General features: G+C 69.6%; 47 protein-coding genes and 3 pseudogenes (2 of these 50 only partly in view). 24 read left to right on the forward strand and 26 right to left on the reverse strand.

Features of this window, described 5'->3' with window-relative positions; translation table 11 throughout:
* On the forward strand, window positions 1–268 hold the 3' portion of the coding sequence (locus ACFYW3_RS24040; protein ID WP_351750864.1) for a hypothetical protein. Its footprint begins 266 nt before the window's first position; 268 of the gene's 534 nt are visible here — the last part of the coding sequence; the start codon falls outside the window, past its left edge; its stop codon occupies window positions 266–268.
* Window positions 269–501: 233 nt separating this feature from the next.
* Here ACFYW3_RS24040 and ACFYW3_RS24045 read toward each other — a convergent pair whose 3' ends face one another.
* The 3 genes from ACFYW3_RS24045 to ACFYW3_RS24055 form a co-directional block, all read right to left on the reverse strand.
* Window positions 502–1,125, reverse strand: a complete 624-nt coding sequence (locus ACFYW3_RS24045) for a C39 family peptidase (RefSeq protein ID WP_389387266.1) — start codon at window positions 1,123–1,125, stop codon at window positions 502–504.
* Window positions 1,126–1,406: 281 nt separating this feature from the next.
* Window positions 1,407–2,342 (reverse strand): NADP-dependent oxidoreductase, encoded by a 936-nt coding sequence (locus ACFYW3_RS24050; protein ID WP_389387320.1) that lies wholly within the window; start codon window positions 2,340–2,342, stop codon window positions 1,407–1,409.
* A 58-nt stretch (window positions 2,343–2,400) separates the two neighbouring features.
* Window positions 2,401–3,297: a DODA-type extradiol aromatic ring-opening family dioxygenase gene (locus ACFYW3_RS24055; protein ID WP_389387267.1), complete on the reverse strand. Its 897-nt coding sequence runs from the start codon at window positions 3,295–3,297 to the stop codon at window positions 2,401–2,403.
* 123 nt (window positions 3,298–3,420) lie between these two features.
* Between ACFYW3_RS24055 and ACFYW3_RS24060 the strand changes: the two genes are divergently transcribed.
* Both ACFYW3_RS24060 and ACFYW3_RS24065 read left to right on the forward strand, forming a co-directional pair.
* Window positions 3,421–3,894 carry a MarR family transcriptional regulator gene (locus ACFYW3_RS24060; RefSeq protein WP_351750859.1) on the forward strand — a complete coding sequence of 158 codons (474 nt, stop codon included), beginning with the start codon at window positions 3,421–3,423 and terminating at the stop codon, window positions 3,892–3,894.
* A gap of 741 nt (window positions 3,895–4,635) precedes the next feature.
* Window positions 4,636–6,666, forward strand: coding sequence for a PIG-L family deacetylase (locus ACFYW3_RS24065; RefSeq protein WP_389387268.1), 2,031 nt, complete (start codon window positions 4,636–4,638; stop codon window positions 6,664–6,666).
* 146 nt (window positions 6,667–6,812) lie between these two features.
* Here the strand turns inward: ACFYW3_RS24065 and ACFYW3_RS24070 are convergent, their stop codons facing one another.
* The 4 genes from ACFYW3_RS24070 to ACFYW3_RS24085 form a co-directional block, all read right to left on the reverse strand.
* Entirely contained in the window at window positions 6,813–7,079 is a 267-nt protein-coding gene (locus ACFYW3_RS24070; RefSeq protein ID WP_351750856.1) for a hypothetical protein, read from the reverse strand.
* A 301-nt stretch (window positions 7,080–7,380) separates the two neighbouring features.
* Window positions 7,381–8,745 (reverse strand): glutamate decarboxylase, encoded by a 1,365-nt coding sequence (locus ACFYW3_RS24075; protein ID WP_389387269.1) that lies wholly within the window; start codon window positions 8,743–8,745, stop codon window positions 7,381–7,383.
* A 156-nt stretch (window positions 8,746–8,901) separates the two neighbouring features.
* Window positions 8,902–9,252 (reverse strand): hypothetical protein, encoded by a 351-nt coding sequence (locus ACFYW3_RS24080; RefSeq protein ID WP_351750853.1) that lies wholly within the window; start codon window positions 9,250–9,252, stop codon window positions 8,902–8,904.
* 448 nt (window positions 9,253–9,700) lie between these two features.
* The gene (locus tag ACFYW3_RS24085; RefSeq protein WP_389387270.1) at window positions 9,701–10,606 is read right to left on the reverse strand and encodes an AraC family transcriptional regulator N-terminal domain-containing protein; all 906 of its coding nucleotides are present in this window, start codon (window positions 10,604–10,606) and stop codon (window positions 9,701–9,703) included.
* A gap of 176 nt (window positions 10,607–10,782) precedes the next feature.
* On the opposite strand from ACFYW3_RS24085, the gene ACFYW3_RS24090 reads away from it, so the two are divergent.
* A complete protein-coding gene (locus tag ACFYW3_RS24090) occupies window positions 10,783–11,541 on the forward strand; it encodes an SDR family NAD(P)-dependent oxidoreductase (RefSeq protein WP_389387271.1) in 759 nt (252 codons plus the stop codon).
* 416 nt (window positions 11,542–11,957) lie between these two features.
* On the opposite strand, the gene ACFYW3_RS24095 is transcribed toward ACFYW3_RS24090, so the two are convergent.
* Window positions 11,958–13,466, reverse strand: a complete 1,509-nt coding sequence (locus ACFYW3_RS24095) for a DUF4246 domain-containing protein (protein ID WP_389387272.1) — start codon at window positions 13,464–13,466, stop codon at window positions 11,958–11,960.
* Window positions 13,467–14,147: 681 nt separating this feature from the next.
* Here ACFYW3_RS24095 and ACFYW3_RS24100 point away from each other — a divergent pair.
* Entirely contained in the window at window positions 14,148–15,557 is a 1,410-nt protein-coding gene (locus tag ACFYW3_RS24100) for a family 2B encapsulin nanocompartment shell protein (protein ID WP_351750847.1), read from the forward strand.
* Between the two features lie 265 nt (window positions 15,558–15,822).
* Window positions 15,823–17,058, forward strand: a complete 1,236-nt coding sequence (locus ACFYW3_RS24105; protein WP_389387273.1) for a SufS family cysteine desulfurase — start codon at window positions 15,823–15,825, stop codon at window positions 17,056–17,058.
* A gap of 246 nt (window positions 17,059–17,304) precedes the next feature.
* Here the strand turns inward: ACFYW3_RS24105 and ACFYW3_RS24110 are convergent, their stop codons facing one another.
* From ACFYW3_RS24110 to ACFYW3_RS24135, 6 genes and pseudogenes are all read right to left on the reverse strand, one after another.
* Window positions 17,305–17,535 carry a hypothetical protein gene (locus ACFYW3_RS24110; protein WP_389387274.1) on the reverse strand — a complete coding sequence of 77 codons (231 nt, stop codon included), beginning with the start codon at window positions 17,533–17,535 and terminating at the stop codon, window positions 17,305–17,307.
* A gap of 46 nt (window positions 17,536–17,581) precedes the next feature.
* The gene (locus ACFYW3_RS24115) at window positions 17,582–18,100 is read right to left on the reverse strand and encodes a hypothetical protein (protein WP_389387275.1); all 519 of its coding nucleotides are present in this window, start codon (window positions 18,098–18,100) and stop codon (window positions 17,582–17,584) included.
* A 26-nt stretch (window positions 18,101–18,126) separates the two neighbouring features.
* Window positions 18,127–19,166, reverse strand: a pseudogene (locus tag ACFYW3_RS24120) (transposase).
* Window positions 19,167–19,505: 339 nt separating this feature from the next.
* Window positions 19,506–20,507, reverse strand: a complete 1,002-nt coding sequence (locus ACFYW3_RS24125) for a TauD/TfdA family dioxygenase (RefSeq protein WP_389387276.1) — start codon at window positions 20,505–20,507, stop codon at window positions 19,506–19,508.
* A gap of 41 nt (window positions 20,508–20,548) precedes the next feature.
* The gene (locus ACFYW3_RS24130; protein WP_389387277.1) at window positions 20,549–21,553 is read right to left on the reverse strand and encodes a hypothetical protein; all 1,005 of its coding nucleotides are present in this window, start codon (window positions 21,551–21,553) and stop codon (window positions 20,549–20,551) included.
* A gap of 485 nt (window positions 21,554–22,038) precedes the next feature.
* A complete protein-coding gene (locus ACFYW3_RS24135; protein WP_389387278.1) occupies window positions 22,039–22,890 on the reverse strand; it encodes a hypothetical protein in 852 nt (283 codons plus the stop codon).
* Between the two features lie 254 nt (window positions 22,891–23,144).
* Between ACFYW3_RS24135 and ACFYW3_RS24140 the strand changes: the two genes are divergently transcribed.
* Together ACFYW3_RS24140 and ACFYW3_RS24145 are read left to right on the forward strand one after the other, a co-directional pair.
* On the forward strand, window positions 23,145–23,939 hold the full coding sequence (locus ACFYW3_RS24140; RefSeq protein ID WP_389387279.1) for a DUF6042 family protein: 795 nt from the start codon (window positions 23,145–23,147) through the stop codon (window positions 23,937–23,939).
* 299 nt (window positions 23,940–24,238) lie between these two features.
* Window positions 24,239–24,679, forward strand: a complete 441-nt coding sequence (locus ACFYW3_RS24145; RefSeq protein WP_351750835.1) for a hypothetical protein — start codon at window positions 24,239–24,241, stop codon at window positions 24,677–24,679.
* A gap of 123 nt (window positions 24,680–24,802) precedes the next feature.
* On the opposite strand, the gene ACFYW3_RS24150 is transcribed toward ACFYW3_RS24145, so the two are convergent.
* Both ACFYW3_RS24150 and ACFYW3_RS24155 read right to left on the reverse strand, forming a co-directional pair.
* Entirely contained in the window at window positions 24,803–25,003 is a 201-nt protein-coding gene (locus ACFYW3_RS24150) for an MbtH family protein (RefSeq protein ID WP_351750833.1), read from the reverse strand.
* Window positions 25,004–25,007: 4 nt separating this feature from the next.
* Window positions 25,008–33,419, reverse strand: coding sequence for an amino acid adenylation domain-containing protein (locus tag ACFYW3_RS24155; protein ID WP_389387280.1), 8,412 nt, complete (start codon window positions 33,417–33,419; stop codon window positions 25,008–25,010).
* 328 nt (window positions 33,420–33,747) lie between these two features.
* On the opposite strand from ACFYW3_RS24155, the pseudogene ACFYW3_RS24160 reads away from it, so the two are divergent.
* The 4 genes and pseudogenes from ACFYW3_RS24160 to ACFYW3_RS24175 all read left to right on the forward strand — a co-directional run.
* Window positions 33,748–33,876: pseudogene (locus tag ACFYW3_RS24160) on the forward strand (hypothetical protein); the annotation flags it as partial.
* Window positions 33,877–33,934: 58 nt separating this feature from the next.
* A complete protein-coding gene (locus ACFYW3_RS24165; protein ID WP_351750973.1) occupies window positions 33,935–34,132 on the forward strand; it encodes a hypothetical protein in 198 nt (65 codons plus the stop codon).
* The gene (locus ACFYW3_RS24170) at window positions 34,129–34,440 is read left to right on the forward strand and encodes a hypothetical protein (RefSeq protein WP_351750968.1); all 312 of its coding nucleotides are present in this window, start codon (window positions 34,129–34,131) and stop codon (window positions 34,438–34,440) included. The genes ACFYW3_RS24165 and ACFYW3_RS24170 overlap by 4 nt, the downstream gene beginning before the upstream one ends.
* Before the next feature lie 124 nt (window positions 34,441–34,564).
* A complete protein-coding gene (locus tag ACFYW3_RS24175) occupies window positions 34,565–34,795 on the forward strand; it encodes a hypothetical protein (protein WP_389387281.1) in 231 nt (76 codons plus the stop codon).
* Window positions 34,796–35,058: 263 nt separating this feature from the next.
* On the opposite strand, the gene ACFYW3_RS24180 is transcribed toward ACFYW3_RS24175, so the two are convergent.
* The 3 genes from ACFYW3_RS24180 to ACFYW3_RS24190 all read right to left on the reverse strand — a co-directional run bounded on the left by ACFYW3_RS24180 (window position 35,059) and on the right by ACFYW3_RS24190 (window position 38,518).
* A complete protein-coding gene (locus tag ACFYW3_RS24180) occupies window positions 35,059–36,576 on the reverse strand; it encodes an amidohydrolase family protein (protein WP_389387282.1) in 1,518 nt (505 codons plus the stop codon).
* Between the two features lie 268 nt (window positions 36,577–36,844).
* On the reverse strand, window positions 36,845–37,471 hold the full coding sequence (locus ACFYW3_RS24185; RefSeq protein ID WP_389387283.1) for a DUF5753 domain-containing protein: 627 nt from the start codon (window positions 37,469–37,471) through the stop codon (window positions 36,845–36,847).
* Window positions 37,472–38,011: 540 nt separating this feature from the next.
* Complete coding sequence (locus tag ACFYW3_RS24190; RefSeq protein WP_389387284.1) at window positions 38,012–38,518, reverse strand: hypothetical protein; 507 nt, start codon at window positions 38,516–38,518, stop codon at window positions 38,012–38,014.
* 741 nt (window positions 38,519–39,259) lie between these two features.
* Here ACFYW3_RS24190 and ACFYW3_RS24195 point away from each other — a divergent pair.
* Window positions 39,260–40,654 carry an MFS transporter gene (locus ACFYW3_RS24195; RefSeq protein ID WP_351750826.1) on the forward strand — a complete coding sequence of 465 codons (1,395 nt, stop codon included), beginning with the start codon at window positions 39,260–39,262 and terminating at the stop codon, window positions 40,652–40,654.
* A gap of 185 nt (window positions 40,655–40,839) precedes the next feature.
* On the opposite strand, the gene ACFYW3_RS24200 is transcribed toward ACFYW3_RS24195, so the two are convergent.
* Entirely contained in the window at window positions 40,840–41,958 is a 1,119-nt protein-coding gene (locus tag ACFYW3_RS24200) for an acyl-CoA desaturase (RefSeq protein ID WP_351750825.1), read from the reverse strand.
* Window positions 41,959–41,965: 7 nt separating this feature from the next.
* Window positions 41,966–43,081, reverse strand: a complete 1,116-nt coding sequence (locus tag ACFYW3_RS24205; protein WP_389387285.1) for a ferredoxin reductase — start codon at window positions 43,079–43,081, stop codon at window positions 41,966–41,968.
* Between the two features lie 87 nt (window positions 43,082–43,168).
* Between ACFYW3_RS24205 and ACFYW3_RS24210 the strand changes: the two genes are divergently transcribed.
* Window positions 43,169–44,308, forward strand: coding sequence for a helix-turn-helix domain-containing protein (locus ACFYW3_RS24210; protein ID WP_351750822.1), 1,140 nt, complete (start codon window positions 43,169–43,171; stop codon window positions 44,306–44,308).
* A 125-nt stretch (window positions 44,309–44,433) separates the two neighbouring features.
* The gene (locus ACFYW3_RS24215; RefSeq protein ID WP_389387286.1) at window positions 44,434–45,429 is read left to right on the forward strand and encodes a DUF4344 domain-containing metallopeptidase; all 996 of its coding nucleotides are present in this window, start codon (window positions 44,434–44,436) and stop codon (window positions 45,427–45,429) included.
* Window positions 45,430–45,773: 344 nt separating this feature from the next.
* Here ACFYW3_RS24215 and ACFYW3_RS24220 read toward each other — a convergent pair whose 3' ends face one another.
* A complete protein-coding gene (locus ACFYW3_RS24220; protein ID WP_389387287.1) occupies window positions 45,774–46,439 on the reverse strand; it encodes a TetR/AcrR family transcriptional regulator in 666 nt (221 codons plus the stop codon).
* Between the two features lie 105 nt (window positions 46,440–46,544).
* Here ACFYW3_RS24220 and ACFYW3_RS24225 point away from each other — a divergent pair, with 105 nt between their 5' ends.
* The 6 genes and pseudogenes from ACFYW3_RS24225 to ACFYW3_RS24250 all read left to right on the forward strand — a co-directional run bounded on the left by ACFYW3_RS24225 (window position 46,545) and on the right by ACFYW3_RS24250 (window position 54,199).
* Entirely contained in the window at window positions 46,545–47,483 is a 939-nt protein-coding gene (locus tag ACFYW3_RS24225) for an alpha/beta hydrolase (RefSeq protein ID WP_389387288.1), read from the forward strand.
* 273 nt (window positions 47,484–47,756) lie between these two features.
* Complete coding sequence (locus ACFYW3_RS24230; protein ID WP_389387289.1) at window positions 47,757–48,461, forward strand: hypothetical protein; 705 nt, start codon at window positions 47,757–47,759, stop codon at window positions 48,459–48,461.
* Between the two features lie 860 nt (window positions 48,462–49,321).
* On the forward strand, window positions 49,322–50,131 hold the full coding sequence (locus ACFYW3_RS24235; protein ID WP_389387321.1) for an alpha/beta fold hydrolase: 810 nt from the start codon (window positions 49,322–49,324) through the stop codon (window positions 50,129–50,131).
* A gap of 5 nt (window positions 50,132–50,136) precedes the next feature.
* The gene (locus tag ACFYW3_RS24240) at window positions 50,137–51,042 is read left to right on the forward strand and encodes a helix-turn-helix domain-containing protein (RefSeq protein WP_389387290.1); all 906 of its coding nucleotides are present in this window, start codon (window positions 50,137–50,139) and stop codon (window positions 51,040–51,042) included.
* Between the two features lie 21 nt (window positions 51,043–51,063).
* A pseudogene (locus ACFYW3_RS24245) lies at window positions 51,064–51,539 on the forward strand (transposase); the annotation flags it as partial.
* A gap of 122 nt (window positions 51,540–51,661) precedes the next feature.
* The gene (locus ACFYW3_RS24250) at window positions 51,662–54,199 is read left to right on the forward strand and encodes a hypothetical protein (protein WP_389387291.1); all 2,538 of its coding nucleotides are present in this window, start codon (window positions 51,662–51,664) and stop codon (window positions 54,197–54,199) included.
* A gap of 191 nt (window positions 54,200–54,390) precedes the next feature.
* On the opposite strand, the gene ACFYW3_RS24255 is transcribed toward ACFYW3_RS24250, so the two are convergent.
* Window positions 54,391–54,612: a hypothetical protein gene (locus ACFYW3_RS24255; RefSeq protein ID WP_351750808.1), complete on the reverse strand. Its 222-nt coding sequence runs from the start codon at window positions 54,610–54,612 to the stop codon at window positions 54,391–54,393.
* A gap of 234 nt (window positions 54,613–54,846) precedes the next feature.
* Between ACFYW3_RS24255 and ACFYW3_RS24260 the strand changes: the two genes are divergently transcribed.
* The 3 genes from ACFYW3_RS24260 to ACFYW3_RS24270 are packed head-to-tail and all read left to right on the forward strand — an operon-like array spanning window position 54,847 to window position 55,747.
* Window positions 54,847–55,047, forward strand: coding sequence for a hypothetical protein (locus ACFYW3_RS24260; protein WP_389387292.1), 201 nt, complete (start codon window positions 54,847–54,849; stop codon window positions 55,045–55,047).
* A gap of 2 nt (window positions 55,048–55,049) precedes the next feature.
* Entirely contained in the window at window positions 55,050–55,313 is a 264-nt protein-coding gene (locus ACFYW3_RS24265; RefSeq protein WP_389387293.1) for a DUF6879 family protein, read from the forward strand.
* A complete protein-coding gene (locus tag ACFYW3_RS24270) occupies window positions 55,313–55,747 on the forward strand; it encodes a DUF6879 family protein (protein ID WP_389387294.1) in 435 nt (144 codons plus the stop codon). The genes ACFYW3_RS24265 and ACFYW3_RS24270 overlap by 1 nt, the downstream gene beginning before the upstream one ends.
* Window positions 55,748–55,755: 8 nt before the next feature.
* On the opposite strand, the gene ACFYW3_RS24275 is transcribed toward ACFYW3_RS24270, so the two are convergent.
* From ACFYW3_RS24275 to ACFYW3_RS24285, 3 genes are all read right to left on the reverse strand, one after another.
* The gene (locus tag ACFYW3_RS24275) at window positions 55,756–56,190 is read right to left on the reverse strand and encodes an SRPBCC family protein (protein WP_389387295.1); all 435 of its coding nucleotides are present in this window, start codon (window positions 56,188–56,190) and stop codon (window positions 55,756–55,758) included.
* A gap of 62 nt (window positions 56,191–56,252) precedes the next feature.
* Window positions 56,253–56,864, reverse strand: coding sequence for a TetR/AcrR family transcriptional regulator (locus ACFYW3_RS24280; protein WP_389387296.1), 612 nt, complete (start codon window positions 56,862–56,864; stop codon window positions 56,253–56,255).
* Window positions 56,857–57,671: the 3' portion of an alpha/beta fold hydrolase gene (locus ACFYW3_RS24285; protein ID WP_389387297.1), read on the reverse strand. It continues 19 nt past the right edge of the window; only the last 815 of its 834 coding nucleotides appear in the window; the start codon falls outside the window, past its right edge; its stop codon occupies window positions 56,857–56,859. The genes ACFYW3_RS24280 and ACFYW3_RS24285 overlap by 8 nt, the downstream gene beginning before the upstream one ends.

Consider the following 57,671-nt stretch of genomic DNA (forward strand, 5'->3'; position numbering starts at 1 on the left):
CCTCTTCGGCATCTACTCGCAGTATCGCCTCTCGTTGATCGTCGAGCAGACAAGAGCCGTCACGATCCAGCGACTTGAGGAAGCGCTACTGCCTCGGGCCCCTCGGCGTGCCTCCGGCATCTCAGAGGCGGATGCACGCGTGCACGACCTGCTGTCCTACGTCACGTCCAGCCCCAATACCGCCGTGAACGGCCAGACGCTCGCCTCCACACTTCTGGCCATGCTCACCGGCGCGCTTCCCTTCATCGTCACCGTGTTGCTCAGGTGATGAGGACACGGCGAAGGCGGAGGCTCGAAACGACTGGTTGCGGGCCGACTCCGCCAATCCCGTCGATACCGTCCGGACGGCCGTGCGAGCCGTGGCCGCCGATCCCGTCAGCAGCTTGATCACGGTGCCTGTGAAGCCGGGGGTCGTGCCCGTCCGCGGACTTGCCGCCAAGGCGGCGGAACAGGCTGCCGGCGAGTGCGGCAGAGGCCAGGGAGAAGGGGATCACGTCGCTCCTACCGCGCGTGGCCCAGTACGACTCCCCGGCCGGCGAAGAACCGCGCGAGGTCCACCCGGGGAACCTGATGGAACTGCTGTGACTTCTCCGGGAATCCGGACGGGTTGTGAATGGTGACGTGGTCGGGGCCGGAACCCACGGCGAGGACCAGGTGCCCGCCGCGCCGCTCCGGGCGGGGATCGAGGGTGCGGATCGTCTTGTGTACCGACATCAGCACCAAGTGCCCCCGCAAGATCTCGGCGTCGACGTCCTCAGCGGAGAGCTGTGGGCGTGCTTCGGCGAACAGCCCCCACCGGGAAGCCACCCACGCGGCGAACGGGGCGTAGATCAGCCCTTGAACCTGGTCGCCGTCGCGCACGTACGCCCCGGCGGCCAGAGCCTCGCGGACCAGCGGCACCGACGCGGGCACAGGCTGCCCGAAGAACCCCAGTGCCATCCGCAGGCACGCCATCCCGCACATTCGCGGCGCCCAGAAGGCGTACTCCTCGGCCGTGTCGGCACCGGAGGACTCCCACAGCGGGTCAGCGGACGCGGCCGTGGTGCCGGCAACGAACTGGGGCACCAGAGCAGCGGACTCCCACTGCGAGAAGTAGGGAACATGATGGGTCGTGGCAACTGTCATGCCCTCTACTCTGCCGCCAACCGGGTGCGCACGAGTGTCAGGGCACGTGCGAGTTCTTCGTGAACGCCGCGCCGGCACCCGCTTGATCAGCTCGACTCCACGATGACGACTCCGCGAGGAGTACATCGAGGGTGCCCGGGCCACTGTGAACACCCGCCTGCCACGCGTCTCGGGCCCGATGGTGGGGCGCGCCCGCCGTCGAACTCCCGGGCCGCCCGCCGGCGGGAGCGTGAACGGCGGGCGGCCCGGTCGGGTGCGCTCAGGGTGCGCTCAGGGTGTGATCAGGGAGCGAGCACGACCGTCTTGCCGGGCAGCCGCCCGGCGCCGGCGTCGTCATGCACGGCGGCCAGCTCGGCCACCGGGCGGTGGGCGGTGACGTGGAGCCGGAGCGTGCCGGCATCCACCTTGGCGACCAGCTCGGACAACTGGGCTCCGTCGCTGCGGACCCACAGGCTCGCACTGCGCACCCCCCGAGCGGGGTCCTCGGGAATCGGGCCTGCCGTGCCGGCGGCGACCCCGCCGTCGGCGACGTAGTTCGTCAGCAGCGCGAGCTCCTCCAGGGAGACGCGCACGTGGTTCACCACGACTTGGAACGGCCCGCCCACGGCGGCCGGGCCCGCGGCGAGGTCGAGGGGGCCGACGACCCGGTCCGCGCCGTAGCCCCGAAGGCGGTCGGCGTGCTGCGGCGCGTCCACGGCGGTCACGTGCGCTCCCGCGTCGACGGCGAGCTGCACCACGAGGCTGCCCACCGCACCCCCCGCCCCGTTGACCAGGACGGTCTGACCGGGCTTCAGCTCGGCCAGCTCGAACACCGTCTGCCAGGCCGCCAGACCGGTCAGCGGCAGCGCCGCGGCGTCGACCAACTCGGTCGTCCGGGGCGCCGGCGCCAGGGACGCGGCCGGAGCGAGCGCGTACTCGGCGGCGCCGCCCGCGGAGTCGAGGGGCAGCATCGCCACGACCCGATCGCCGATCTCCAAGCCGGTCACGTCCGCGCCGAGTTCAGCGACGGTACCCGCCAGGTCGACCCCCGGCACATACGGGAGAGTGATCGGGATCATCTCGGCCAGGACACCGGCGCGGATGTGGTCGTCGACGGGGTTGAACGACGTGGCCGCCACCCGCACCAGCACCTGCCCGGTGCCGGGGACCGGACGGTCGACGTCCTCGTAGCGCAGGACCTCGCTGCTGCCGAACGCGTGGAAACGCATTGCCTTCATGGTCTTCATGGCACTTTCCTCCAGGGTGTTGTGATGTTCTCGCCGGCGGATGAGGCGCTCAGGTCAGCTGCACCGACCGGGTGGAGTTGCCCATCACCATGCGATGGATGGCGCTCACGGCGCTGCCGGGGTCGTCTGCGGCGCCGACGGTGAGCAGCAGAGGGACGAAGTGGTCGGCCGTCGGATGGGCGACCGCGGCGCCGGGTGCCTTGTTGCGGTAGTCGATGAGGGCGTCGGCGTCGCCCCGGGCGAGGGCGTCAACGGCCCATTCGTCGAAGGCCATGGTGTCGGCGGCGAGTTCCGGCCGACGGAAGACGGCGAAGCTGTGCGTCATGAAGCCCGAGCCGAGCACGAGGACGCCTTCGTCGCGCAGCGGTCGCAGGCGTGCCCCGAGTGCGAGCAGAGCGCCGGGGTCGAGACTGGGCATCGACAACTGTACGACCGGTACGTCGGCCGCGGGATACATGGCCATGAGCGGGATGAAGGCCCCGTGGTCGAGACCGCGGTCGGCGGCCTCGTGCACCGGCGTCCGGCCCAGCAGGCCCGTGAGTCGCCGAGCCAGGTCGGTGGCGTCCGGGGTCGCGTAGGGAAGGGTCTTGTAGCGGGGGTGGAAGCCGCTGAAATCGTAGGACAGCGGGGTGCCGGCCGCGGAGCCGGACAGCATGACCGGTGCCCGTTCCCAGTGGGCCGAGATGACGACGATGGCCCGGGGTTTGGGCATCGACCGGGCCCAGTCGTAGAGGTCGCCGAGCCACCGCGGATCGTCGAGGGTGAACGGCGCGCCGTGGCTGACGAAGAGGCTGGGCAGGGGCCCGTCGGAGGGATTCCACACTCGCTGCTCGCGCGCCTGTGGCAGGGCCCGGGCGAGGAGGTCGTCGTATGCCGCGGCCGGTGGACGCGAGGGGAAGGGGGAAGTCAGGCCGTTCGGGGAGGCCAGGCTGCTCGTGGTGGGCATCGAAATCAGCTCCTTGACTTGCCCAAGCAAGTGTTTTTACTTGCCTGGGCAAGTGAGAAAGTAGCCCACTAAGACTTGCCCAGGCAAGTGTTGGGACTTGCCTGGGCAAGTATGATGGGGCTCATGGACACTCAGTCACCCTGGCTTGACGACGACCAGCAGGACCTGTGGCAGGCACTCCTCACGGTCGTCATCGCCCTCCCGGCGGCCCTCGACCGCCAACTGCAGCGGGACGCGGGCATCTCCAACTTCGAGTACGGGGTTCTGGCCCGGCTGTCCAGCGCCGACGGGGCCACGATGCGCCTCGGTGACCTGGCCCGGCTCTGCGACAGCACGCAGCCCCGCCTGTCGAAGTTGATGGATCGTTTCGAGGCTCGCGACTGGGTCGCCCGCCGACCCGACGCCGGCGACGGCCGGTACACGCTCGCCGCCCTGACCGACGCCGGCCGGCGGAAGCTCGTCGAGAGCGCACCGGAACACGTCGCGCAGGTGAAGCGGCTCGTGTTCGACCCGCTCACCGCCGCTCAGCGCCGCCACCTCGAGACCGCGCTCACCCGCATCGCCGCCACCGTGCGCCGGGAACTCGAAGGAGGCTGAGCGCCGTCCTGAGGCGGGGTATCCCACCCGTTCCGCTACGCCAGTGACGCGGTGCGGGGGAACGGCGTGGAGCTCGTCGGTGGTGTGCTGTACGCCGTGACGAAATCGCGCTCCACCCCGGACCGGGGTGATGTCACGCCGGCCGGGGGTGCCGGCGACGCCGACGTGGCCGATCCGTACCGCGCCGGGGCGGGCCTGTTCGCCCCCTTCGCGGGGAGCCGGTGGGCCGGGAGTCCGTGAGCGGCGACCAAGGCCCTGGTGAACCGGGGGAGCTTGCCGGCCGCCGAGGTCGGCCTTCACCCGCGTCGGGCGCAGGGCCCCCGATCGCTTCGTGATGCCCGTCTCCGGATGGTGGGCCTGTCAGCCGAGGTCCGCCACACCCGCGTTCGCGGCGGGCCGAGACTCCGCACCTCACTTCGGGCGCTCCGCCATGTAGGCCCATACCGTCCAGGACGACCAGAGTCATGGTCGGGCGTGTCCAGTTGATGGGGCCCCTCGCTCTCGGGAGGGCGTGGCCTGAGTGTGACAAAAGATATACGGGTCGCAATAAACCCAACTTTGTCTGTCTCCGTCTCCCCATCGGATCGGGTTTCGACCAGTCCTGATCCGAACAGCACTGGCGGCCGGGCACGGAGCGGCGGTGCTGACGCTCCCACGACAAGCCCTGCCGGGCCGACGCACCGAAAGATCGAATACATGACGCCCAGTCAGCACCGAGTCTCGTCGTCCCGTAGACACTTCATGCTGAGTTCCGCAGCCGTGGCGCTCGTCGGAGCCGCCGGGTACGCGGTGGCTTCCTGGCCCGACGGACCGGAGGAGACGGACGCCGCACGGGGAACCGACAGCGTGGAGGAAGCGCCCCTCACGAGCCAGGAATCCGTCATGCAGGTCGTCGCGCACCCCGACGACGACCTGTTCTTCATGAACCCGGACACGGGCCATTCGATACGCTCCGGCCGCCCGATGACCTCGGTGTACATGACGTCCGGGGAGGCCGACGGCGTCAACGCCCCCGGGCGCACCTCCCCCCTCCACCCCATGCCGCCCGCCGACCACGCGCGGTACGCCGAGGCCAGACAGAACGGCATACGCGCGGCATACGCGCAGATGGCCACCGGCGACAAAACCAGCCCCTGGACCCGCACCTCCATACCCACCATCGGCGGCGGCACCGCCGAGCTGGACACCCTCCAGGCACACCCCCAGATCAACCTGGTCTGGATACAACTGCGCGAAGCCCGCGAGATGTACAAGGACGTTCCCCACAGCCTGCGCGGCCTGTGGAACGGCCAGATTCCCTCGCTGGAGCCGATGCTCGCGTCCGAAACCCCCGCCAAGCCCATCAGCTACACGAAGGACCAGCTCGTCGACGCGCTCGCCGGCCTGATGCGGCGCTTCCGCCCCACCCATGTACGCACCATGGACCCCACCCCCGGCCGTGAGGGCTTCAAGCAACAGATCATCGACCACCAGGACCACGTCTTCAGCGCCCGCTTCGCCCAGGCGGCGCTCCAGAAATACGCCGCCACGCCCGGCCACCCGAACTTCACCGTCCAGACCTACCTCGGCTACAACACCAGTTACCTGCCGCACACCCTCGACAGGGAAGGAACGGAAGCCAAGGCGGAGACGGTCAAGACGTACGCCTGGATGGACCCGAAGGACAACTACTGTGGCAGCCAGGCGGGTTGCGGCGACCGCAAGGTCTCCAACCGGCCCTACGGCAACAACTGGGCTCAATCGGTCCGCTACTCCCGCGCCAATTCGACCAGTTGGCTCCAGCCCGGCGAAGACGGCGGCCTGTGGGCGTTCGGCGTCCTCGACCAGAAACTCGCCGTCTGGCACAAGGCGCCCGGCACGAAGGACACGTGGGCGGGGCCGACACTGCTGGCGGCGGACGGCCTGCTCGACGCCGGACTGACCTCGGTACGGCTGCGCGACGGGCGCATCGCCGTGTTCGGCACCGTCACCCACCTCGGGCCGGGCGCCGACTACCGTCGTGAGGTGGTCACCACCGTCCAGTTACTGCCCGGGGGCGACTTCGGCGGCTTCCACCGGCTCGGCTCGCCGCCCCAAAGCGGCGCCAGCGTACTGTCCGACCTGTCGGCCCCGACCCCCGCCGTCGACGGTTCCGGCCGCCTCATGGCGTTCGTGCGCGGGGGAGACCTCCGGCTGTACCAGACAGAGCAGGACGCGACGGGCGGTTGGTCCGCGTGGCGCGACCTGGGCGGCACAGGCCTGCACGGTGACCCGGTCGCCACGACCGACGGCGCCGGCCGCATCCGCGTCGTCGCCGCCACCCCGAAGTCCGTGCTGACCTGGGCCCAGTCCAAGCCGGGTGCCCCCTTCCCGACCCGGCCCGAGCAGAGCGGACTGCCCATGACCACGGTCGGTGGACTCTCCGCCTGCGCCGTCGGCGACGGAGTACGGGTGTTCTTCCGCAAGCCCGACTCCGGCGCAGTCCAGACGGCAGTGCTCGACGGCTCGGGCCGCCCGGTCGTGATCGACTTGGGCGGAGTGGGCGGCTACGGCGCGGTGGGCCCGTGCGGTCCCGCCCTTGTCGGCCGCGGCCCCGACGGCACCGTCGGTACGACCCTGATGAACAGCGGCACACCACGCTGGACCACCGCTGGACTACTCATATCGGGCGCCCCCGCCGGCGTCCGGACCGGACCGGACGGCTTCCTCACCGCGCTGGGCCTCGATGCCAAGCTCTACTGGACCCGGACGTCCGAGGCCGGCGCGCCGAAGTGGAGGCTCGCCCTCGGATAGTCAAGGTGCTCGCACTGACAGCCAACGGTCTGTCAAATGCCGAGATCCGTGACCTGGCCAAGCGCGCGAAGTCCGCAGACACGATCGAGCGCAAGCTCATCAAGGTCTCCCGCAACTCCTACCGACAGGCGGGGGCGGCGGACAATCTACTTGGGGGCCATCCGACATGCCTGGGTCGCGTCGTTCTTGGAGATGCCGGCCGCGTCGAGGCTGGCCGTGCAGCTGGTCTGGTTGCCGATCTGGCCCTGGTAGCACGCCTGCCGGACGGCATCCGAGACTTGCTTGTTCTTTTGCGTGACGTGTTGCTCGCAGGCCTGGATGTCCGCGTGGGCGGCTGGGGCGACAACGACGACGCCGCCGGCGGCGAGGGCCAGGCCGGCGAGAAGGCTGGGGATACGAGCCGACGAACGCATGCGGGTACACCTGCTCTCTCAGACGATCACGCGATCCGCGATCCGCGATGCGCCGGATCACGGGCGGGGGCGGCACGCGGAGCAGGCACTCCGAGGGACGACCGGCTCGACGCATCGGTCACCCTCGCACTTTCGACGCTAGAGCACGCCACCGGTGCCCGCACTTCAGACCGGCCGGGCCGGCGGTAGCGCACCAGGCCCGGCCACACCCGCCGCAGCGACGCCGTGTATCACCATGGCCGCGAGGCGTTCCTCACCGGCGGGCGCGGCCCTCGCGGGTGGTTCGTTCCGGCACGGAGGTTCAGTAGCCGGTGCCGCGCTTGATCTGGGCGCGTTCGATTCCGTGGGCGGCGCCCTTGTCGTCCAGGGTGCGACAGGCGTCGGCGATGTCCTGGCTGAGACGATCGACCTGCTCGCGGCTCAGGGTTTCCTTGACCAGGGCGCGAAGGATCTTCACCTTCTCCGCGTTGGGCGGGAGGGTGTACGCCGGGACCATCCAGCCTCGCTCGGCCGAGAGTTGCCAGGCGATGTCGGACTCGTCGTAGGCGTGCTTGCCGGCGAGACGGAAGGCGACCAGCGGCAGTTGTTCGAGTTCGCTCCCGATCACTTCGAAGCGGCCGCTGCTTCGCAGGTTGTCCGCCAGTGCGCGGGCGTTCTCCTGCATGATCTTCATGACGTAGGTGTAGCCCTGGCGGCCGAGCCGCACGAAGTTGTAGTACTGCGCGAGTACCATCGACGCCCCGGTGGAGAAGTTCAGCGTGAACGTCGCGTCGGTCTTGCCCAGGTAGTTCTCGTAGAACACGAGGTCCTTGGCGAGGTCGGTTTCCTCGCGGAAGATCAACCATCCGATGCCGGGGTAGACCAGCCCGTACTTGTGTCCCGAGACGTTGATGGAACGGACCTGCTCGAGCCGGAAGTCCCACTTCGAGTCCGGGTAGAGGAACGGCCACACGAATGCGCCGCTGGCTCCGTCGACGTGGATCGGAATGTCGAGGTCCCGTTCTTTGCGAACGTCCCGGAGGAGCTTGTCGATGCCGACGACATCGTCCTTGTGGCCGGTGAACGTGGTGCCGAGTACGGCGACGACGCCGATCGTGTTCTCGTCGAGGTGGGGCTCCACGTCCTGCGGGCCGATCGTGTACTTGTCCTCGGCGAGCGGCACGATCCGCGGCTCGACGTCGAAGTAGCGGCAGAACTTCTCCCATACGACGTGAACGTCGCCCCCGAAGATCAGGTTGGGCCGGTCGATCGACAGGCCGGCCGCCTGGCGGCGCTCGCGCCACTTCCACTTCAACGACAGCGCGCCCAGCATGATCGCCTCGGATGATCCCTGGGTCCGACAGCCGGTCGTCGCGCCCGGTGCGTGGAAGAGGTCGGCAAGCATGCGCACGCAACGCTGCTCGATCTCGGCAGAGATCGGGTACTCGGCGTGGTCGATGAAATTGCGGTGGAGGTTCTCGGCGATCAGCCGTTGTGCCTCGGGTTCCATCCACGTGGTCACGAACGTGGCGAGGTTGCGCTGCGGGTCGCCTTCCATGGCGAGATCCACGTCCACGAGCCTCATCGCGTCCGTCGCGGGCATCCCCTTCTCGGGGAAGGTCTCCGAGGGAGCGGGCACCGTCAAGAATCGGTTACCGAAGAGAGCCGACTCATCGCGCTTGGTCATGGTCCGATTCAACAGTGCCGGAGCCTGCGCGGGCGCGGGCGACACACCGTGGCCGCCGCGGAGGCGGCGATGTGTCGGGCGGAGATGGGAACTCGTCGATCGTCAGGTAGGCGCCTGGACGTCGCCGTAGGCGCCCCTGAGGCCCCGCCGGTGCGCTCAGGTCTGGCACTGCGCCGTGCCGGCGGTAGACCATCCGCTCCAGGCGCCCCCGGTGGCACGGGCGTGTACGCGAATCTCGACCTTCACGGGTCCGCACACCCGGGTCGAGCTTCCCACCTCGGTGGGCCCGACGCTCCCACGGGCCGGCACATGGGCGCGACCGTTGCCCAGCTTCACCCAGTGACCACCGGAGACGACACGGAAGAACGCCTCGTAGGAGACGTCCACCGCCCTCGACCCCGTGTTGCGCAGCTTGACGTGCGCCGTGATCTCCCGAGTGAAGACCTTGCCTTCCTTTCCGCGCACGGCGCTGATGCAGCCGTTGACGGCCACCCGGCCGGTCGACACACCACCACCGCAGGCGACTGCTGCGGCGTGAGCGTCCGCCGGAACGGTCAACATGGTGAGCGCTGCCGCGCTCAGGATCGCCCCAACTCGCCTTGCCCACATGGCCGTGTCCCCTCGATCCTGCATTGCCCTGTATTGCATCAGAAAGACTCAGAAAGACTCTGACGTGTTCGATGGGTGCGAGGCAACACGTCATGGAGTTCTTCAGTCGAACGGGAACAGCCACCGACTTCCCCCTCTGTTCGTCCGGCGTGGTCGCGCTGGGTGCGGCTCCGACCTCCGCCGGACAGCGTGCGGACGTCAGGGGGTGTGGGTGTCCGGGGAAAGTTCGGCAACGGCCGCTACGACATCGACGTCCACGGCGATCTGGCCAACTGTGCCGTCCGGGACCGCGGCCGCTTTCTTGGCCCTGGCCCTGACCGCGCTCCCCAGGCCGTGAACGCGGGCGTCACGGCAGCGGCTCGCCGTCGACCAGGCCGTGCAGACGGGCGGCGTCCCGGCTGGGCGGGGCGCCGAAGAGGCGGCGGTACTCGCGGCTGAACTGGGACGGGCTGTCGTAGCCCACCTGGTAGCCGACGCTCGTGACGTCCCCGGGGTGAGCGGCCAGCAGGAGCCGGGCCTCCTGGAGCCGGATCAGCTTCTGGAAGCGGATCGGGCTCATCGCCGTCACGGCCTGGAAGTTGCGGTAGAAGGCGGATTCGCTCATGCCGACGAGCCGTGCCACGTCCTCCACCCGGAAGGAGGTCGTGTGGTGGTCGCGGATCCACTTCACCGCCCGGGCGATGTGGGCGAGGTTGCTGTCGGCGAGGCCGAGTTGGCGGACCGTCGCACCCTGTTCGCCGGTGATCAGCCGCCACAGGATCTCCCGTTTGACGAGGGGGGCGAGCACGTCCGCGTCCCGGGGGTGGTCGAGCAGGCGTAGCAGCCGCACCACGGCGTCGAGGAGTGGTGGGGAGGCATCACTGACGGCGAGGCCGGGCCGCGGGTCGGCGCGGTGCGGTACGGCGCCGGGTGGGGCCGCCAAGAGCAGTTCCGCGATGTCGGAGGAGCGCAGGGTCAGGCCGAAGCCGAGTGCCGGCCGACGGGGGCCGACGTCGACGAAGTGGCCGGTGACGGGCAGGTCGATGGAGGCGACGAGGTACTGGCCGGCGCCGTATTCGTAGACGCGCTCGCCCAGCGCGAGGTGTTTGGAGCCCTGGGCGATGAGGGCCATGACCGTGCCCGTCATCGATGCCGAGGGTTCGGCCGGCTCCTCGACGCGGGAGATCAATACGTCGGCGAGGGCGGTGGTGGTGTCGGGGCGGGCGTGGCGGGCCAGGAGCGAGCGGAGCTCGTCCAAGGGCGACAGGGACATGTCCCGATGGTCCACCCGGCCGGCGCGTGCGTCCAGCACATGGTCCTGAGGAGGGGAGGATCGTGCAAGCCGTCGGGAGCATCGTTCTTTCGCATGCCCAGGTCAGAGTGGTTCTCTGAATGGGTCGGAATCCCACGTGGGCCGTACTGGCGCCACTCATGTGCAGGAGGCACATCATGAAGGTCGCGATCATCACCGGTGGCAGCTCCGGTATCGGACAGGGCGCGGCGATCGAGGTCGCGCGGCGCGGAGCGGGAGTGATCCTCACCTACGGCGCCAACCGGCAGGGCGCCCTGGACACGGTCGCCGCGATCGAGGAGATGGGGGGTACGGCGGTCGCGCTGCCGCTGGACGTCGGCCGGACCGAGGACTTCCCGGCCTTTCGGGACGCCGTCACCGACGCCCTCCGCGACACCTGGGGGCGCGAGACCTTCGACCACCTCGTCAACAACGCCGGCTTCGCGCGGATGGCGATGTTCGAGGACACGACGGAGGAACTGTTCGACGCGTTCACGCGGGTCCTGCTCAAGGGCCCGTACTTCCTGACGCAGACCCTGCTGCCGTTGCTGGAGAACGGCGGAGCCGTCGTCAACACCAGCAGCAACTCCGCGCTGCTCTCCGGCATGGAGGAGGGCTACTCGGCGTACGCGTCGATGAAGGGCGGCCTGAACGTGCTGACGATGTACATGGCCAAGGAGTTCAGCAACCGGGGCATCCGCGTCAACGCCGTCGCGCCGGGCTCGACCCGTACCCGGCTCGCCGACAACGCCTTCGAGCGGTTCCCCGAGGTGATTCCGGCGCTCGCGGCGAAGACGGCCCTGGGGCGGGTCGGGGAGCCCGACGACATCGGCCTGGCCATCGCCGCGCTGCTTTCGGAGGAGGGCCGGTGGATCACCGCGCAGGTCATCGAGGTGTCGGGCGGCTACAACCTCTGAGCGGCGACCCGCTCGCCCTCGTCCGCGACCTTGGTGCGGACGAGGCGCGGTGAAGGACCACGTCGGCCTGAACCGGGTGCGGCAGCGCGCCGCCGGGATGGGTCCGGAACGTGCGGACTCGGTCGTCGTCGGGCAGTACCCGTACTTCCTGCTCCGCCGACAATTCCCCACGTCGTCTGCCGAGAAAGGGTCGCTGCGGCTCCGATCCGGCACTATTGTCACGGCCGCGAGCAGTCGGAGTGCCAGCGGGAGTCGAGCCGTGGTACCGCCCGACCGCGGGCTCCTGAAGAATGTCTCTTCGTAAAGCGGAAACCTGGCGACTGATCCGGCGGGATACAGGTTCTCCCGCCGAATCGGCGCTGTCTTCCAGGCCGTCCACACCCGCCTGACCTGCACGCGTTCAGAATGTCTGAGTCTCAGTGCTCGCAGAGGGAGAATTCTCGCTCGTAGAGCTGCTCGTTGTGCTCGTCAACGAAGAACTTACGTTCCCGCATGAGTTGTTCGCGGTAGCTCTTTGCCTGTTCGAGTGTCATGGTCGAGGCGTCGGACCATGGTTGCTGAGGCGGCACATCGGATGTCGAGACGATCTTTTCCGACGGGTCAACCAGGAAGAACGCGAGAATCTTGCGATATCCCGGACGGGTGGTGTCCGTGAGGCGGAATGAGCTGACGCGGTGTTGCAGGATGTTCGGGAACGCCAGGCAGCGGCCCTCCGGGGTCGATGCCGATCCCAGTATCTGGTTCAGTGCGTCTTCGTTCTCCAGCCCGTAGACCTCACGCATACCGTTGTCGTCGCTCTGTTCGTAGTCAGGGTCGTCGAGTGCCGCCCGGAAACTCAGCCGGCTTTCGGTGATGTTCTCGCTGTCCCAGTAGTAGATGCCGGTCGAGACGATCCGCTCGTTCATCATCCCCTCGACGTGCCAGGAACCGCCGGGGTACTCGGCCTTGTCCGGGGTGAGATGAATGGTGGCAAGCTTGACGATGACCTGGAGGCGGCGGCCGCGCAGGTCGACTCGGGTGGTCGTATCGGGCAACTCGGGCGGGGTGAAGGCCGGGGCGTCCGGGACCACCGGGCGGCGGTTCTCCCACCAGTCGCCGTGGGCCACTTCCCATGCACGGCGGGCCTCTGCGTAGGCTCCGTCATCGCTGTAGGAGGTCTTGCTCGGATACTCCGGCTCCGACTCGTACCACCCGTAAGGATCGGCCACGATCCGCAAGGGCCGCGGATGGCGCAGATCGGTGAGCACGTTCTCCAGCAACGGGCGCAGGCACGCGAACAATTCCGGCAGCACGGAGGCCAGTTCGCGATGCCTCTCGGGGTGGACGTTGTTGACGTACGAACGGAAGGCGACTTCGCCGTCGTCACTGACGTCGACATCCGTGGGCAGCCACTGGAACTTCTCCGAGAACTCGTACCTCGAATACCGGTCCGTCGGGTTCTGCCAAGCCTCCTCGGGCGCGCCACTCGCCTCTCTCACCAGACAGAACAGCGAAGGATGAACCAGATCCAGTACCTGGCCGTCAGATCCGGGATGCCAGTCCCGTTCTGCTTCGGGGACCTGCTCCAGCACCCGAACCGCCTCTCGCAGCCGGGATCGGAGCTTGTCGTCGACCAGCGTGTCCGACTGCCACACCCCGTCGACTGCGGACACCTCGGCGCCGGTTCGTCCGTCGCGCAGCGCGGCGTAATGCACGAGTTCGGCAAGCACATAACGAACCTGCGCTTCGGTGAGGCCCTGGGCGACCGCTTCTCGTGTCCACCTGGCGACGATGTCGGCATCGTTCATCTTGTCGAACCACCCCGGCTTCGCCCGGATGTGCGCGCTGCACTGCATCATCTGGAGTTCCCGCAGCGTTCGGGGTGTCGCGAACGATATGGAACGGGATGCGTGAAAGGGCAGCGGGAAAGCAGACAGGACAGTCAATTCTCTCGGTCCTCAGAGTCGGTGTGCGGTGGCGGGAAGGATACTTCAGCCGACTGACACCGCAGCCGTGGTACCCGCCATCAAGGGTCCGGAGCTGGGGCTCGACGTACTCGTGGGATGTCCCAAGTCGGCCAAGTCGGCCAAGTCGGCCAAGTCGTCACTTCGCGCGAGCCGTCTCATACAAGCCGTCTCATACCGCACCGCCCCGCGTCGTTGAACGCACGGAGCGTGCGTGGCGGTCCTGGGTCCTGGGGGTGGCGGAGGAGGCAGCCGTCGACCGTGCCGTGCTTGCCGTCATACCACTCGAACGTCTCCCGGAAGCGGGCGGTGGGTGGGATGTCGCGGTAGTCGGTGGGCTCGCGGCGCTTGAAGACGGGAAACGCGAGGGCATGGCCCGCTCATCGGAAGCCCGAGCCGCCGGCTGAGCCATGTGGTTTCCAGAGCCGTCGAACGCATCTGCGATGCCCATGCCTCGCCTCACCCGTTCGAGTGAGTTTCATGGAGCATATGCCCGAGGCGGCGTGCCCGCGCCATTCGGGCGCTATCGAACATGCTGACGCCAAAGCAATGCTGCCGTAACAATCGTCCCGGGGAAGCACTGAAGAGCGGATTTTCCGCCTGTAGTACGTGCTGTTTCCTCTCCTCAAACCTCCGGACCAAAGAATGGGACCAGGAACCACCATGACCACCGAGACGGTTCAGCACAACCAGCAGAGTCTCAGTACCTCCACTGCGAGGAATCTGGCCACCACCACCAAGACCGTCCCGCAGATGATGGGGATCACCCCCCGCTACCTGCTGCGGGCACTGCCGTGGGTGGACCTGGAGGCCGGTGTCTACCGGGTCAACCGCAGGCGGGGCTTCATTCTCGGCGACGGGCTGATCGGCACCTATTCCGACGGCGATGGCGACTTTCGGGTGATCGCCGAGGACCTCCGGGAAATCTCCTTCCTCCGCGACCAGGCGAGCGGCTTACTGAGCGCCCTCGCAAGCGGCTTCGTGCAGCGCGAGGTGACGGCCGGCGAGTTCGTCACCGGCACCGACGGACCCGCCGGGCAGCTCCACATCATCGCGTTCGGACGCGCGGAGAAGCGGGCCACCGGCCAGTACGGCGAGGACGCGCTGCTCGCCACGCTCGGCGAAGGAGACTTCTTCGACGCTGCCGCCTGGGCGTGCGGTGAGTCGAGTTCCTACCAGGTCAAGGCAACCACGCGTTGTACGGTGCTCTCGCTCGACCGGCGGATGCTCTCCGAACTCGCCGACCGTGAGCCGGCTCTGCGTGTCCAGTTGGACGCGTACGCCGCCAACGGCCAGGGCCCGACCGATCGCGAGCGGCCCATCGACGTGACCTCCGGCCACAGCGGCGAGCCCGATCTGCCGCAGACATTCGTGGACTACGAGGAGAGCCCCCGCGAGTACGAGCTCAGCATCGCGCAGACCGTGCTGAAGGTGCACACCCGGGTGTCCGACATCTACAACTCCTCGATCGACCAGGTCCAGGCCCAGCTCCGGCTCACAGCCGAGGCACTGCGCGAGCGCCAGGAGTGGGAAATGCTCAACCACCCCGACTACGGGCTGCTCAACAACGTCGTGCCCGGCCAACGAGTGCACACCCGTAAGGGCGCGCCGACGCCGGACGACCTGGACGAGCTGCTGACCCGGGTCTGGAAGCAGCCCGCGTTCTTCCTGGCCCACCCCAGGGCGATCGCCGCGTTCGGCCGCGAGTGCACCCGCCGCGGCGTGCCGCCGCAGATCGTGGAGCTCTTCGGCAGCCCGTTCCTGACCTGGCGCGGCGTACCGCTGCTGCCCTGCGACAAACTGGACCTCAAGGGCTCGGGCAACTCCGTACCCGGAACCACCAACATCCTCCTCATGCGGGTCGGCGAGGCCGAGCAGGGTGTGGTGGGACTGCGTCCGGCGAAGGTTCCGGACGAGGTGGAGCCGGGCCTGTCCGTGCGCCCCATGGGCGTCGATCGTCAAGCCATCACCTCCTACCTCGTGACCAGCTACTTCTCGGCCGCCGCGCTGGTGGACGATGCCATCGCGGTGCTCCAGAACGTCGAGGTGTCGAACTACCATGACTACTCCTGACGCACTCAGGCACAGCGCCCTGGCGAGCCAACCCGCCGCCGTGCCACACGGGTTGGCGGCCGGGAGCCCCCCAACCGGGGTTGTGCCGACGCCAGGCGCGCCCGGGGGAACGGGACTGCTCGCAGGATTCCCGAAGCCGGGGGCGTCGCCGGACCCCCATCCGCTTCCGGTGGCCCTCGCCCATGCGGCGGGCGGCCCCCGGTACTGGATGCCACCGCAGAACGAGACACCTGCCGTGCGTCCCCCGACTCCACCCTCATCGCCGATGAACGGTTTCGATGTCGAGGCTGTCCGGCGCGACTTTCCGCAACTGCACCGGGAGGTGAACGGACACCCGCTGGTCTGGCTGGACAACGGGGCCACCACACTCAAGCCCCGCCAGGTGATCGAAGCAGTCGCCGAGCACTACTCGTTGGACAGTTCCAATGTCCATCGCGGTGCGCACACCCTGGCCAAGCAGGCCACCCAGGTGTACGAGGAAGGGCGTCAGGCAGCGGCCGAACTGCTCGGTACACAGGACCAGGATGAAATCGTCTTCGTCCGAGGAACGACCGAAGCCGTCAACCTGGTGGCACAGAGCTGGGGCCGCGCCCACTTCGGCGTGGGCGACGAGATCCTGGTCTCCGCGGCCGAACACCACTCCAACCTGGTGCCCTGGCAGCTCATCGCCAAAGAGCGCCGAGCGCGAATCCGGCCGATCCCGCTGCTCCCCGACGGACAGCTTGACCAGGACGCCTACCGCGACATGCTCGGACCCCGGACCAAACTGGTCGCGCTGACCCATGCCTCCAACGTGCTGGGAACCATCCCTCCGGTCGCCGACATGATCGCCCTCGCCCACCGATACGGTGCCAAGGCACTGATCGACGGAGCCCAGGCCGTGAGCCACTTTCCCGTGGACGTCACCGCCCTGGACGCCGACTTCTACGCCTTCTCGGGGCACAAGATCTTCGCCCCCACCGGTATCGGCGTGCTCTTCGGCAAGCGTGAACTGCTGGAGTCCATGCCCCCGTGGCAGGGCGGCGGCAACATGATCGACGCGGTGAGCTTCGAGGAAACCACGTACGCCCCCATCCCGCACAGACTCGAAGCGGGCACCGGCCACATCGCCGGAGTCGCCGGACTACGAGCGGCCCTGCACTACCTCGCCGGCCTGGACCGCGAGGCCGCCACCGCATACGAGGAGCAGCTCACCGCGTACGCGACGGGCGCACTGGCAACCGTCCCCGGACTGCGCCTGATCGGCAACGCGCCCGGAAAAATCGGGGTGTTGACCTTCGTGCTCAAGGGGGCCGACCCGACCGCGCTGGCCGCGGCACTCGACCAACAGGGCATCGCGGTGCGCGCCGGCCACCACTGCGCGCAGCCGGCGCTGGCTGCCTTCGGTCTACAGAGCGCGGTCCGGGCCTCGCTGGCCCTGTACAACACGGAGCAGGACGTGGACGCCCTGGTAGCGGCCCTCCACGACATTCAGGCCCAAGCAATCTCCGCCGCTGGGTAGTCGAACCGGAACCCTGGACCTACGGGCGCCATCCGTTGACGGGGTTCTTCGATCACGGCAGCGCCGTCACGGGGGAGCCCGTGGCCGCGCTGCTTCGGTCGGGAACGCGGGGGAGCACCCGGCAGTGGCCGAGCTGCTGCCTGGTTGCCTCCCCCGCCCCGCCCGCGGATCGCCGCCCCTCGGGCACTCGCCGCCGTCACCGTCTGGCCGTGGTGGTGCGACGCCACGGCCCGAGCGCCCGACCGACTACCGGAGTTCGTCGCAGCGTTCTTCACGGCGCAGCAGCAGATGGGCGCGGCCCGCGACGAGCCCGAAGGCGTCGCGGGAACCGTCCACCGAGCGGCAACCGACGGTACCGACCAGCTCCGCATCGCGGACGCCGTCAAGGCGATGCAGGCGCCCCTTGTCAGACCCATTGTCGATCCTGAGACTGACGTCGACCTTGACCGATGCCGGGTTGTACAAGCACTGGAACAAGGGCTCAGCTTGCCGTTCAACCTCGGCAAGCGAGGGACCTGCTGGTCTATGAGTCGGGGCAGTCAGCCGCGATCCAGGTCGCGACGAGATCACGGCAGACGACGGTGAGTGAGCCGTTCCAGAGCGCGATCTCATGACTGCAACCGTTCCGGTGGGGCAGAACCTCGTCGAGGATGACCGTCCCGACGGTCGCCCAGTCGTTGTCCTCGATGCTTCGGCCATCGAAGCTGAAGACACCTGTGTAGCGGATGACCAGGTCTTCGTCGTGCTTCCAGCAGTTGTGCCGGAACTGGATCTCCATCTGCTGGTCATCAGCTCCGACGCCGCGGATGTGCTGGACCTCCAGATCCTTCACACACCGCTTGCTGGAGAAGTCGTAGTGCTCTGGCGCAGTGGCGAATTCCCGGGCCCCGGCAGGCAGATCTTCAGCCAGCGACGGCAGGTGCTCCAGGTATCGAGCAGGGGAAAGGACGCCTGACAGGTTGCCGACCTGTGCATCCAGATTGATGTATTCCATCGTCCTTCGTTCCCGCTCGTGGCTCTGTTGGCCGACGAATCGTCGCACGACTTCCATGCTGTCGGCCCGGAGATTCACGCTGCCGTACTCGGTTCTGAGCTGCGGCGGGGTTTGGTGCCGACCTTGTGGTGTGCGGGTCGGGTGTAGGACTCGCCGGTGGCGAGGACGCGTCCGACGTAGTAGCGGGTGACGGGCCGTCGGTTCTTCGAGCCCAGGGGGCGGCCGGGGCCGGGCCTGGTGGGTTTCGGTGCACCGGCTGGTGTGCCCGTCTTCGCCCGCAGGTTCCTGAAGCCCCGCCTGACCCGAGCCGGGGTGAGCCTGTTCGCTTCCGCCGGCCGCTCCCATGGCCGACGTAGATCCTGAGCGAGTGGGCGGGCGAGACGGAGCTGAGCGTGTGCGGCCAGGACGAGCCAGGTCCAGCGGTCCGCTGGCCGCCTTGCGGCGGGCAGATCCACGGCACCGGGACGGGCTTGCGCATCACCCGGTCCGAGCGGAGCCGACCCAGCACCTCGACCGGAAGATCGACCAGGAGGTGGGCGATTCGAGGTGCGTCGTAGCCGGCGTCGAGGACGACCAAGACATCAGGATCGCTCTGCCGCCACCGGCCGCCTTCCACGAGACGTTCGATGACGTCGCGGACCTGGTCGGCGGTGACGGCGGCCAGGTCCACGCCGGGCTCCAGTCGGATCGCGTCCGGCAATGCCGTCCACGAGGTACGGCTGGTCTCCAGGGCGGCGACGATCGAGTACGGCCGGCCGGGAACCATCTGATGCTTGCCCAGGCCCCGGCCGAAGGTATGGCAGAAGGAGCGGTCCGAGCACGTATCAGCGTCCGGCCGCAGCCACGGGGATACGTCCACCGCCAACACCAGGCGGCCGTCCCCGGTCCTGGGCAGAGGCACCCCGGCCAGGGCCCGCCGCAGCCGGGCGACATCGATCCGGCCCCGGTTCAGCCCGGAGTACAGGGCGCCGTGGCCCCTCCGATGCTCGGGCGCGAGGGCCAGGTTCACGAGAGTACGGACCGGCCCCTCGGAGTACAGCAGTGCATCGCACAGCTCAAACAGTGCGTCGCTTCTGGAGACCATGCGTGCGTACAGCTCCGATCGGAACTCCATCACCGTTGTGAACGCGTCTCGTTGAACCTTGAGCTCGACCAGTTCCACGATCCCGGCCTCCGTGCCGCAGCGACCCTGCCCACAGGATCAGGCCCTGGCCCCTGACACGGCCAGTGAACTGAGAAGACGCCGGACAAGTTCGAGCCCGTTCGATGCCCGGGCGTTGAACGACAAGCTCCATGCGACCGGCGGGTGTGAAACCCGCCGTGAGGTGATCTTGCCGGAGGCGTACGAGGCGTACGAGGCGTACGAGGCGTACGAGGCGTACGAGGCGTCCGTTGCGGCGGCGGGTTGCAAGTTGCGGCCGGGCCATCGGCCCTTGCGCTTCCGGCGGATGGGCTACCGGGCGAGGACGTGGGCGTCCTGGGGGCGGTGGTCGCGGGAGCGGCGTAGGTCGGTGGTGACGTAGGTGCGTTGTAGCCAGCGGTCCGCTCCGTCGTAGCGGGGGTGGAAGGCGGTGCGTCCGTGGACGGTGACGCGGTTGTCGATGATGACCAGGTCGCCGGGCATCAGATGCAGGGTGCGAGCCGTCGCCTCGCAGGCGCGGCCGAATTCGGTCAAAGCCTTGGCAGCGCGGGGGGTGAGTGGGGTGGTGACGAGTTGAGCCATGCGTATGTCGGGGTCCTCGGCCGCGCCGGAGAGTACCGGTCGGGGTTCGAGGTCTGGCCGGCTGCTGGAGGCGGGGCCGAAGGAGGGGGGTGGGACGGTGCGGAACTCCGGCGTGAACAGGGCCTGGCGGTCGGCCGGGGTGAGGAGAGGCAGTGCCTGACGGATGCCGGCGACGCGCATGCCGGCGCGTCGGTCGTGGTCGGTGCGCAGGCACAGGAAGACGACGTAGTCGGGTGGGTGGGGGTGGAAGCCGTTCTCGGTGTGAAAGGACAGCGGCACCGATCCGGCATTGCCGTGGAAGGTCTCCTGCCCGGGCACGGGTACCACGTCCTGTACGAGGGCGCCGGATTTCTCGGCCCGGTAGGCGAGAGGCTCCCCGAGCCCGCAGGCAACCATGGTGAGCACCGCGGCCGAGATGCCGGCCGTGCGTTGGACCGAGCCGGGCACGGTCGGTGTTGGGGGCAGGGTCGCCTGACCGACGGGCAGGCCACCGATCTCCAAGGTCCCCATCGGCCCGGAGTACCTTCGAAACCGGTGGACCTCACGGCGCAGCCGTAGCGGAAGGTCCTCCCAGGCATCCCGAGCCAGCGCCACCCACTCGGGGCTGTCGACCTGGTCGTTTTCACCGTTGAGCAGGGTGCGGGCCACTCGCTCGCACGCGTCGGTGTCCGCTCGATCGAGCTCCCGGCCGAGGCCGCTGCTGTGATGGGTGTCTGGCGTCGTCTCGGCCATCGAAGTCTCCTGCCGGGGGTGTGGGCGGCGCATGCGCGGGTTCACGAGTGGCGCAGACCGGCCACCGCGTCGGCGATGTAGTGGTCCCCGAATCGGATCAGGGAGGCGTATTGGGCAGCGCGTCGATGCCGCATGAGCCGCAGTTCGGCGACGGCGTTGTCGGGCCCTTCGGGTTTCTGAGCGATGGAACGATCCAGATGCACCATCGAGTACGCGAGGGTGACGTGCCGTTCAGCATCGACGATGTCGGCTTCCAGGAGAGCGCCCCGCGCCTCGGCCAGCTCCGGGGCGCGAGCCGCCAGGTGCTCGTAGGTGTCGGAAACCACCGACAGCAGGTCCCTCATCGCCGCCCGGAACAACTTGTATCCGCGGTGCTGGCGCCCGCTCAATGGGATGTCCACCGACGGGGGCGCCATGGTGTGGCGTATCGCGGCCATGTAGTGATCGGCCGGAATCGTACTGGCGTGGTTCATGGCCGCGGGGAAGCCCCGCACGTACGCCGTCGCGTCTGCCAGTCTCTCCAGCGCCGCGTCGCTTTCGCCGTGGCGCAGATGGCCGGCGGCGTCCGCCACGGCGACGGCGGCGCAGACATTGAACAGGACGTGGACCTGGTGACCGATGAGCCACCGAGCGCTCCACACCTCCTCCAACGACGCCCCCGTACCGGGCTCGGGGACCGCGCCTGCGGGGTCGAAGCCACGGTCGGTTCCCGGCGTCGCGCCGGTGAGGTCGACCACCGCCTGGCGCATCCCGGCAAGCTCCAGTGCCAGGTCGCCGCCCGACAGCGGAGCATCACACAGGTCTTCCAGCGCGCGGTGGATGACCAGGACGCCGTGCAGGGCAGCCTGCTGATCGGACAGTTCTTCCTCACGGACCCGGAAGAAGGACTGGCTGGTCGACTCGGCCGGCAGCGCCTCACCGACCACGGCCGGTGCCTGATCCGACAGCGCGGCTGCCAATGCACCGGCAGCGGAGGCGGTGTGCCGCAGCGCGAGGGCCCGCTCGACAGGGCCGGCATGGGTCGCCACCCCGGCCAGCACGCGCACGGTCCGCACGGCCTCGGCATCGACCCGCGAGCCCAGCGCCGGGGCGGGCCACCCGCCTCGGGGCAGGCGAAAGACAGCGACAGGAGGGTGATTGGCAACCGATGATAAGCCCATAGTCAAAGTACTTGGTCACGGGCACTTCACCCGAAACCCCGATCCACGCCATTCCTGGGTGGCGCAATGGAGCCAGGTCAACAGCGGAAGGCCGGTATCGGTCTGACAGGCGAGGGCGGAAGCCTTGGCCGAAGCGGGTGCGCAAACGCCTCGGCCGGTGGTTGGCGCCCAGGCCCGGCGACTGGTGTCGCCGCCGCCACGGCTGCCGTGGGCGCCGGGTTGGCGGTGCCACTGGTCACCAGGGCGACGTACGGGCGGGGCTTCGCACCTCTCGGATGCCTGACCGGCCCGCCCACCAAGCGGCGGACGGCCGCCCGGTGTCAACGGCTTGCCATGGCCGTGGCGCAGGGCGCGGCGGGCCGCTCGGAGGGTCAGTGCGGGGTGATGCGGGACAGCAGTGCGCGGATCGCCGCTATGCGCAGGTGTGTCGGGTGCAGGTACCGCTCGCAAGCGGCCAGTGCCCGATTGGCTTCCGCCCGGGCCTCGTCATCGCGGTCGAGGGCGTGTAACGCGGCGGCCTTGTGGAGCTCCAGGTGTCCGACGCCGTGTACCGGCGCCGCCTCGGGGAGAGTCTTCAGCGACTCTGCCAGGGCCTCCTCGTGGCGCTCCAGACCTGACAGGCTGCGGACCAGCAGGATTCGGAGGGAGCGTTCGAAGGCGTCGTCCGCCCGTGGCAGGTGCGCGCGGGCGATCGTCTCCGACTCCTCGTAGCGGCCCTGGGCACACAGGGCGTCCCCGAAGCAGATCAGGGCGGACAGTTCGATCTGCTGCTCCTCGGTGCGGTGCGCCCGGCGGGCCAGGGCGCGCAGGACGTCCCGGGCTTCCGTCTCCGCTTCGACGGGTCGCCCCGCGTCGATCAGCACCCACGCGCGGTTCAGGCGGGCGGGCAGCAGCAGATTGTGATGGATGCCGTACGTCTGCCCGGCCTCTGCGATCAGGGCATCGAACTCGGCCGACAGCGACGTGTCTTGTCGTCCATGGGTGCGCGCCGCGAGAGCTGCGACATAGGTGGCGTACCAGACGGTGGCCGGTCGGCGGTCCCGTCCTTTGCGGCTCCGCCGGGCTGTGACGGGGGCTCGGGCTCGTGCCTCGGCCTCCTCGAACCGTCCCTCCCTCATCAGCGCGTGGGCCTCCTCGAGGGCGGCGATGTGCCACGGGGCCGGTGCCCCACCCGCCCATGCGACCCAGGAGGTCGCCTTCCCCATCTGTCTGAGGTGCGTCATGGCAGGTGAGGTTACGTGCCCGCCGGCGACGCCCGAGCGGCGGGTCTGCCCGCGCCCGGACGAGGCTCGCCGACTCGTGAGGTCCTCGTACCCGCCGCATCCCCCGGCAGGTGGTCGCGGGAACGTGCCAAGGCACCGGCCCTCGGCCGCCGAGGCGTTCCGCCGCACGCCTTCCGGCCCGGAACGGCCACACCGTCCGCCTGACGGTGCGTACGATGCGAGCGTTTGGCCGCCTTTCGAGGAAGAGCTCACGGATGACTGAGAACCTGTCTGTGCCCGGGCCGCGCCGGGATCTGGCGATGCACAACGACTGGTGGGCTTCGGGCTGGGAACACGTCCTGCCCCGCCAGGCCTTGCCGCTGACGATGCTGATCGGGACCGCGAGCCAGTCCGACTTCACCGGCTCCCTGGACGATCTCCTGCGGGAGATCTTCGAAAGCCCCTGGGACATGATCGGCGGTGACCTCGACGGCGCGCTCACCTTCTCGTGGCCTGACGGGGAATGGGACTACGAGGAGGCGCCGGAGGGGCGAGAAGCCTCCGAGGCGAACCGCTGGGAAGCGTTCGGCGCCCTGCTCACGGCCGCCGGCTTCCCGGTGCCCACGACCGTGCGGGACCTGTCCGACCTCTACCTGGCATGGGGCCTGGCAGGCCGCGAGGAGACGCCGGACGGAACCCGGTGGTCGATGCCCGCCGCACTGCCGCTGCCCGGTGACGTGCTGCCGCTGGACGCCGAACTCACCAAGCGTCTCGACGGAATCCGCTGGACGATGCGTACCGCCCCGCTCGTCAACGGGCTCATCGAGCACCTGATCGACCATCTGGGTGAACCGCAGGAGGTGCTCACCTCCCTGGACCGCCTGGCGGCTGCCACCGGCCAGGACGCAGACGATGTCCGCATCGCCCTCGCGGAGCTCGTCGAGTCCGGTGACGCCCGGGTGCAGCGCGGGCAGGAGCAGGCCGACGCGGCACGGCTGGAGACGCATCAGCGCTTCCGCCTGGTCATGGACTGGGATCACTTCAACGAGACCTGGATGGTCCGCGCGTAGGGCCGGCGGCGAGCGACCGAGACGGGCCGTACGCACCCCGGTCGGGTGGTGGGGCGGTCGCGTGCGCGCCGGTGGTGCGAACCCACCCTTGGAAGGGACTTGCCCGCGGCCGCCGCAGTACGCCGAGCCGGAGCCGCGCCACCGCGATCTCCCGCGCCGCGGCTCGGTGGGCGCCTGCCCGACCCGCGCCTGTGTCCTTGCCCGCTCGTTGACCAGGCGTCGCAATGCTGTTGGCCGGTGCGCGGACGTCGCCGGGACCCAGGTGCGCGAGGTGGAGGGCGGGCAGGTAGTTTGCTCGGATGAGTCTCCTTGATGATGTGGCCGAGCGTGACGGCTGGCAGTGCTGGGTGTGTGACGAACCGGTCGACCCTGACGAGTCGGTGAACGACCCGCGGGGGCCCAGCGTCGACAGCCGGACCGCCGACCGGAAGGCCAAAGTCGCCGAGCGGCTCGCGCACCGCGGGTGCAACACCCGCAAGGGCGCGGTCAAGGTGGTCATCGCCTGGCCGGAGCGCCTGTACGTAGTCGAACCCGCGCCGCTGATCGCCGTTGCCGACAGGCTGGAGCGCAAGGGCGGCCGCGAGATCGTGGGCCGCTGTCCGACCAGGAAGGACGCCCAGGAAGCGGCGGATTGGCTGGTCGACCGGTTCTCCCGACTGGTACCGGGGATGCCGGTGACCGCCGCCATCGAGTCGGGCGGCGGCCAGTTCCTCGTCGTCCTGTCCACCGGCCGCCGCTGAAAGGAAGACCTCGACGGAGGTCCGGCCGATCCAGCCGAGACCGAGCGTGAACCGGCGTCGCCGCACGGAGGGTCAGTGCGGCGACGCCGGTGTTCCGGAGGGACTCGTGGAGGTGGGGACCGGTCAGGGGGTGGCGAGAGAGGTGGGGCGGATGTCGGTCCAGTGGGTTTCGATGTAGGCGAGGCAAGTGGCTCGCGGAGCCGCGGGGTGCGTGATGGTCCAGCCCGGCGGGATCTCGGCGAAGGCGGGCCACAGGGAGTGCTGGCCCTCGTCGTTGACCAACACGTGGAAGGTCGCGTCCTCGTCTTCGAAGGGGTTGTTCACGGGTTCAGCTCCTGGAGGTCTGGTCGAGCGCTTCGCGCAGGATCGGGCCGAGTTGGGAAAGGGCCTGAGGTCGCATCAGGTGGTGGTGTTCGCCGACGATGGGGTGCGTGGAGATCGATCCGGTGACATAGGGCCGCCAAAGCTCCGGGGTGACGTCCATCCCCGTATCGGACGGAGAGGCCGTGAACAGCAGGAGATCGCCGTCGAAGCGTCCCGGGGTGAACTTCGCCTGGAGGCCGATGTTGTGGGTGTAGGTCTCCACCATCGCGCTGAGGGCGTCGTCCCGAAGGATTTCCGGCGGCAACAACTCGCTGCGGCGCAGCAGGTCCACCACCAGATCGCGGGTCAGTTCCTGGCCTTCCACGTCCTCGGGACGGTAGCCGGCGGCGTCCAGCAGAAGCCCGAAGATCTGCTGCTCGCCCCCCTCGGGCTCTTCCGCGGGGACTCCCTCGGATCGGACGTAGGTGTCGAGCAGCACCAGCAGGCCGACCTCCTCGCCCTCCTCGCGCAGCCGGGTGGCCATCGCGTGGGCCACCATGCCGCCGAAGGACCAGCCGAGCAGGTGGTACGGGCCGGACGGTTGGACCGCGCGGATCTCCCGTACGTAGTCGGCGGCCATCTCCTCCATCGAACCGGGCACCGCTTCCGGCTCGGTCAACCTGCGCGCCTGCACCGCGTACAGCGGGCGGTCCAGGCCGAGGTGCCCCAGCAGGCCCGCGTAGGGCCAGCCGATTCCGCCGGCGGGGTGTGCGCAGAAGAGCGGAGGACGCTCGCCCCGGGACCGCAGGGGGAGCAGCAGGTCCAGTGCCGGACGCGCGGCGTCGGACTGGTTCAGCGCCCGGGCGAGTTCAGCCGGGGTGGGAGCCTTGAACAGGGTACGGATCTGGAGCTCGGCGCCCAGCGTGCTGCGGATCCGGGAAATCAGTCGGGTGGCCAGCAGGGAGTGCCCGCCCAGGTCGAAGAAGTCGTCCTCGGCGCCGACCAGTTGTACGCCCAACACCTGCGCGTACAGGTCGCACAGCACTTGCTCGACCGGGGTCAGCGGCGGCCGCGAGGTGCCGGCGGCGGGCTCGGGTGCCGGGAGGGCACGCCGGTCGAGTTTGCCGTTGGCCGTGACCGGCAGTTCGGGAAGGACCACGACGGCCGACGGGACCATGTGCTGCGGGAGCCGCTCGCCGGCGAACTCGCGGGCCGCTCCACCCAGGGCGGTGATCTGCGGGGAGGCCGCCGGGTGGTTGGTGAGCGGACCGAGTGCGGCCGGGGCGACAGGGGCGAGCCGCAGGGCCCGAGTCGGAACCTCACCCGTCAGGAGGTCGGGAGCGAGGAACAGGGCGTCGAAGCTGCCGTCGCCGGTCGACGACCAGGTGGTGAAGGTGCGGTAGCCGAGCTCCTCGCCGACCCGGCGCACTGCCTCGGGGTCGATCGCGGAGGTGCCGCGGTCGTCGAGGGCCCGACGGGCGTCGCCCACGGAGCCGCCGGCGCCGAGCAGGTGGAGCGCCGTCAGTTCACCGGTGAGCCGCAGGTTGGGGATGCCGACGACGTGCACGCCGGCCGGGTGTGAGGCGCGCAGCAGCGACTCCAGGTCCGCCGTCGTGCTCGGGCCGTCGTCGTCCTGCTCGCCCCAGGAAAGGCGAAGTTCGGGTGCGTGGTCGTGGCCGGGCGAGCCCTCCGGGTCGGGAGCGGCGGCTTCGAGGGGACGCTTGTGGAGGACGACGTCGTAGCGATGGCGGGTCAGCTCGTTGTGGTGACGTCCCGGCTTGAGGCCCACTTCCACCCCGTCGAGGTCGGGCAGCCCGTCGGCCAGGGAGGTGAAGAACTCCGGCGCGACCAGTAGCTCCTTCTCCAGCAGCAGGTCGTGCGCGACGGCCCGGCGCACGTCCGCCGGCTGGGCGGTCGCGGAGGCGCGATGGAGTTGGACGGCGGTGCGCAGGGCCCGGACCAGGCGCAGGTTGCGCACATCGCCGATGAGGATCCTGCCGCCAGGGGCGAGGAGCTCCAGCGCCGAACGGAGCACACCGGTCAGGTAGTCGGCGTGCGGGAAGTACTGGATCACCGAGTTCAGGATGATCGTGTCGAAGTAGCCGGAGGGCAGACCGGAGAAGTCGTCAGCAGCTTGGCAGCTCAGGTGTACCCGGTCGGCCAGGTCGGGGTGGCCGCTGACCTGACGCTTCAGACGGTCGATCACCGGAGCGGAGATGTCCGTGCCCCAGTAGGCATCGCACCGGGGTGCGGCGTGGGCGAGCAGCAGTCCGCTGCCGACGCCGATCTCCAGGGTCCGGCGTGCTCCGAGTCCGTGGATGCGCTCGACGGTGGCTCGCCGCCACTCGCGCATCTCCTCCAGCGCGATGGGCTCGCCGTCGTAGCTGCTGTTCCAACCGGCGAAGTCCTCCCCGACGGTCGCGACCTCGGGATCCTGCTCGTAGATCGCGTCGTAGATGTCCCGCCACTCCTCGACGTGTTCACCGGCCTCGTCCCCTTCGGCGCGTCCCGTCGCCGGAGCGGGAACGACGTAGCCGACGAGACGCTTGTTGCCGGGCTGGTCCTCGCGAACGATCACTGCGGCCTGCGCCACGTCGGGGTGCGCGAGCAGTGCCGACTCCACCTCGCCGAGTTCGACCCGGAAGCCGCGTATCTTGACCTGGTCGTCGGCCCGCCCGAGGAAGTCCAACTGTCCGTCGGCGCGTCGGCGCACCACGTCGCCGGTGCGGTACATGCGTTCTCCGGGCCGGCCGAACGGGTTGGCGACGAACCGCTGCGCGGTCAGTCCGTGCCGGCCGAGATAGCCGCGCGCCAATCCGGGCCCGGTGACGTACAGCTCGCCCCGCACGCCCGGCGCAACCGGATGCAGGCTCTCGTCGAGGACGTAGGCGCCGGCGTTGGGGTTCGGATACCCGATCGGCGGTGCCTGCCCGTCGGGTGTGAGCGGATCGGTCATGGTCACGCCGACCGTGGCTTCGGTGGGTCCGTAACCGTTGATCATCTTGCGACCGGGAGCCCAGGCTTCGACGAGGCCGGCCGTGCTCGCCTCGCCCGCCACGATGAGCGTGATGTCGAGAGGCAGACCGTCCGCGGGCATCGCGGCCAAGGAGGTCGGCGGCAGGGTGAGGTGGGTGATCGCGTACGCGGCACACGTGGCGGCCAGCGGTTCGCCGGGCAGCAGGCGGTCACCGGGCGCCATGACCAGCGTCGCGCCCGACAACAGGGCGAAGCACAACTCCCAGACGGCGGAGTCGAAACTGATGGAGGCGAACTGGAGCACCCGGCTTCCCGGGCGTGCCCCGAACCGCTCCACCTGTAGGGCCGTCACGTGGGGCAGACCGAAGTGGGTGACGACGACACCCTTGGGCGTCCCGGTGGACCCCGAGGTGTAGATGACGTACGACGGGTGCCGCGGCAGAAGGGGCGCGGAGCGGTCCGCGTTCGTGAGGGCGACGTCCGAGAAGCCGCCGACGGCCGCGACGGTGGTCGGGTCGTCCAGCAGGATCCGCCGGACGCCGGTGTCCGGCAGCGCGTCCGCCGTACCGTTGACGGTGAGCAACAGGGTGGGTGCGGAGTCCGTGAGCATGAACGCGAGCCGGTCGGCGGGATAGTCCGGGTCCAGCGGCAGATAGGCCGCGCCGGCCTTCAGTACGGCGAGGATGGCGATGACCAGGCGCGGCGAGCGGGGGAACGCCAGCGCCACCACCTGCTCCGGGCCCACCCCGTCGGCCACCAGCAGCCGGGCGAGACGGTTCGCCTCGGCGTCCACTTCGCCGTACGTCAAGGACTCGTCCGCGTACATCAGCGCGATGGCCTGGGGATCGCTCGCGACGCGTTCCTCGAACATGTCCGGGAACACGGCCTGCGGCACGTCCCGCACCGCTCCGGTGCCGGCCGAAAGCACCGCCCGGTGCTCCTCGACGGTCAGCAGCTCGATCGCGTCCACGGTCCGGTCGGCATCGGATACGGCCGCTTGGAGCAGCAGCCGCAGCCGCAGTGCCAGCGCCTCGGCGGTGGCCTGGTCGAAGATGTCGGTGCTGTATTCGAGGAGGCCCTCGATGCCTGCCGGGACGTGGTCGCCCGCGTGCTGTTCCGTCAGGTGGAAGGACAGGTCGACCTTCGAGGTGCCGGTGTCCACGGTCACCACCGAGGCCTCGAGGCCGGGGATGGTCAGGTGTCCCTGCGGTGTGTTCTGCCAGGCGAGGGCAACCTGGAACAGGGGCTGGTGCGAGAGGGTCCGGGTCGGGTTGAGGATGTCGACGAGGCTCTCGAACGGGAGGTCCTGGTGTGCGTAGGCCTGCAGGCTCTCGTCCCGCACGCGCCGGACCAGCTCCCGGAAGGTGGGCCGCCCGGACGTGTCCACACGCAGCACCAGGGTGTTGACGAAGAACCCGACGAGGTCTTCGGCGGTCTGGTCCGTACGCCCCGCGATGCCGATGCCGACGGGAACGTCGGCGCCGGCACCCAGCCGGGACAGCAGGGCGGTCAGCGCGGCGTGGACGACCATGAACGGGCTGGCCTGGCAGGTGCGTGCCAGCTTCACCACGGACGCGTGCAGTGCGGCATCCCAGCGGAACGGCAGGGCCCGACCGCGGTGGGTGCTCTGCTCGGGGTGCGGGCGGTCGGCGGGCAGCTCGATGCGTTCGGGCAGGTCGGCCAAGGCCCGCTTCCAGTGGGTCACCTGCCTGGACCAGAGGCTCTCGGGGTCGTGGGCCTCTCCCAGGACCTCACGCTGCCACAGGGTGTAGTCGGCGTACTGCACCGGCAGCGCCTCCCACTGCGGGGACCCACCGGCACGGCGGGCGGCGTAGGCGGTGGACAGGTCGCGCCACAGCGGCCGCATCGACCAGCCGTCCGCGGCGATGTGATGGACCACCAGGACCAGGACGTGCCGTGACGGTCCCGCCGCGAACAGCCAGGCTCGCACCGGTACGTCGCGGGTGAGGTCGAAGACGTGGCCGGCTGCCGCGGTCACGGCTGCGTCCAGTTCCCCGGCCGCCGGCTCCGCCGTGATCAACCGGGGGACGGCGTCCGCACCGTCGAGAACACGCTGGCAGGGTACGCCGTCCAGCTCGGTGAAGACGGTGCGCAAAGCTTCGTGGCGGGTGACCACGTCGCCCAGCGCCGCACGCAGGGCTCCGGTGTCCAGTTCGCCGGTCAGGCGCACCGCCAGCGGGATGTTGTAGGTCGCCGAAGGCCCCTGGAGCCGGTTCAGGAACCACAGCCGCTGCTGCGCGAACGACAACGGCAGGCGTGGCGGCCGTGCCCGCGGTCGCAGCGGCGGACGCACCGCCTCGGCCTGGTTCAAGGCCCGTGCGAGCAGGGCGGGGGTGCGGGCCCGGAACAGGGTACGCATCTGGAGCTCGGATCCCAGGGCCGTGCGGATCCGGGAGATCAGCCCGGTGGCCAGCAGGGAGTGCCCGCCCAGCTCGAAGAAGTCGTCCTCGACACCCACCTCCTCGATGCCCAGGAGCTGCGCGTACAGGTCGCACAGGACCTGCTCGACCGGAGTGCGCGGTGCGCGCGACGTGCGGGCGGCGATGTCCGGGACGGGCAGGGCGCGGTGGTCGAGCTTGCCGTTCGCGGTCACGGGCAGCGCGGGCAGCACCACGATGGAGTGCACCACCGAGTGCCGCGGCAGCCGTTCGGCGTTGAACTCGCGCACCGCGGCGGCCAGGGTGGAGGGGGCGCTGCCGGTGCCGTCGACCGCCGACGGCCCGGGAACGACGTAGCCGATGAGGCGCTTGTTGCCGGGCTGGTCCTCGTGGACGATCACTGCGGCCTGCGCCACGTCCGGGTGGGCGACGAGGGTCGCTTCCACCTCGCCGGGTTCGATGCGGAAGCCGCGTATCTTGACCTGGTCGTCGGCCCGCCCGAGGAAGTCCAACTGTCCGTCGGGGCGTCGGCGCACCACGTCGCCGGTGCGGTACATGCGTTCTCCGGGCCGGCCGAACGGGTTGGCGACGAACCGCTGCGCGGTCAGTCCGGGCCGGCCGAGATAGCCGCGCGCCAGGCCCGGGCCGGCCACGTACAACTCGCCCGGCACGCCGTTGGCCACCGGCTGCAGACTCGAGTCCAGCACGTAGGCAGCGGTGTTGGAGATCGGGCGGCCGATCGGGGGGACACCGCCGCCGGCGTCGAGGGGAGCGGTCATGGTCGCGCACACGCTGGCCTCGGTGGGCCCGTAGGCGTTGATCATCCTGCGGCCGGGCGCCCAGGTCTCGACGAGAGCGGCCGGGCACGCCTCGCCGGCGACGACCAGGGTGACGCCGGCCGGCAGACCGTCCGGGGGCATCACGGCCAGCGCGGTCGGAGGCAGGGTGAGGTGGGTGATGCCGTACTCGGCGCAGGTGGTGGTCAGCGGCTCACCCGGCAGCAGTCGATCACCGGGGGCCGTCACCAGGGTCGCGCCGACGAGCAGCGCGGTGTACAGCTCGGACACGGCGGCGTCGAAGCTGGTGGAGGCGAACTGCAGCACCCGGCTGCCGGGCTCCACCGCGAAGCGCTCGATCTGCGCCGCCACCAGGTTGGGCAGGCCGCGGTGGGTGGCCACGACGCCCTTGGGAGTGCCGGTCGACCCCGAGGTGTAGATGACGTACGCCGGATGGGCCGGCAGGAGCGGAGCGGAGCGCTCCGCGTTCGTGAGGGGGAGGTCGGACAGGCCGATGAGGCTCTTGCGGGTGAGCGGGTCGTCCAGCAGGATCCGCGGCACGTCCTCGCCCGGCACAGCGCTGTCCGGCCCTTGGGCGGTGAGCAGCACGGTGGGCGCGGAGTCCTGGATCATGAACGCGAGGCGTTCGGCGGGATAGTCCGGGTCCAGCGGCAGATAGGCCGCACCGGCCTTCAGTACGGCGAGGATGGCGACGACGAGGTGCGGCGAGCGCGGAAGCGCCAGCGCCACCACCTGCTCCGGTCCCACCCCGTCGGCCACCAGCAGCCGGGCGAGACGGTTCGCCTCGGCGTCCAGCTCGCCGTACGTCAAGGACTCGTCTCCGTACATGACCGCGATGGCCTGCGGATCCCGAGTCACCTGAGCCTCGAACAGCTCGGGCAGCGTTGCCGCGGCGGCGTCGACCGCCGGCCCCTGGGAGGCGGTCAGGACATCGCTCCGGTCCTGGTCCGTCAGCAGGGCGATGTCGCCGACGCGCCGGTCGGCATCGCTGACGACGGCCTCCACCACACGCAGCAGCCGCGCGTGGTGGGCGCTCAGCTCGTCCGCCCCGTACAGGTCGGCGTTGGCCTCGAGCTCGATGCGGATGCCGGCGCCGTCGGAGCGGTCGTACACCATGACCGAGAGGTCTTCGACGGGACCGGACGACAGGGTCCGGGCGGTGGCGCGCCCGCCGGCGAAGCGCAGGCCGTAGTCGAAGGACATGATGTTGACCTGCGGGCCCATCAGGTCGTTGACGCCGCCGCCCAAACCGAGATCACGGACCAGGTCCTCGGCACGGTAACGCTGGTGGCGCAGCACCTGGCCGACCTCTTCGGCCGCCTGCCGCGCCAGTTCGAGAACGGTCGTCCGGGGGTGTACCTCCAGGCACAGCGGCAGCGAGTTGACCGCCATCGCGGGGACCGTGCGCAGCTCGGCATCGGTACGGGTGGACAGCGGAAGCCCCAGCACGACCTGGCGTTCGCCGGTCATGCGGTGCAGGTAGGCGGCCGTGGCGGCGATCAGGACGGCGGACATGCGCACGCCGCTGTCACGGGCCACGTCCCGCAGCCTGGCCTCCGTGTCGCCGGGCAGGACGGCGGTGTGGACCAGCCGAGCCGTCGGGGGCAGGCTCGGACGGTCGGCCAGGCGCACCGGTTCGGGCCGTTCTGCCAGTCGGTCCATCCAGTACCGCCGGTCCTGCGCGTACTGCGGGGAGGACTTGTAGGCGGCGTCCCGGTCCAGGATCAGACTCAGCGCCCCGAAGGGGCTCGGACCGGCGGGCTCCGCATCGACGAGGGAGGTGTACAGCGCGGCCACCCTGCGCGCGAAGAGGGCCCAGGTGAAGGCGTCGACCACGATGTGGTGGTACCCCTGGTACCAGACGAACCGCTGCGGGCCCAGGCGCAGGAGGGCGAACGAGAACAGGCAGTCGGACGCCGGATCCATCGGGCGTTCCGTCTCGGCCCGCATCCACGCCTCGGCCGCGGCACGCGGATCTGCTTCGTCGCCGAGGTCGAGGACCGGAAAGTCCCAGGAAGTCCGCTCGGTGGTGACCTGCCACGGCACCCCGTCGTCCTCGTGGAACCGCGCGTGCAGGGCCTCGGCCTCGCCGACGGCGCGGCGCAGGGCCGTCTCGAAGAGAGAGGGCTCGATCTCGCCGCTGATCTCCAGGTATTCGGCGATCCGGTAGCGGCGGCTCTCCGGGTCCAGCTGTTGGGCCAACCACACCTCGTGTTGGGCTGCCGACAAGGGCATGCGGGCAGCGTGCGGTGCGGTCGGGGTCATGAGCCGGTCCTTCCGGTGAAACGGCGCGGCCGAACGTTGCAGCGGTGCGCGTCGGAGTGCAGTCGTCCGGGGAGCGGACGTTCTTCTGCGGATGTGTCCTTCTGACGGGTCCTCGGATTCGGCACGTTCCACGCGCAAGCCGACCGAGGGGCCGTCGCTCAGGCTAGGAGAGCGGTCTGAGGGCCAGGTACCCCTATCCCGCCCTTATCTCCGGGCCGCGCTGCAAGGGGTGGCCCGCCGGCGGTGGTTGGTGGTGTGGGGTGTTCGGGGATGGGGCCAGAGCCCTGGGCCGAGCCGGGCCACCTGATGCGGTTGGACCTCGCCCCGGGTGTGGTGGCGGGACCACAAGCCGCGGCTCCGGGAGCGGTACGACCTCCACACTCGTGACGACCACTACTTCAAGCAGCCGGGAACGAACCGCGAAGTCTTCTACGACGTCTATTCCGACGTCCACCACGGATGTGTCGGCCGGGCAGCCGGCTTCGACGCGGACACTTTGATCAAGGGCGCCTCCCTTGGAGGAACGCTGCTCACCGGGGACGACGACCAAGGCGATTCAGATCACGATGCGCGTCGCCGTCGCCCTCTACGACAAGTACGGCGACAACCTGACCGAGGAACGGCTCCGGCAAGGAATCAACGACGCGATGGACCAGATGGAACAAGCACAGCGCAATGGCGAGAACGTCCCGCAGGTCAGGAACCGCAAGTGACGCGGGGGCAGTGGGGCTGCGTGGCCGCCCCCGTGGCCGGTCTGGCCACGGGTGTGCTCGGGTCGGTACTGCTGGCAGCCGCCTGGCGGGCATGCGACGTCGGGGTGAACGGCGCGGCCAACGGGCTCGCGTTGATCTTCTACGGAGCCCTGCTCGCGATCATGGCGACGGCGTGGTGGGGGGCGCTCATCGGGTACGTGGGACGATGGAACCTCACGGTCGCCCTCCTGGGCGGCACGGCCGGCACCGCGGTCATGGTGTGGATCTTCGTTGCTCTCCTCCAGGTCCCCGACGGCTACCGCTGCTGACGAGGTCACCCGGACGCGGGTGACGCGCCGAACGCGGCCGCGGCCGCACCCACGGCCTTCTCGGATGCGGATGCGGATGCGGTTGCGGATGCCTCGACGTTGGCCATGGCGCCAACCCGGCAACGTGCTGCGGCTCGCAGCTTCGTGGCCATCGGCGAGCATCTCACCGGCCGACCGAGCAGCCGCCCTCAGCGATGTCCGCCGCCGTACCGAGGCCCGGAGCCGGTTCGACGAGAAGACGACCGTGTTCATCGTCTTGGCATTGGGCATCGTGCTCGCGCCCACCGAAGTAGGACAGGGCATCGCCCACTACCTCGGTCAACTCGTGGGCGGCGTCTCCCAAGCCAACCAGTGACCCCGTCGTGCCTGCTTCTCCTGCCCGGCCGGCGGTGCGTCACCTCGGGCTGCCACCTCTTGGCCGAAGAGGGTCCGGTGAGCGGGCGTCGACGCCCGGTCCGGCACTCCGGCCGGCAACCTCGACGACGGAAGAACCAGGGCGTTGAGCAGGTGGCTCTCGCGGTACTCGCGGCTGCGGCCGCGTTCAGGCTGACGGCCACCGTACCGCGCCGGCCGGCCGTCCACCCCTGGACCGTGCGTCGGCGCAGCCGTCGCGGCGCGTCACCGGGCGTGCTCGTAGTAGTCCGGCAGCTCCTTCAGATAGGCCGGGAGGTTGGGGTTGGCCAGCAGCCGGGTCATCCAGCCCGGGTCCTCGGAGGTGGTCAGGGGGCTCAGGGGGGTTTCCTCGAAGGGCAGGCCCAGGCGGCAACGCAGGACCCGCGCGATGTCCGCCGCCGTCAGCTCGCCCGGCGGGGTGCCACCCGGGCAGTGGGCCAGTTCGGACCGGACACGCCGTACGGAGTCCGGTTTCGGCCGTACGCGCTCCAGCAGGAACCCCGGATCCATCGCCAGGGCACGTCGCAGCCGGTCCTCGGTCGTGGCCAGGGGCATCGGCGGCAGGCCCGTACCCGGGCAGTCGACGGCACTCACCTTGACGCGGCCGCCGGGGAAGCGGGCGGCCGTTTCGGTGCCCTGCGAGGGCCGGGCCCGCGCCATGACCGGCTCGTCCCCGTAGCGCATGTCGCCGTCCACGGAGACCAGCCGGACGTTCTCCTCGGTGGCCTCGATCAGGTTGCGGTACGGATCGGCGTTCCGGTTGTCCAGCACCACGAGGTCGGCCAAGTAGCCCGGCGCGAGCCGGCCCGCACGACGGTCCCAGCCCAGCGCTCGGGCCGGGTTGCGGGTCACCATCTCCGCCAGCTCCCGGTCCGTGAACAGCCCTTTCAGCCGGCGCCTGTTGACCAGATCCGCGACCTTCAGCTCGCCAAGGACCGACTTGCTGCCCGAAGGCGCCCAGTCGGAACCCAGGCTGATGCCGAGACCGGCTGCCTTCGCGGTGGCGACATCGGCAGTGCTCCCGTAGAGGAGGAAGTTCGACAGCGGCGACCAGACCAGGTGCGCGCCGCGCGCCGCCATGTCCTTCAGCTGGTCCGCGGTGAGCCCGACGCCGTGCACCGCGATCAACCGCGGTCCCACCAGACCGCTGCGCTCGACGGCCTCGTACTCGTCCGCCATGCGCTGCCCGACCCCCTCTGCCAGGTGCAGGACCAGCACGCCGTCGTGCTCCGCCCGCGACAGGTCCGCCCATTCACGGGCATCGCGCCCCAGATCCACCCGGCTCACGACGCCGTGCGGGCCGACGTCCGCCGTCTCGACGTTGCGGACCAGACACCCGCGCGCGCTGCTCGGGCGTCCCTCGTCCGCACCCTGCAGCGACGTCGTGCCCCCGGCCAACGCCTTGTACTCGCCGTACCGTCCCAACTCCGTTCCCAGGTCGTAGTAGTCGGGGCTGGAGAGGACGAACCCGGTGTAGGTGATGCGCCGGTTGTACGCGTCGTCGTAGAAGCGCCACTCGTAGCGGTCCTTGTATGCCTTGCGCACCGGCATGAGGGGGTACGCGGCGTGCTCGGGATGGTTGTGCAGGTCGATCATCCCGGGATAGATGACCCCGCCGCTCTCCACGACCCGCGCCGACCGCGCGCCCGGCGGCAGTCGACCGCCCGCCCTGACGACGGCTTCGATCCGGCCGGACCTGATCCAGAGCGCGGCGTCCGGCCAGACGTCCCCCGCGTCGTTCATCGTGACCACCGTACCCCTGAGCAGCACACCTGGATCCGCAGCGGCCGGCGGGGACGCGGCGGGGCCGAGTGCGAGCACGACACCCAGGGCCAGTGCGGCGAACAGGGACGTGCCGAAGCGGGCTCGCAACGTGTGGGCGGTGGCGCGTGACCGTGGATGAGCGGAATGGCGACGTCGGCGGTGGTGAACGCCGCCTGGCGAGGAAGTGGCGGCGCTCCTGACGTCGGAGGACGTGGCTCCTGTGAGGATGCCGGCGGTGCGTAGTCGTTCAATCCCGTGTGGCGACGCTCCTCCAATGGGCATGAGCCTTTCGCAGGAGGGCCTCGGCGTCACCGCCGTGGACGGCTGCGGTACGCAGCAATGCGAAGGCTTTCTCGTAGAGGGCGAGTTCGCTCGGCTCGGTGACATCCACGGAGGAGGAGACGAGCTCGACGTGAGCCCTGGCGTCGTTGCTCGCGCCGTAGATGTTGAAGCCATGAACGGGGAACAGGTCCACCCGCGCTGTGGAGGGCAGGATCCCGAGCCGGAGCGAGGGCAGGCGGGCTTCGTCGATGAGGCGCTCGATTTGACCGCGCATCACCTTCGGTCCGCCGACGTTCGTGTAGAGAGCTTGCTCGCCCAGGATGACGTCGTAGTGATGTTCACCGTCGTACAACACCTCCTGCCGCTTCATGCGCTTGGCGACTCCGGCCGGCACGTCGTTCGGGATGCCGAGGAACTCGACGACGTGGCCGAGGATCACCGTGGCGTAAGCCTCGGTCTGGAGGGCGCCCCAGATCATGTCGGGTAGGTAGGCCCTGCCCTCACGGGTGCTCTGGTACCAACCGATCACGTCGTCCTGAACTGTTTCCGTACCGGTGGACAGGCGCTCTTGCCACGGAACCGAGCTGGTCACTTCCTCCCCTTCCGCGATTTCGCCACCGAGGCGGATGTCGGACTTTGTTGCCTCCCGCTGAGCATGGCGGTGAGCGGGCGATCTCGTAAGACCGGAACGGGTCAGGTCATGCGCTCGATCGCGATGGCGAGGGTACCGAGAGCTTCCTTTTCGGGGCCGTGGATGGTGCGGATGCCGGGTGGTACTCCAGCAGGAGATCGTGATCCCGCTCACCCGCCGCTCGTTCGACGGGGCCGATCCACGCCACGCCACCCTGGACGGGTGTCGGTTCACGTGCTGGGCTCTGTCGCCAATTTGGGGGGACGAGGCCGCTGTGGGCGTGCGGGAAGCCACGAGCGATGGGTGGCTTTCCTGCCCGTGCCACGCGCGACGGGTCGCTCGCTTTGCTCGACCTGTGCCTGGCGGTCTGTCAGTCGCACCTTCGCAGGGTTGTCCCCAGTGACGAGCCGCTTGTGCGGTCGACCTTGATCTGTCCCTGTCCCCCCTGTCCCTGTCCCTGTCCATGCGATCGAGTTCGGCTGTCGCGTCGCTCCGTGGGGCTCATTCCTGCGGGAACAGGATGTAGCCGTGGGTGTTGAACCGGCTGAGTACGGACTCGGATACGCCCCCGCCGGGGGCCATCTGCTGCTTCCAATCGCCCTTGTGCCATCGTGCGGTCATCAGGACCGTGGTCGCGGTGCCTCCGGGGTTGCGGTAGGCGATGTCGACGACGGCGGAGTCCGGGGTGAAGGTGACGATCTTGCAGCCGGCGGGCACCATTCGGTTGGACTTCTCGGGGTAGTCGGGCTTGCCGCTGCGGTTCGCCGCCGTACCTCGCTCGAACACGTCCTTCGCGGCATCGGGGAAGACCTGCTGGTTCACAACGCTGCGCCAGTCGGGGCCGTTGGCGGCCCGGGTGCTGATGTTCACCAGGGCGAGGACGGCGCCGCGGGGGGTGCGTGCGTAGCACCGGGCGACCTGGCCCTCGGTGACGCCCGGGCCGGAGGCCTTTGACGCCGGCAGGCGAAGCGGACCGAAATCGGCCCACCCCATTCCGGTTGAGGCCACATCCTCAGGGTTCGCGGTATCGGTCCGATCGTCCTCCAGGGACGGGCAGGAGGAGCCTGCGGGCGGCGATGCGGCCCCGCCCTGGTCAGCACCCGTCACTGTCCCGGCGTGGGAACCGTTCTGGCCGGCCTCTGGGCCCTGTGCGGCGTCGCTACGCCGTCCGTCCACGGTCCCGCCCGCGTCCGTGCATCCGGCGAGCACGATGACGGCAATGGCCGCGACAGCAAGGGCGGCCTTCCGGTCGCTTCCCACGATTCCCCCTGGATGGCACTGGTTGCGATCGGGCGCTGAGCCGGCCTTTCCCCCCGTCGCCCGTCGCCCGTCGCCCGTCGGCGGCCGCGTGGCGGGGGCCTTCGGGGGAGAGGACGTGGAGTCCGATCCGGGATGATGCCGCGCTCGTTCTGCTTCGCGTTCGGCGTGCGGTCGGCTCGTCTGCGACGCACGCTTGAGGCAGGTATCACCGGTGGCCGGGCAGGCAACCGCGGCCGACCTGATCGGATGCGTGAGGTGGGGACGCGGGTAGGCAGGCGTGCCGTCCGCCCGCCGCCATCCTGATTGCGGAGGGAGCCCCCATGACCGCGAAGCCGTCCTTCGCCGCCGACGTGATGGTCGGCGATCCTCAGAGCACCGCGACGGCGTCCTGTGCGGGGACAAGCGGCCGGTGGGCTGTCATGTCCACGGTGGTCCACCCGCGAGGAGCACCTCGACACGGACCCAGCCGCGTAGGCCGGGGCGGCGCAGATGACTGAGGCGGACACTCACGGCCGCCCACCCGGCGGGATGCGCGGTGTGCTGGCCCCGCTCGCCCTGGCCCAGTTCATCTGCAGCTTCGCCGGTTCGAACATGAACGTGATGATCAACGACATCAGTGAGGACCTGGACACGACCGTGCAGGGAGTGCAGGTCGCGATCACGATCTTTCTGCTGGTCATGGCGGCGCTGATGATCCCTGGCGGGAAGCTCACCGACCGCTACGGCCGCAAGCGGTGCTTCCTGGCCGGACTCGCCGTCTACGCCGTAGGCGCCCTGCTGAGCGCGTTCGCCCCGGGCCTGGGCGTGCTGATCCTCGGCAACTCGATTCTGGAAGGTGTCGGCACGGCGCTGCTCATCCCTCCCGTCTACATCCTCACGACGCTCCTGTTCACGGAAGTCACCTCACGCGCCCGGGCGTTCGGGGCGGTCATGGCGCTGGGAGGCATCGGAGCCGCCGCCGGGCCGCTGATCGGCGGGCTGATCACCTCCGCCATCAGTTGGCGGGCGGCCTTCGTGTTTCAGGCCTTGGTGATCGTGCTGATCATCCTTTTGAGCCGCAGGATCAAGGATCCCCTGCCACCGGACCCCACGCGCTCCTTCGACACCACCGGGGCGATCCTCTCCGCTGTCGGCCTCATCCTCCTCGTCACGGGAATCCTGGCGGCCGACAACAACGTGTGGCTGATGATCGGCCTGGTCGTCCTCGGCGCACTCGTGCTGTGGTGGTTCTTCCGATCGGTACGGGCAAAGGAGCGGGCCGGCGAGGAACCCCTTCTGTCGACGAGTCTGTTCCGCGATCGCACCTCGAACCTCGGTCTCGTCACACAGAACATCCAGTGGCTCCTGCTCATGGGCACGTCGTTCACCGTCGCGGCCTACCTCCAGGTCGTGCGCGGATACGACGCGATCCAGACCGGTGTGATCTTCACGGCGGCCACTCTCGGCCTGCTGGCGACATCGTTGGCCGCCGAACGCCTGGCGCGACGGTACACACAGCGCGCCTTGATCATGACGGGCTTCATCGTGGCCATCGCCGGAGTCGGGGTCCTGCTGGCCATGGTGAGCGGCTCTCCGGGCGCCTGGGCCTTCGCTCCCGGTCTGCTGCTGATCGGCCTGGGACTCGGCCTGGGTCTGACCCCGTCGGTGAACATCGTGCAGTCGAGCTTCCCCGAAGAGCAGCAGGGGGAGATCTCCGGTCTGTCGCGCAGCGTGTCCAACCTCGGCTCGTCGCTCGGCACCGCGGTCGCCGGCACCATCCTCGTCGCGGGCCTCACCACACACGCCTACGGCGCCGCGATGATCACGCTGGCGGTCCTCGGGGTCGCCGGCCTCGCCGCCGCCGGACTCCTGCCCACGTCTTCCCGGCGGCAGGAGCCCATGTGATGGTCCGATCGACGAGTGCGTCGAGCGAATCGACCTGACGCGGAACGGGCAACACATCCACCCACCGGGCTGCCCGGATCCCGTGCCGTACGGTCTGATGTCGCGGCCGCCCCCGTCCGCGACGGATCTCATCGAAACCGGCGGTGCCGTCGGTACGGCCGAAGGATCTCAACAAAAGGCGGGAATCAGGCCGCGACGAGCTCCTGCTCGCGGTCCGGCGTCTTGACCTTGGGCTTCTTGTTCGGCAGCGAGAGCCGGAAGACCTTGCGCCACGCGGAGAACACCTGCTTGGGCAGCGGCCCGGTGACGTACTCCAGCTCGTACTTCTCGAACAGCGCGCGCACCTTCACCGCGACCTCGGCGTACCGGTTGCTCGGCAGGTCCGGGAACAGGTGGTGCTCGATCTGGTGCGACAGGTTGCCGGTCATGAAGTGCATGGCCCTGCTGCCGCTGATGTTCGCCGAGCCCATCATCTGACGCAGGTACCACTGGCCGCGCGTCTCGCCCTTGATCGACCGGCGCTCGAAGACCTGCACGCCCTCGGGGAAGTGCCCGCACATGATCACCGAGTGGGACCAGATGTTGCGGACCAGGTTCGCGGTGAACGTGGCGGCGAGCGTGGTGAGGAACGACGGGCCCGACAGCAACGGGTGGATCACGTAGTCCTTGAGCACCTGCTTGCGGATCTTGCGGCCCACGGCCTTGGCCCGCGCGCGGAACTCCGGGTTCTTGCGGCGGCGCTTGTGCAGGTTCTTGGCGAGCTCCAGGTCGTACGCCGCGATGCCGTACTCGAAAAAGCAGGCGTTGATGAAGTTCCACAGCGGCTGGCCGAGGTGGAACGGGTGCCACCTCTGGTCCTCGTCGACGCGCATGATGCCGTAACCGAGGTCGTTGTCCTTGCCGATCACGTTGGTGTAGGTGTGGTGCAGCTCGTTGTGCGAGTGCTTCCACTGCTCGGACGGCGAGACGTGATCCCACTCCCAGGTGGTGGAGTGAATCTTCGGGTCTCGCATCCAGTCCCACTGGCCGTGCAGGACATTGTGGCCGATCTCCATATTGTCCATGATCTTCGCCACGGACAGACCGGCGGTACCGAGCAGCCACGCTGGCGGGAAGATCGAGAACAGCAGTACGCCCCTGCTGACCAGCTCGAGCTTGCGCTGCGCCGAGATGACCTTACGGATGTAGGCGGCGTCTTTCTCGCCGCGGCCGGCGATCACCTCGTCGCGGATCGCGTCCAGCTCGCGGCCAAGCTCCTCGATCTGCTCCTCGGTCAGGTGGGCGGTGGGGTCGATGGCGGTCAAGGTGCTCCTACCGTTCGATGTCGCAGGGGCCCGCCGCGGCGGACACGCAGGTCTGGATGAGGACGCCCGGCTCGGCCTCGGTGATCTCGCCGGTGCGCAGGTCGCGGACGGTGCCCGCCTTGAGTGGCGTGACGCAGCCGAAGCAGATGCCCATGCGGCACCCGGAGGGCATGAGCACGCCGGCCTCCTCGCCGATGTCCAGCAACGGCGTGGCGCCGTCCGCGTCCACGGTCTTGCCGGTGGCGCTGAACGTGACCTCGCCGCCGCCGCCGCCGCCGCCGCCGCCGCCGCCGCCGCCGCCGCCGCCGCCGCCGCCGCCGTCGCCGTCGCCGGCGACGACGATGCCGGGGCGGAAGCGTTCGGTGTGCAGGCGCTCTTGTACACCGTGCTCGGTCCAGTGCTCTTCGGCGGCGTCGAGCAGGCCCGCGGGCCCGCAAGCCCAGGTCTCGCGCTCGGCCCAGTCGGGCACGAGTTCGTCGAGACGGGCGATGTCGAGCATGCCGTCTGTGTCGGTGTGCACCTCGGTGAGCCGCAGCTTCTTGTCCGCGACCAGGTCGTGCAGTTCGTTGCGGAAGATCACGTCTTGCGGCCGTGGCGCGCAGTGGACCATGACGACGTCGTCGAACTCGCTGTCGCGGAGCATGCCCATCACGGGCGTGATGCCGCTGCCGGCCGTCAGGTAGAGCACCTTGGCGGGCTTGGCCTGCGGCAGCACGAAGTCACCGGTCGGCTGGTCGAGCTGGATCAGCGTGCCCGGTTTCGTCCTGCGGACCAGGTGGTTGCTGACCTTGCCGTCCGGGATCGCCTTCACGGTGATCGTGACGCGGCCGTCCCGGCGGTTCGTCGGCGAGGTGAGGGAGTAGGCACGCCACAGGCGCACCCCGTCGACGTCGACCCCGATCCGTACGTACTGACCGGCTGTGTGGCCGCGCCAGCCCCGTCCGGGCCTGATCACGATGGTCGCGGCGTCACCCGTCTCGGGGTGCAGGGCCTCGATGCGCCCGCGCAGGTCAGCGCCCGCACGAAGCGGGCTGACCAGGTCGAGGTAGTCCGACGGCAGCAGCGGCGTCGTGACCATCTCCAGCAGTTTCCATGCCCTGCTGCGGAGGGCTGCACTCGTCATGACTCCAGCTTGCTGCGCCTCAAGGCGTAAAGTCCTGACCGCAGGACGTAAATCTGATCCGCTGAATTGTTCGCAGGGAACAAAATCGTGAGCCATGCAATCCCGAGGGCCGGCGAACTGGCCTTGGATGAGACGACGGTCACCGTACTTCGGGCCGCGCTGAAGACCACCGCCGACGAGGTCGTCCAGGCGATCATCGACGAGGTCCCTCCCTACGCCAACGCCCTTTCGGGGCGCATGGGCGCCACCATCCGCCGAGCCGTCCGCACCGCCCTGGGGCACTACCTGGACCGCGCGAGCGGACACGCCACGGGCGGTGACGCCGGTGACGCAGCGTACGAGCTGGGCCGCGGCGAGGTGCGCGACGGCCGTTCGATGGACGCCCTGCTCGGCGCCTACCGCGTCGGTGCCCGCGTGGCCTGGCGATGCCTGGCAGCGGGTGCCGTACCCGCAGGTCTGCCCGCCGCCGAGGTCGCCAAGTTCGCCGAGCTGACCTTCGCCTACATCGACGAGCTCTCCGCCGCGAGCGCCGCGGGCCACGCCGACGAACTGGCCGCCCGGGGCAGGGCCCACGAGCGCCACCTGGAACACCTGGCCCGCGATCTCCTCGCAGGCGCGAGCCCGGACGTGCTGCTGGCCTCCGTTCAACGGGCCGGGTGGCAGCCTCCGGTTTCGCTGACCGCGGTCCTGCTGCCCGCCGCCCAGGCCCGGCCCGCCTACCGCACGCTCGACCCGAGCACCCTCGTCCTCGACGATCTGCCGGACGTCACCGGTGTGCTGCTCGTCCCCGACGCCGACCGATCACACCTCTTGCGGCAGCTGACCGACCGCACCGCCGTGGTCGGCCCGGCCCGGCCATGGACTCGTGCGTCCGCCTCGTACGCACGAGCCGTACGCGCGCGCTCCCTCTCCTCTGACATTCGCGACACCGAGGACCACCTGCCCGAGCTGGTGCTGAGCGCTGACGCGGACGCGTTCGCAGACCTGCGTGCCCGAGCCCTCGCACCGTTGCGGGCCCTGCCTGTCGCGACGGCGCGGCGGCTGGAGGAGACGTTGCGGGCGTGGCTGCTGCACCAGGGCAGGCGGGACGAGGTGGCGGCGGCGTTGTTCGTCCATCCCCAGACAGTCCGGTACCGGATGTCGCAACTGCGGGAGCTGTTTCCGGATCTCGCATCGCCACAGCGGGTCCTTGAACTGACGCTGGCGGTCGGTCTTCGGGTCGGCTGACACGTACTTCGACCGTCCACGCCCGCGTCCGCGAGGACGGTCCCCCGTACGGGCGGCTCGACGGGCGCCCGCCGCCGGGCGGACGGAGAATCAGTGCGGGAGCTTGCGACAGGAGCCAACCAAGGATGCCGAACACCGCCGGTCGCCCGAAGCGGGCGCGCATCGTCCTGTCAGGCGTGCTGGTCCTCGCCGGGGTCCTCGTGACCGGGTGCGGCGGCGAGGTCCACGACGCCGGGCAGGGGCCCGGAGCGGGGCCTCGCCCTCAGACGGCGCGCTCCGGCAGGGTCACCGTCGTCTACGAGGCCCGAACGGTCAAACCGGAGGACCGGCAGGCCGTGGCGCTGATCCGGAAGTCCCGTGTGCTGGAGCGGACGGCCGAATGGGTGAACAGATCTCTGACCCTCCCGCACGACATGGTCGTGAAGGTCACCGCCGACGTCCCGCCCGGCGTCACCGACGCCGTCACCCAACCCGACGGCAGGACGATCTTCGTCCCGCCGTCGTTCCTGACCGCCATCGAGAAGGCCCTCGCCGACGTCGTGAAGACCGTCGAGCGGCCCGCCCCGTTCCCCGCGTCCGAGTACAACACCGACGATCTGACCGTGCTGTCGACCGAGTTCATCTTCGGCCACGAGATGGGCCACGCCCTGCAACGCCAACTGCTCCTGGCCAACCTCGGCCTCGAAGAGGACGCGGCTGACGGCTTCGCGTCCTTCTACACCGTCAACGAGGTCGGGCCTGGCCCCTCCCTGGCCGCAGCGGTCCTCTTCGACGAGCTCGCCCGCAAGGAAGGCCGGCCGACCCTGGAAGGCCTGGCGAGCGACCATCCCGTCACCCAGCAGCGGGCCTTCAACTTCCTGTGCTACCTGGAGGGCAGCGCCCCGAAGAACTACCAGAAGAAGTCCCTGGTCGACGGCGGCTATCTCCCCAAAACCCGCGCCCCCCTCTGCCCACAGGCGTGGGCGATGCTGGACTACGGCTGGTGGACCCAGCTCCAACCCCACTTCAGCGTGGCGTTCAGGCCCCAGGGCGACGAGGAGCAGAAGAAGGCGCATGCGCGGCTGATCGCGGAGACGGAGGCCCTGGCGCGGCGCATCGACGAGATCCGCGGCAGTCAATGAGTTTCCCGAAGGCACGCGGGCTCAGCCCGGTGAACGGGCTGCCCAGGGCGGCTCCGACGCAGTGATCACACCGGCCGCGCCGGGATGATCGCACCGGCCCGCCGTGCCGCCCCAGCGCCCCGTCAGTCGAGCGCGTCGATGGCCACGTGGAGACGACGCCCCGACCCCGTTCGGCAATTGGTGGCGGCGAGACGTTGCGCGTGGCGGCGAGACGTTGCGCGTGGCGGCGAGACGTTGCGCGTGGCGGCGAGACGTTGCGCGTGGAGGCGAGGCGGCGCCCGCCGATGGCCACTCCGCCGGGCATCGTCCGCACGTCAGTTGTGGAAGCCTCACGATGACCGGCTTCACACTGACGACACCGCGCCTCCACCTCGGTAACGGACGAGGTGGCTCTCGATGTGGTCGATAGCCGCTGACACGGCCTGTCGGTAGGCGGTGCTGGACCGGCGGACCTGGGACAGCAGCATGCCGCCCTGGATGGCGGCCATCAAGGCGGTGGCGAGTGCGGCCACATCCGCGTTCTCGCTCAGTTCGCCGCGCGTCTGCATACGCGCGAGTCCCGACCTGATCGGGCCTTCCCATCGATCGAAAGCGGCGACGAGGACCATCCGCGTCGCCTGATCGCCGTCGGCGAGTTCGCCGGCGAGCGAGCCGATCTCACACCCGCCCACGCATCCCAGCGCGTCCTGCCGGTCTCCTGCCATGTCGCACCACTCGCGAAGGGCCTCGATGCTGTCCAGGCCGTCCAGCAGCGGCCCCTGCTGGACAATCTTCGACTCCGTCTGGTGGTTGATGACCGCCAGGATCAAGCCCTGCTTGTCGCCGAAGTAGTGGTAGATCTGCGACGCGCTGACCCCGGCGGCCGCCTGGATGTCCGGGATGCTCGTGCCCCCCGCGCCGCGGTGGAACATCAGCTCCGCGGCGGTCTCGACGATGCGTTCCCGGGTCCTGCGGCCGGCCTGGGTGAGTCGGCGCTTCTCCGGCTCTCCGGTCTCAACTGGTGTGCTCACTCCGCCACGTTATCAAAGTTGGAATTGACATTCCAATGATCCACTACGGATATTGGAGAAGTCATTCCAACTCGGGATGGTCGTCTCTTCAGACAGGTGTGCCTCATGCCCATCGACCCTCAGATCGAGATCCTGCTAAGGCAGTTGGCCGCGGAAGGCGGGCCGGCCCCCGAAAGCCGGACGGTGGCGCAGAACCGCGCCGCCGGGCGCGCTTTCGCCGCCCTGGCCGGCGCCACCGAACCGCTTGCCGACGTCCTGGACACCACCGCCACGGCCGGCGATCGCGAGATACCGATCCGCATCTACCGGCCCGTCACCGAGCCGGACGCCGGACCGCTGCCCGTGACGCTCTACTTCCACGGCGGCGGATGGGTCTTCGGCGACCTGGACACCCAGGACCACATCGCCCGCACCGTCGCCGACCGCTCCGGCACGATCGTGGTCTCCGTCGACTACCGGTTGGCGCCCGAGCACCGCTTCCCGGCCGCCGTCGACGACGCGTACGCCGCCCTTGCCTGGGTCGCGGACAACGCCTCCGGCTTCGGGGGCGACGGACAACGCATCGCCGTGTTCGGCGAAAGCGCCGGCGGCAACCTCGCCGCGACTCTCGCACAGGAAGCCCTGCGCCGCGGGGGACCGCGCATCACGCTCCAGGTGTTGGCCTACCCGGCCCTCGACCGATTCGACGACAGCCCCTCGATGTACGAGTACACGACCGGACCGATCCTCTCCCGTTCCTACCTCGAATGGTTCTGGGGGGCCTACCTCGGCAGCCCTGACCAGGGTGCCGACCCGCGCGTCTCTCCCGCGCGATCCGGCGAACTGGCCGGACTCCCACCCGCCGTCATCGCCACTGCCGAGCATGACCCCCTGCGCGACCAAGCAGACCTCTATGCCGACAAGTTGGCCGATGCGGGCGTGCCGGTCCAGCACTTCCCGGTCAAGGGAGCCGTCCACGGCTTCCTCTCGTTCACCGGCCCGGTGCAACTCTCACGGACCGTACTGAATCAGCTCTCGGCCACCGTGGCCGAAGCCTTCAACTGACCCTGCCCGCACCGCATCGAAGTGTCGTCTGACTGGTGTAGGAGAGCTCGGTGACCAGCAGGGAGACGGTGAAGCCGCTGACGGGGATCCGCGCGGGCTCCCAGGCGCCTCGTCCTCGGCGCGGTCGCCTCCGAGGTTTCCGGATCGGGTCCCGGCCGGTCGTGCCGCTGGAGTGTCGTGGGCCACGCCGTGTGGTTTCGGCTGACTGTGGCACGTTGTTGGTCGTCCCGGGGTCTTCACGCTCCGCTCCTTCCTGGGTACGCTCCGTGCGTCATGGTGGGGTCCAAGTGGGGCCCGGACTCGGGGGGTTGCTTCGTGATCGAGCAGGCGTACGTTCAGGCCGGCGACAAGCCCACGCCGGCGCTCAAGGACATCAGGGACCGCATCGCGAAGGCGGTGGACGCGACGGAGGGCAGCATCGGCCTCAAGCGCCTCGCGTGCTGGCTGCAGATGCCGGTCGATTCCGCGTTCGGGAAGATGATGGACAGCAACTGCCAGGGGCGCGCCAAGGAGGTCGGCGCTCTGCTGAGCCCCGGCAAGGACGGGCTCTTCACGCCCGCCGACCTCGGGTCGGTGCTCAGTGCCTCGGCTGCGTGGAACGGCATCGACACGGCCCTCAAGTCCGAACGCGCCGTGTACGTCAACGGTCCGGCCGAGCACGTGGGCGGGGCCAAGAGCAAGTTCACCAGCGGATTCCACGTGATCGTCTTCCTGGCCGTCGGGAAGGACGCCAACGACCGCGTCTACTACCTGGGCCTCGATCCGGACGTCAGCGCCACGGCGGAGTCCCGGGCGGCGTGGAAGGCGCTGGTCGCGGGGGAGCCCGAGACGAAGCCGGAGGAGTTCACCCCGGCGAAGAGCCTGGAGGTCGTCAAGTCGATGATCCTCGGCGACGAGGAGGGCGGTTTCGGCCCGCTGGTCCGCAAGTACTACGTCGACACCACCGCGAAGTTCCCCAAGATCAACCGCTTCGGCTGAGCGCGTCCGGCGCCGTCGAACACGACCTGACCTGACCGGGACGGGGTGCGAGCGCGGCGGCGTCCGCACCCCGAGGCCGACATGCACGGTCAGCGTGGCAACGGCGATCAGCTCGGGCAGAGCGAGCGCGAAGGTACCCTCCACGATCACCAGCGGAGCTGCGCCGTGATCGGCGGGCGCGGCCTTCACGCGGACGCTGTCCAGGGCGAGCGGGTCGCTGAAGTGGGTGTGGTCCCTACGCTCTCGAGCCGTGGAACTGATCTTCTTCAAGCCGGAGGCTGGGAGGCATGGGAACTCGAACCCGAGCCGTTGATCCCCGAGCGGATCGGATGCCGGTCCTGATCGACAGCGACCTGTGCTTCGAGGACGACCCCGTGCCGCCCAGGCCGTCGGTGGCGGTGAACCGCTCGCTGCGGGAGCTGCCGGTGAACGGGTGCCCGGAACCTGCCTCTTGGGGTGTCCACGCCCGAGTGGTGCCGGACTGAGCCGTCTTCCTCGGCGACCGTGGCATCGGGCTGTTCGATCAACGGGACCGGTTGAAGGCTGTTCGTTCGGGCGCTTCGAGGCCTGGGCCCTGACGGAGAGGACGATCGGTTCCGGGGCCGGGAGCTGGCCGGGAACTGTCCCGCAACGACGCCGTGGACGCCGCCGCGCCGGACACGGGCTTGCGGTTGGAGGAGTTCACGTACTGCCTCGCGGTCGAGCCGCCGGCCCTGCCTCCGCGGCCTGCTCGGCTTCCGATTCCGCTGCCCGTGCCGTCCGGCATCACCAAGGGCCGCAAGTTCCGCACGACATGCGTTTCCTGTCGTGACGACATTCGTACAAGACCGAGGGCCGACAGCTCAGGCATTCTCCCGTGTATGGGTATCTACGACGGTAAGCGTTTGAACGGAATGCACGTGGTCCACGACGGCCCGCGGGAGGCTCCGTCGCTGGTGCTCATCCACGGATCGGGGGCCTCGGGCAGCTCCTGGGGCCCGGTGGTGCCGGCACTGGCCAGCCGGTATCACGTCATCCGGATCGACCTCCCGGGTCACGGTCAGTCCGCGCCCGCGCCGTCGTACGACGTGCCTGGGCAGGCAGCCGGCCTGGCCGCGGCGCTCGATGAGCTCGGCCTTCGTCCGGTCACCGTGGCCGGGCACTCCAGCGGCGGATACATCGCCACCGCCCTCGCCGAACAGCGCCCGGACCTGGTGAGTTCGCTCGCACTGATCAGCAGTGGCCCGAGTCCCGACGCGCTCCTTCCGCAGCCCGTCCTGCTTCGGGTCCTGATCGACCCGCCGCTCGGTCCGCTCTTGTGGAGAGTCCGTTCCGACGCGATGCTCCGCCGGGGGGTGACCGCGGTGTGCAACCGCCCGGTGGACGTCCCGGACGACATGGTCGCCGAGGTACGGGGCATTGGCTACCGCACGTTCAGGACGGTGCTGCGCCAGAACGGCGCGTACATCGCCGAGAGGAGCGTACCCGCGCGCCTGACCGCGCTTGACGTCCCTGTTCTCGTGATCTTCGGCGCTGCCGACCGCCGCTGGGATCCGTCTTCGGCGCACCACTACGACACGGTACCGAACGCGCGAGTCGAGCAACTGCCCGACGTCGGGCACTTCCCCATGCTCGAAGCGCCGGAAGCCACCGGCGAGTTGCTGCTGCGCTTCGCAGCGACGGGCCGCTGACACCCATGGCCTGGCCTGGTGCCGTGAGGTCCACCGAATCACCTGACTGGGCGTCGGTGGAGGTCGCCGTGCCCCGGCAGCCCGGCCGGCTGCCGGGGGTCAGCATGGCCGGGTTCCGCCAACGTGCTCCGGCGCGCGTGGATATCGACATGGTCGCGCACCCCTCGGTCACTCTGTTCGTGGACCTGAGCGACGGAGACAGCCTTGTCTACGACGCCCGCGGCCGGCGCGAACGCGGCAGCACGGTCGTTGGACTGGTACCGGGTGACCTTCGGCTCGGAGGCCGGGCGGCCGGGGGGATCGAGTGCCTCCAGATCCGGTTGTCCCCGGTCCTGGCGGTTGCCGTGTTCGGCGCTTCGACCGACCTCAGCGGGAGGGTGGTCTCCCTGGAGGATGTCTGGGGCCGCGACGCCGGGCGAGCCGAGGAAAGGCTGCGAGCCGCCGCGTCGTGGGACGAGCGGTTCACGATCGCAGTGGATGCCCTTGGCCGACGAATGAGCGCCCGCCCGTCGCTCGATCCGGAGGTGGCCGCTGCCTGGTGGCTGATGCTCAGCAGCCGGGGGCGGGTGCGCGTCGACAGCCTGGCGAACGAGGTGGGATGGAGCCGTAAGCGCCTGTGGTCCCGCTTTCGGTCCCAGATCGGCCTCACTCCCAAGCACGCCGCACGGTTGGTGCGTTTCGACCACGCCGCCCATCTCCTCGCGGCGGGCAACCCCGCCGCCCAGGTCGCGGCCGCAAGTGGCTACGTCGATCAGGCCCACCTCCACCGCGAGGTCAAAGCGTTCACCGGGGTGACCCCCACCGCCGTAGCCGCTGAGCCGTGGCTCGCCATCGATGACGTCGCGTGGCCGACCTCGTTCGCTGACCTGACACCGTCGACGTCTTTGACCCGTCAGGTTCCGGCGAAATGAGCCGAGGTCCCACGAGAGACGAACGTCTTCGACGCCCTCCACGAGCAGACCGTCATCGTTCCTGGCACCGGCACCGGCACCGGCACCCTCGACATCGTGATCCCGTCCCTGGCCGCCTCACTCGCCGCGGTCCACGACCACCGCCGAGCCCTGGAAGCGCAGATCAGCACCCTGCAGGAGGCCCACCCTCTTCACCAGGCCCTGACCTCGATGCCCGGAGTCGGGGTCAGGACCGCCGCCGTTCTGCTGGTCACCGCGCGCCGCGCCGTCGGAGACGGCACCGGTTTTCCCAGCGCCGCCCACCTAGCCTCCTACCCCGGCCTCGCTCCCACGACGAAGTCGTCGGGGACCTCGATCCACGGCGAACACGCACCCGCGGCGGAAACCGGCAGCTCAAACCCGCCATGTTCCCCTCCGCCTTCGCCCGCATGAACGCCGACCAGGCCTCCCGCACCTACTACGACCGGCAAAGAGGCCGCGGCACAACGCACACCCAAACAACCCCGTACCCGGTACGTGTCACGCCGGCACGGTGAGCATGTCGGGGAGGGATTCCCCTGACCCCAGATCACCCGAATGCGGGATGGCTCGAACCCCAGTCATGCAAAATGCTGCCTCCATGGCAGAGAGCGTGGAGATCCGCGTACACGGCGTCAGCGGGACGCCCCCCGAGAGCCTTCTCGAGATCCATGAGATCCGGCAGGTCGACGGGGACGACACCGCCCGGTTCTTCCGGGAACGGCGCCTGCCGCACGAAGAGTCGGTGCAGTGCGAGGCATTCCACTGGGGGACCATGACCTCCGGGTCGGTCGCCAAGGCGCTCTGGCTGCTGATGGCCCCCTTCGGGGTCATCAACCTCGCAGGGTTCACTTTGCCCGCGCCGGCCAAGACAGACTCAGGGCCCACCAGACGGCCCACCAGACCGGTCAGGGCAGCCCGTAGGGCCTCGCTTGTCGCACTGCGACTGCTCGGGCTTGTGCTGACGATCCTTCTGGTGCTCGCGGTCGCCTTCATCTCCATCGACCTCTTCGCCTGGCAGTGCGGAGGCACCCCTGCCTGCCTCCCCGAGAAGATGCCCGCCCTCGGTGTAGGTCAGAGCGGCTGGCACTGGCGGCTGCCGCTCGGAGCCGCGTTCCCCGCAGCGGTGGTCGGGGCACTCACCGTCTTCAGTGCCCAGGTCCATCTCCACCCAGCGCCGGGGACCGTCGTCAAATCCGCCGAGGCGGATGCCACCGCACATCTGGGGGATGCGCACTTCTGGTCGCCGTCGCCCCGCACCGCGCTGCTTCGGCTGCTGCATTTGTCCGCCGCGCTCGCCGTCGTCACCATGCTCATCGCCCATCTCACCACCCACAGCGTCGCCGGTCTCATCCCGGCGCGCGGCTGGTCGTACACCACCCTGTGGGTGTTGTTCTGGGTGGCGGCCGGCATCGCCGCCTGGTGCGGACTCGTCACGGCGATCGGCCGCGCCGTGGGGGCCAAGGAGAAGGACGTAGCCGCCGACCCGAACGCCGTGCCCGCCCTCTACCAGGCGCTGCGTGCTCTGACCTGGTTGGTGTTCGTCGGCGTCGTGGTCATCGCCTCGGTGTGGGGGAGTAGGGCCGGCCGTAGACCGGGCCGCCACAGCACCCGGCTGACGGGCTTCGACTGGGCGTTCCAGGCCGTCTACGTGGGTGCAGCCCTGCTGCTTGTCGTGTTGCTGTTCGCCAACCTTGTGCTGTGCCTACGGTGCAGCGGCAGGAGAAGCCTCCCCAAGCCGTTCCGGTGGATGTGGGGTGGGATGGCGCCGAGCGTCCTCGCGGGCCTCGCGGTGTTGCTTGCGACCGGCTTCACCTCCGGGTTCGCCATCCAGCTCTCCCGCCTGCTCGGCCATCCCGAGACGGTCACCGACCGCAACCAGCCGCTCGAGCTGCCTGAACTCTTCCACACGACGGCCCTGCTCTGGGGTGTGATCCTGCTGCCCGTGATCCTCCTGGCCGCCCTCTGCCTGGCCGGCCGCTACCAGTGGCCGCGTCTCGGCAGGCTCGGGATGCCGCTCGGCGACCGCATCCGCCAGGACTACCCCGACGAGCAACTGCCTCGGCGCACGGTCGGTCGGATCGACGTGGCCTGGCGGCGCGGACGCCTCAAGTACCGGCTGCCGCACTGCCTGGCCGCCCTCGGCGCCATGGCCGTGGCCGCCGCGCTGGTGCAGGGCGCCTTCGGTGGCAAGGCCGTGCTGCCCGGCTTCGACACCGGCCCCGGATGGCTGCACGACAACATCTACCGCGAGGGGACGCAGCGTCAGTTCTTCACCCTCTTCGAGGGCATCGGGGCCTGGGCGCTGACCGGTCTGGCGGCCGGGCTCGCGTTCATCGGCATGCGGGCCTTCAAGAGTCCGTCGCTCCGCCGCCAGGTCGGCATCCTGTGGGACCTTCTCGCTTTCTGGCCGCGGCTGACCCACCCGATCGTGCCGCCCCCGTACGGCGCCCGCGCGGTACTCGCCCTCGCCCAGCGCATCCGCGACAAGACCCGCCACGGGGGGCGGGTGGTGCTCTCGGGGCACAGCCAGGGCAGCCTGATCTGTGTGGCCGCCGTGCTCTGTGTCGGAGAGACGAACCGCGGCAGGACGGCGCTGGTGACCCACGGCTCCCAGTTGATGTTCGCGTACGCGCGGCTTTTCCCGGAGTACGTCGGCCATACCACTCTCGCCGACCTGTATACGGAGAAGTTGGGCGGGCGCTGGCGGAACCTGCACCGGTGGAGCGATCCGATCGGCGGACCCGTCCTCGCGTACCCGGCAACCGGACCTGTCGATCCCGTACTTCCAACCACGGCCGCCTGGACGGTGATCGGAGCCGGGGGCGAGGCTGCGCCCTCCTCCGTACACACCGACGCCGATGGCTCCTGGCTGCGTAGAATCGGCCCCGAGTACCAGCTACGCGACCCGTGCAATGTCATCGCCGCCGACGGACGTCCAGCCTCCCCGTTGCTCGGCCACAGCTCCTACTACTGCGACCCCGCCTACGACCTGGTCGTCGCGGAACTGCTGGACCTCATCGGATCGCACCCTGCGGGTCGTACCCGCTCCGGCTCCAGCTCCGGGCGAATCCGCCGTACGCTCCTACGCGCCATGCGGCGCGACCGGTTGCTCCCTCCGGGCGCCCCGGAGGTCTGACACCCACCGGAGCACCTCGGTACTGCCACTGCGGCACTTCTGAACGGCCCCCGATCGCCCCGGGCCACCCGGTGGAGCCGGGGCCGACGGCCGAGGTTCGGTCGTCAGCCCCGGCTCACGACCGAATCGGGCCGCCTGCACGAGCGCCTCGCATTGTCGACGGCGAGCCGACGACCCGTGGCCGGGCGCGGTCAGTAGCCGCCGCTGCTGCCGTAGACCCGCTGGCCGTCGTAGGTGCCGCCGGTGCAGTACCAGTAGCCGCTGCTGTGCTTTGCCGGGCTTCCACCGCCGTACTTGCAGTCCGCCCAGGAGACCTGGGGTGCGGCCGCCTCTGCCGCGAAGGACGCGGTGACGCTCATTCCTGTGAAGGCCAGGGTTGCGATGGCCAGCCCCAGTAGTCGTCGAACGCGCATGACTTACTCCTCTCAGGGTTGGGCCGTTTGGGATCTCCAGCATGACCGCGCGGCGTGTCCGCGGCCTGCGTGATTACTCCAGTCGAGTGACGCCGGGGAGCGTCCAGCGGTCTGCCCGGTTGCGCGCAACACGTCCGCTCGTCGGCTGTGCGCACAATCTCGCGCAACCAGCCTCCACCGTCGTGTCGCTCCCGCGATCCTGGTTGTCCGACCAGCCAGGATCGCGAGAGCGACATGACGCTGAGGTTCATCGGCACCACGTCCGAGTACGGCAACTGCCCCACCTTGTACGAGGTCGTCGAGACCGGTGACATCGCCGTCCAGGGCGACGTCCTCACCGACCCGGGGCACCTCGCCCCGTTGCGGGGCGTCGGCGAGCACGAGGCGTTCGTCTTCCCGCGCGATCCGCTGACCCGCTTCGCTCCCAAGGGGTGACTGTGTCCGCCCTGGTCCCCTTCGCGGACATCACCACCCACCTGTTCGTCGAGTTCCAGCACACCGCGTTCCGGCTGGAGACCCGTCGCGGGTACGCCACCGACCGAGCCGGCGCCCGCTTCCAGACGTTCATGCGCGATGTCGACCCGGCGCCGGAACCTGACAACACGTGGCACGTCAACATCCGAGAGAGGACCGCGCAGGGCGGCCGGTTCTCCCGCGTGCGGATCACCGACGAGCCGCCCACGGCGGCCGGCGGTTCCTGATGGCTTCCGCCGCGGCGAACGCGTCGGCCGGCGAGGACATCCGCGTACTCGCACGCGCGCAAGCCGCGTACCTGCAGCTCCCCGATGACGACGTCTGGCTGCTCGACTCCCGAACCCTGGTCCGCTTCCACATTGACGAGCAGGACGTCACGACCGGCGTCGAGGTCATCGACGACCCTGCCGACGTGCTCGCCGCCTGCCGGGCCCGTGACCGCGCCTGGCCTCTCGTATCCCCTTCAACCGAGGTGTGGACGTGGGTACGTTCATCCGCGCGAGTACGGACTTTCAGAGCGCCAGGGCCGCCCGCCGAGACCGCCTGTTCGGTAGAGGTGCGCATCGCCGTCTGGGTCCTCGAACGGCAAGCTGAGTGTGCGTTTCACTCACCGCCGAGGACGGTGACCGCGGGTGCAAGATCGCGTCGTCCTGGCAGGTGAGGGCGTGGTCAGCGTGTGCTGTCGGTGAGTCCTTCCACCCGCTGCTTGAGGCCGTTGTTGAACGTGGCGTATCCGTCGTGCTTTGGCGTCCTCAGCAACCGACGGGTCAGGGTGACCAGGGTGCCGGAGAACTCCTCGCGGTTGGTCAGGCGGGTGGTGCCGTCGTGGTTGGGGGAGAGGACGAAGGAGTGCCGGCCGTGGAACAGCCGCTTTGTGCCGAGCGTGCCTGTCCACTGCAACTCCTGGCCGGTTGTCGCGACGGTGACCGTGGGCCTGAAGGTCATGCCCGGCATGCGCATGGTGAGTCTGCTTCCCACGTGAGCGGTTCCCTCGGCTGCGGAGAAGTTGCTCCACTCGCCGTAGGTGGCGAAGTCGGTGAGGACGTTCCACACCTCTTCCGGGGTGGCGTCGATGTCGATGACGGCGGTGAGCACTGCGTCCATGACGGTTTCCACTTCTGACGGGTTGCGGGCAGGAGGGGTTGGCAGTCCGGCGAGCGAGTGGTCTACCGGTGATGATCGGCAGGGTCTGCGACCGCGGCGGGGTGTGTGACCGCGGCGGAGCGAAGGCCACGGTCGACGAGGTCGATGAGATATTCGAAGCTCTCGCCCACGTCGGTGGACCACTGGAATCCGCCGGATGCCTGCAGGTTGGCGAAGCCGTGGAAGACGCTGCGCACCGCCCGCAGCGCGTGGGTCATCTCCTGTGGGTCGATGTCGTATCCCCGCAGTACCGCTTCGAAGGGTCCGATTCCTCGTCTGGAGGCGAGCATGATCGGGTCGTCGGGACCGGTCGGCGTGAGGCCGAGGGTGGCCGCGTAGCGGCCCGGGTGGGCGAGTACGAAGTCGCGGAGCGCACCGGCGGCGGCGGCCAGGGCGTCGCGTCCCGCGCGGCCCTGGATGGCCGCGCCGATCGCGTCGGCGGCCTCGTCGAAGGCGAGCGCCGCGATGCGCCGGTGGAGGTCGTCCTGGCTGGCGATGTGCTTGTAGAGCGACGGGGCGCGCACCCCGAGCCGCTCGGCCAGCCGGCTCATGGTCAGCTCGCCGAAGCCGATCTCGTCGGCGAGCTCGGCTGCGGCGGCGGCGATCGTGGCCGCGTCCAGGCCTGCCCTAGGCACCGATGCCGGCCAGGAAGGTCAGGACCGCGGTGAGGGTCTGCCGGGGGAACTGGACGTGCGGGTAGTGACCGGCCCCCTCGATCATCTCCAGCCGGCCCAGACCGGACGGCAGGTCAGCGACGATCGCCTCGCCCTCGGCCTGCGGCGAGGCCCAGTCGGGGTCGAGGGTGCCCTGCACGATGAGGACCGGGCAGGTGACGTTCCCCAGTTGCTCACCGGCATCGGCAGGCGAGATCTTGCCCATCGCCTGCAGGACCTTCATCCGGCCGGGCTCCTCCAGCATCGCGGTGATCTGCCCCATGCGCGTGTCGAAGTCCGCGGGCTTGGAGCCGGGATATGCGACGTCCAGGTACTTGGCCCACTGCCGGGTGCTGCCGAGGATGGTGGTGCCGATGAGATGGGTCGCGCCCCGGCGGTATCCGGCCACCCGCAGGTCACCGAGCCGAACCTGCTGCTTGCGGGTGAAGGGCGCGAGCTCGACCACCGCGGTGATGAGCTCCGCGGCCTTGGCCGCGGCGATCGTGACCGCACCGCCGGCAATGGAGTGGCCGACGAGCACCGCCGGCCCACCGAGGTGCTTCACCAGGGCGATCAGGTCGCCCGCCAGGTCGGTGCGGGTGTAGGACGCCCACCCGACGCTGGACTCACCGTGGCCGCGCAGGTCCACCGCGGCGACCCGGTACCCCGCTTCCACCAGGGCGGGAGTGAAGAACCGGTAGGCCTCGCGGCTGTCGCCCATGCCGTGGGCAACCACCACCAGCGGCCCGGCCACGCCGCTCACCTCGTAGGCGATGGTCCCACCACTGA

Source organism: Streptomyces sp. NPDC002602 (assembly GCF_042889445.1).
Lineage (GTDB): Bacteria > Actinomycetota > Actinomycetes > Streptomycetales > Streptomycetaceae > Streptomyces.

Coding starts and splice junctions, on each gene's coding strand:
- ACFYW3_RS24045 (WP_389387266.1), bottom strand. CDS start 1,125: ATGACAGTTGCCACGACCCATCATGTTCCCTACTTCTCGCAGTGGGAG.
- ACFYW3_RS24050 (WP_389387320.1), bottom strand. CDS start 2,342: ATGAAGGCAATGCGTTTCCACGCGTTCGGCAGCAGCGAGGTCCTGCGC.
- ACFYW3_RS24055 (WP_389387267.1), bottom strand. CDS start 3,297: ATGCCCACCACGAGCAGCCTGGCCTCCCCGAACGGCCTGACTTCCCCC.
- ACFYW3_RS24060 (WP_351750859.1), top strand. CDS start 3,421: ATGGACACTCAGTCACCCTGGCTTGACGACGACCAGCAGGACCTGTGG.
- ACFYW3_RS24065 (WP_389387268.1), top strand. CDS start 4,636: ATGCTGAGTTCCGCAGCCGTGGCGCTCGTCGGAGCCGCCGGGTACGCG.
- ACFYW3_RS24070 (WP_351750856.1), bottom strand. CDS start 7,079: ATGCGTTCGTCGGCTCGTATCCCCAGCCTTCTCGCCGGCCTGGCCCTC.
- ACFYW3_RS24075 (WP_389387269.1), bottom strand. CDS start 8,745: ATGACCAAGCGCGATGAGTCGGCTCTCTTCGGTAACCGATTCTTGACG.
- ACFYW3_RS24085 (WP_389387270.1), bottom strand. CDS start 10,606: ATGTCCCTGTCGCCCTTGGACGAGCTCCGCTCGCTCCTGGCCCGCCAC.
- ACFYW3_RS24090 (WP_389387271.1), top strand. CDS start 10,783: ATGAAGGTCGCGATCATCACCGGTGGCAGCTCCGGTATCGGACAGGGC.
- ACFYW3_RS24100 (WP_351750847.1), top strand. CDS start 14,148: ATGACCACCGAGACGGTTCAGCACAACCAGCAGAGTCTCAGTACCTCC.
- ACFYW3_RS24105 (WP_389387273.1), top strand. CDS start 15,823: ATGAACGGTTTCGATGTCGAGGCTGTCCGGCGCGACTTTCCGCAACTG.
- ACFYW3_RS24125 (WP_389387276.1), bottom strand. CDS start 20,507: ATGGCCGAGACGACGCCAGACACCCATCACAGCAGCGGCCTCGGCCGG.
- ACFYW3_RS24135 (WP_389387278.1), bottom strand. CDS start 22,890: ATGACGCACCTCAGACAGATGGGGAAGGCGACCTCCTGGGTCGCATGG.
- ACFYW3_RS24140 (WP_389387279.1), top strand. CDS start 23,145: ATGACTGAGAACCTGTCTGTGCCCGGGCCGCGCCGGGATCTGGCGATG.
- ACFYW3_RS24145 (WP_351750835.1), top strand. CDS start 24,239: ATGAGTCTCCTTGATGATGTGGCCGAGCGTGACGGCTGGCAGTGCTGG.
- ACFYW3_RS24155 (WP_389387280.1), bottom strand. CDS start 33,419: ATGACCCCGACCGCACCGCACGCTGCCCGCATGCCCTTGTCGGCAGCC.
- ACFYW3_RS24180 (WP_389387282.1), bottom strand. CDS start 36,576: ATGAACGACGCGGGGGACGTCTGGCCGGACGCCGCGCTCTGGATCAGG.
- ACFYW3_RS24195 (WP_351750826.1), top strand. CDS start 39,260: ATGACTGAGGCGGACACTCACGGCCGCCCACCCGGCGGGATGCGCGGT.
- ACFYW3_RS24205 (WP_389387285.1), bottom strand. CDS start 43,081: ATGACGAGTGCAGCCCTCCGCAGCAGGGCATGGAAACTGCTGGAGATG.
- ACFYW3_RS24215 (WP_389387286.1), top strand. CDS start 44,434: ATGCCGAACACCGCCGGTCGCCCGAAGCGGGCGCGCATCGTCCTGTCA.
- ACFYW3_RS24225 (WP_389387288.1), top strand. CDS start 46,545: ATGCCCATCGACCCTCAGATCGAGATCCTGCTAAGGCAGTTGGCCGCG.
- ACFYW3_RS24230 (WP_389387289.1), top strand. CDS start 47,757: ATGGTGGGGTCCAAGTGGGGCCCGGACTCGGGGGGTTGCTTCGTGATC.
- ACFYW3_RS24235 (WP_389387321.1), top strand. CDS start 49,322: ATGGGTATCTACGACGGTAAGCGTTTGAACGGAATGCACGTGGTCCAC.
- ACFYW3_RS24240 (WP_389387290.1), top strand. CDS start 50,137: ATGGCCTGGCCTGGTGCCGTGAGGTCCACCGAATCACCTGACTGGGCG.
- ACFYW3_RS24250 (WP_389387291.1), top strand. CDS start 51,662: ATGGCAGAGAGCGTGGAGATCCGCGTACACGGCGTCAGCGGGACGCCC.
- ACFYW3_RS24255 (WP_351750808.1), bottom strand. CDS start 54,612: ATGCGCGTTCGACGACTACTGGGGCTGGCCATCGCAACCCTGGCCTTC.
- ACFYW3_RS24260 (WP_389387292.1), top strand. CDS start 54,847: ATGACGCTGAGGTTCATCGGCACCACGTCCGAGTACGGCAACTGCCCC.
- ACFYW3_RS24270 (WP_389387294.1), top strand. CDS start 55,313: ATGGCTTCCGCCGCGGCGAACGCGTCGGCCGGCGAGGACATCCGCGTA.
- ACFYW3_RS24275 (WP_389387295.1), bottom strand. CDS start 56,190: ATGGACGCAGTGCTCACCGCCGTCATCGACATCGACGCCACCCCGGAA.